A 54,823-nucleotide genomic window follows, 5' to 3' on the forward strand; every position below is an offset into this window, starting at 1 on the left:
GAAAAATGCCAATACTTTCCCACCGCTGCGCGGCGGAAAAGTCCTCGCTGCGCTCGCTGAACGCCTTGCCATGCAAGGCATTCAGGGCATTCGATCCCACTCGAGGCGGGCCGCTGCCCCCTCGAGCTCCCCCGACCTGTCTCGGGCGTATTTGATTCTGCACGGGTTTTATGACAAACTGGAGGCGGCGCACAGCGCCGCCTCCATGGGGTCCATGTGATCCGGATTATACCTTGCCCGCCGGGGGGAAGGTGACGCCGCCCACGTTTACATTCACCGCCGCGATCTCCAGGCCGGTCATAGACTCCACCGCGTTTTTCACGCCGTCCTGCACGGCGCGGCCCACCTCGGGAATGGTGTGTCCATAAGCCATGAGAATAGACAGGTCCACGGTCACCTTTTCGTCCTCCATCTGGACGCGGACGCCCTTGGCCAGATTTTTCTTGCCCAGCAGCTCGGCGATGTCGCTGCCCAGATTGGCGGCCAGGCCGCTGACCCCCTCCACCTCCAGAGCGGCGGCGGCGGCGATGCCGGCCAGCACTTCCTCAGAAATATGGATGTTGCCCAGCTCGTCAGAGCGGGAGACATACTCCTTGTTCTCACCCACGGATGGTCACACTCCTTCTCGTTGACTTCCGGGGCGCGCCTCCCGGCGGGCCGGGGAGCGCCCCAAGAAATTCTTGCCTTTATTGTAACACGCCGGAGTGTTTTTGACAACTGATACTGGTTTCAAAATCGAATGCTTTCCTGGAAAGTTTTCCCGCCGGACGGCGGCCGGTCAGTCACGCCTGGGGCTCCACGGCGATGATTTTGACCTGGTCGGCGGTAAAGCCGGTGGTCTGATGGACCACATCCACGATCCGGGCAGTGTCCGTGTCGGTGAGGCCCCCCTCCGGGGCGGCCACCGCCAGGCTCAGGGCGTTCTCCCCGATGAAGGCCACGCAGTCGGCGTACCCCTTGGCGATGACCAGGTTTTCGATCTGGGCCTCGGTGACGGTATAGTCGGCCATGGCCTGGATGCTGGCGTTGGCCTCGTCCTTCAGGGTCTGGTCCGCGTCCTCCCCGGCGGCGTCCTGGAGCAGGGCAAGGGCGCTGTCCCGGGACTGCTGCCGGTTGAGCCGGGCGGTGGAGAAGTAGTCGCTGGAGGTCTCGCCGGTCTGACTGGCCCCGGCCTCCGACTGAGTCTCACCCTCCGTCTGGCTTCCGCCCTCCGCCCCGCTGGAGGAGCTGCCGGAGGTTCCGTTCAGCAGGGGGTCCTCACTGCCCACCAGGGTGGACTCCCCCAGGGTCTTGCCCGCCGCCTCCTGCTCATAGCTCCAGTTCAGATAGACCGCCGCGCACACGAACAGGGCGATGGCCGCCACCACCGCGTTGCGCTTCCAGAGCTGAGAGAGTCCCTTGCCTTTCGTTTTCATGTCCCGATTCCTCCCTAACATCAAATTTTATGCTGCGTTTTCATTCATACAGAGCCAGCCTGCTAGCCGCTGGGGCACACAGAGATCCGGTCGCTGCCCAGGCCGGTGAGGGCGGAGACCGCCTGGACGATCTGGAGGCACACCTCCGGGTCCCCTCCCCCGGGACAGACCACCAGGGCCCCCTGAAACTGGGGGGCCAGGGTCTGGAGGGGGACCACCTCCTGGCTGCCCGAGCCCCGGCCCAGGGTGACGGTGGCGGAGCTGGAGTCCCCGTCCGCCCCCCGCTGGGTGTCCTGGGCCAGCACCTGCCGGCTGCCGCTCTTTAAGGTCAGTACTACCTGGGCCTCTCCGGCCCCCTGGATCTGGGACAGGGCCTCCGCCAGCCGGTTCTCAAAGGCCTCCAGATCGAACTCCTCCTGGAGCTGTGCCGGAGTCTGGGCGCTCTTGTCCTCTCCTCCGCCCCCCAGAGGCAGCAGCAGGAGCAGAACGCCCGCCGCCAGCACCAGCAGAACATATTGGTAGCGGCCCAACAGCTTTTTAGCTGCGGGGGACAATCCCTTGAGCCAGGACAATTTCACTGGAATCCCTCCTCCTTGGTTGGAAAGCTCTGCCGCGCCCGGGGAATTGCCAGCTCCTCCTCCAGAATGCGGGCCAGCTCCTCCTTCTGCCGGGGAGTAAAGCTGCCCTGGAGTGCGGCGGACCGGGGGAGAAAGACGCCGTTCTCCCCCAGCTGGCAGGTGACCTGGGCGGTGCATGCCGCCCCCATCTGGGCCGCCTTGTCCACAATATATGCGGCAAATTCCTGCTCTATGACGGATTTCAGCGCCGCGTTCCGCTCCTCCTCCAGGGTCTGAGCCTGGACGGCGGCCCGGGCCTGATAGTCTTTCAGCAGGTCCCCGGGGGAGAGGGCCTCCACCTCCACCAGGGGACGGAGAATGGCCGAGAGCATCAACAGCCCGCAGGCCAGCTTCCCCACCCGCCGCACCGCCCCCTCGGGCATCAGACTGTTGGCCAGGGCGCACAGGATGGCGGCGGCGGTGATCCCGGTGAGCCAGGCGCGCAGCAGCTCCATCATGGCGAGGCCACCGCCGAGACCGCGGACACAATGCTGAACAGAAGGATCAGGGCGCAGCTCCCCGTCATCCCCAGGATCAGCCCGAAGGCCCCGCCGATCTCGTCCATGAGCCGGCTCAGTCCGCTGCCCGCCACCGTGCCTGTCAAAACCGCCGCCCCCTTGTAGGTCAGATAGTGAAACGCCAGCTGGAGAAAGGGCACGATGCAGATGGCCAGCACCACCAGGGTGCCCACCACCCCCACCGTCCCTCGGAGCACCCCCGCCCCGGCCAGGACGGTCTCCGCCGCGTCGGAGAGGATGCCCCCCACCACCGGCACCGCCCGGGAGATGGCCAGCTTGGCCGCCTTCACCGCCGCCGCGTCCGCCGACCCGGCGATGGCCCCGCTGGCCGCTAAGTACCCCACGAACACCAGAAGCCCCGCGGTGAGCAGGAAGGTGATGGCCCCCTTGATGAGGGCGGAGAGCTTCTTCAGCCCCTCGTTGCCCAGGGCGGCCTGGGCGCAGCAGGCGGCCACATAGGCGTACAGCAGCGGGACCAGCAGCCGGTCGATGGCGGTGATGAGCAGATCGGAGAAGAGCACCGTCACCCCCTGCCGCACCGCCGCCCCGGTGACGCCGCCGGTGGCGGCGGTGAGGGTGGCCATGGCGGGCAGAAGGAGGCCGGCAAAGGCGTCCATCTGCTGGATCGTCTCCCGGCCCAGACCGATCATGGCGTTCATGTCGCTCACCGTCAGGGCGGTCACCGCCAGGGCCCCCGCCACCTCCACCGCCTTCAGGCCGCCCGCCTTCCCGTCCAGCGCGGCGCTCTCCGCCAGACCGCACAGCAGGACCACCGCCAGCAGCTTCAGCCCGGTCTGGAAGCTGTGCCGGAGCAGGCTCCCTGCCTGGTCCAGCCCCGTCTCCAAAATGCTCTGGACCCCCTGGCCCAGGCCGTCGGTCTCCGTCACCCCGTAGCCCTCCGCCTCCCGGAGGAGCTCGTCCACCTGAGGGAAGGACAGCTCCGCCCCCAGGGCGGGCAGGACCAGGAAGGGGAGCAGCACCATCAGCACACAGATCATCCGTCTCATACCAGCATCTCCGCCATCAGCTCCATGACCCCCCGCACCAGTGGCAGGGCGGCCGCCAGGGCCAGCACCGTCCCCGCGATCTCCACGGCGGAGGCCAGCCCGCCCTCACCCGCCGAGCGGCACACCTCGCCGGTGAGCTTGGTGAGGATGGACAGCACCACCGTCTTGAACACCGGCTCCACCACCGTCCGGTCCAGGCCGGCCAGCTGGGCCAGCTCCTCCATGAGGGCGGCCACCGACGTGAGGCCCTCCGCCGCGCTCAGCAGCACCCAGACTCCCGCCGCCAGCACCAGCACCAGGGCGATCTCCGGGGTTCCCCGCCGCACCACGGCGGCGCACAGGGCGGCCGTCACCGCCACCGCCGCCGCCTGGGTCATCAGCTCCGTCATAGGCCGAACAGGTTTTTCACCAGGTCGAACAGGTCGGCGATCTCCTGCACCACCATCATCAACACCACCACCAGCCCCGCCAGCGTGGTCATCATGGCCTGCTCGTCCCGGCCCGCCCGGATCAACACCTGGTTGAGCACCGCCACCAGGATGCCGATGGCCGCGATGCGGAAAATCAGGTCTACCTCCATGTGTCCATCCCTCTTTCGTGGCGTCCGCCACGGGGTGGATTCCCGCCGCAGACAGTATTGTACTCCCTCAAAGGAGCAAAATGACCAGAAACGCGCCGCCGCTCAGCCCCAGGGCCTGGTACACCCGGCCCATGCGCAGTTTCTCTCCCTCCGCCCGCTCCCGCTCCCGGTCCAGGGCGGCGCGGGCCTGGGCGATGGCCTCCCGCTGGCCCTGGGCCTCGTACCGGCCCAAGACCTCCCCCAGGGGGAGCAGGGCGGCCCGGCCCTCCGGGGCGAGCCCCTCCAGCTCGGTCACCAGCCGCCGCCATGCGTCGGGGAAGGGTTCCCAGTCCAGCCGCCCGCAGGCGGCGGCGCACTGGGCAAACAGGGTGCTGGCCGGCTCCCCCGTCCGGAGAGATAACTCCTCCAGCACCTGGGGCAGGGGGCTGCCCCGCTCCCACAGCTCCCGCTCCAGCAGCTCCAGACCAATGGACAGCTGCTCCAGCCGCCGCACCTTCCGCCCCAGCTCTGCCGCCGCCGTCAGACCCAGCCAGGCGGCCCCGAAGGCCACCAGCACCGCCCCCATCAGACGCATCATGCCAATCCCTCCACTTCATACCGCCTCGCCCCCTGTTGGGGGCGGATGTATACCAGGCGCCGGAACACCCGGGCCTCCATCAGCTCCCGGTAGAGGGGGCGGCGGGTCAAGTCCTCCCGGTCCCGGCCGTGGGCTGTGGCCAGCAGGGCGGTTCCGCACCCCGCCGCCGTCACCAGGGCCCGGACGTCCTCCGGGGCGGTGACCTCGTCCGCCGCCAGAATCTGGGGGTTCATGGCCCGCAGGAGCATCATCAGCCCCTGGGCCTTGGGGCAGCCCTCCAGCACGTCGGTGCGCCTCCCCACCGCCAGCTGGGGACGGCCGTTCCACAGGGCGGCGATCTCCCCCCGCTCGTCGGCCACCCCCACCCGCTGGGGGACCATGTGCACCCCGTCGGAGGCCATGCGGATCAGATCCCGCAGAAGGGTGGTCTTGCCCGCCCCCGGAGGGGCCAGGATGAGGGTGCTCTCCAGGCATCCGTCCGGGCCGGTCAGCTTGTCCCACACCGGCTCCGCCGCCCCCAGGCCCTGGCGGGCCACCCGCACGGAGGCGGAGGACAGGTTCCGCAGGTTGAAGATCTCCCCGCCCCGGAGGACGGCGGTACCGCACAGCCCCACCCGGTGTCCCCCCTCCACGGTCAGATACCCCCGGCGCATCTGGTCCAGCACTGTGTGGACCGAGGCCCGGCTGGCCAGCTCCAGCAGCTGCTCCAGATCCCGGCCCGTCACCGGCTCCCGGCCCAGAGTCCGCTCCCCCTCTGGCAGGACCGCCGCCAGGGGCTGTCCGCACCGGAGCCGCAGCTCCTCCGCCCGCCCCCGGTCCGCAGGGAGGAGACTCAGCGCCTCCTGCCGCAGACGGATGGGGAGCACCCGGGCCGCCTGTTCGTATGCCTGTTGATTGTGTTCCATGTTCCTCACCGGCCTTTGCTCTATCCTATGTGGACAGGCAGGGGGATATGACTGGGGGTTGAGGTCCCTCTTGAGGGGATTTCGCCGCCTGCTCTTTTTAAACGGTCCACTCCCCGTATCAAGGGACCGATTCCCCTGCCAGGGGGATAAGGTGGTGTCACCAGTCTGTATTGTAATAATTCTCTTCTTTCTGATTTTGTCTCCAAAAATTTCAGAGCAAGGATTTTCGGAGGAAAACCATGCTCTAAAATTATGGAAGAGACGGTTGAAATCGATATTTTGGATGGACGGGACCGCTGCAGAAGAACCGCTAAACGGCCCTTCTGGGCCGCGGCGCAAGTGCGCCGTACAAGCGTTTTGGCCGTAGGCCAAAACCTTGGCGCAGGGGTGGCTCTGCCGCCCCGAGCATTGAAATCCCGAAGGGTGGAGCCGCCCTACGGGCCGCGAAACCCAAAATAAAAGGACATCTGCAAAGCAGATGTCCTTTTATTTTGGTGCGCCTGAAGGGACTCGAACCCACACGCATCGCTGCACGAGAACCTAAATCTCGCATGTCTACCAATTCCATCACAGGCGCATATTCAATTTTCCTCGATTTCTCCTCGCGAATGGTACCCGAGGTAGGGACTCTTAATTACCATTTATACAAACAAAAAATCACCTTGTTTGCCATAGAACAAAATCAATCTTCTTCACATCTGTAATATCTACATTAGGGAAATTAGCATCAAATACCGCAACCTTGGCTTGGGCCTCGGAAGTCTGATACCAATCACAGATTTTTTGATAAGTGTCAAGAACTCTCTGAAAACGAGATTTACAAGAATAATACGGGGCCCTCAAACCCAGATTGGAAAGCACATACTTATCCCATACCGGCATCTCCGGTCGGACAGTTGCCAGTAGCTTGCTGGAAAAAGAGGCATGAATACAGCCTGTTTCTTGAAACAAATAAGTCAGAACTTGCGCATATGTAAGTGCATCGTCAAACTTATGCTCCTCCAAATAGCGATAGAAGCAACAATAAAATCTTTCGGAGCGTTGGCGCATTCTATAATACCCATTAAACAGGCGCTGAAATTCCCGATCTTTAGATACATCCGTTTGATATAGGCAAGACATAATAGAACAATACTTTTGAAGGCCTATTCCTATCTTCTCTATAGACGTATCCACAACGGTCCGCCTTTCACTGAGGTGACAGCACCTAAATCTCGCATGTCTACCAATTCCATCACAGGCGCATATTTCATTTGAACACGGGGCGCTGACAGCTCCACGCCTGCGCGGCGGCTTCCGTTCATTTCGTATAGTACACAAAAGCGGCAAAAAAGTCAAGGGCGGCGGCCGCCTCTCCCCCTTCTCTATTTCCAGGCCGCCGGCCATCCGCTGAAACCCCGCAGGCGGCCGGTCCGCCGCGTTTGTCGTTCTTCCAAGACGGTGCGATGTGTAAAAAGATTGAAATTAGGGTTGACAAACCACAGGACAGGACGTATAATCTTCCATGAAGTTAGCGAGAGCTAATTTTATTTTCACCGACAAGTTAGCACTTGGTAATCAAAATGCCGGTCGCTTGGCTTGATCAAATCGTGAACGGTGGTATCAGGCATGAAGTTAACAGATGCAGTAGAGGGCCAGGAATACGTCATCCGCCAAATCGACACCGATGATGAGGAGATGAACGCTTTTCTGTTCTCTCTGGGCTGTTACAGCGGTGAGAAGATCACGGTGATTTCTCACATCAAGGGAGGCTGTATTGTCGCCATCAAGGACGCGCGGTACAACTTTGACCAGCAGCTGGCCGACGCGATCATCGTCTAAGCAGCAGGGCAGCTTCGCGCTGCCCTTTTCCCGGCGCATCAGTTAGCAAGAGCTAATTTATCGAAATCGGATGGGTGCATCCGAGAGGGAGTCAAACCAGCAAAACATCCATCAAGGGAGGAATCTTACATGAGAATTGCTCTGACCGGCAATCCAAACTCCGGTAAGACCACCATGTACAACGCCCTCACCGGCCGGAATGAACGGGTCGGCAACTGGGCGGGCGTCACGGTGGAGAAGAAGGAACACCCCATCAAGAAGGCCTACTACGGCGGCGAGGAGCAGCTCATCGCCGTGGACCTGCCCGGCGCCTACTCCATGTCTCCCTTCACCAGCGAGGAGAGCATCACCAGCTCCTATGTGAAGAAGGAACACCCGGATGTGATCATCAACATCGTGGACGCCACCAACCTGAGCCGCAGCCTGTTTTTCACCACTCAGCTGCTGGAGCTGGGAATCCCGGTGGTGGTGGCGCTGAATAAGAGCGACATCAACGAGAAAAAAGAGACGAAGATCGATGTGGAGACCCTGTCTGCCAAGCTCAAGTGCCCGGTGATTAAGACGGTCTCCACCTCCAACGAGGGCCTGAAGGCCGTGGTGGAGGCCGCCGCGGCCCACGCCAATCAGGTGCAGGACGCCCCCTACCGGGAGGGCGACATCGACCTGACCGACAAGACGGTGGTGGAGCTTGCCGACCGGAAGCGCTTTGATTTCGTCAACGGGATTGTGGCCCAGGTGGAAAAGCGGAAGGTGTTCACCAAGGACAAGAACAGCGGCGACTCCATCGACGCCGTTCTCACCAAGCCCTGGCTGGGCATCCCCATCTTCGCCGTGGTCATGTTCCTGGTGTTCCAGATCTCCCAGGTGTGGGTAGGCCCCTACATTGCCGACGCCCTGGTGGCTCAGATCGAGAATTTCCAGGGCTGGGTGGGCGAGCTGGTGTCCGACGCCAACCCGCTGCTGTCCGCCCTGCTGGTAGACGGCATCATCGGCGGCGTGGGCGCCGTGGTGGGCTTCCTGCCCCTGGTCATGGTCATGTACTTCCTCATCGCCCTGCTGGAGGACTGCGGCTACATGTCCCGTGTGGCCGTGGTGCTGGACCCCATCTTCAAAAAAGTGGGCCTGTCCGGCAAGTCAGTGATCCCCTTTGTCATTGCCACTGGCTGTGGCATCCCCGGCATTATGGCCTGCCGTACCATCCGCAACGAGCGGGAGCGCCGGTCTACCGTTATGCTGGCTACGTTTATGCCCTGCGGGGCTAAGATCCCCGTCATCGCCCTGTTTGCCGGTGCCTTCTTTGATGACGCGGGCTGGGTTAGCTTCCTGATGTACTTCATCGGCATTGTGCTCATTTTCCTGGGAGCCCTGCTGGTGAACAAAGTGACCGGCTATAAGGTACGCAAGTCCTTCTTCATTATTGAGCTGCCGGAGTATAAGCTCCCCTCCCTGTGGTTCGCCTTCAAGTCCATGTGCAGCCGGGGCTGGGCCTACATTGTAAAGGCTGCCACCATCATCCTGCTGTGCAACACGGCGGTACAGATCATGCAGACCTTCAACTGGAGCTTCCAGGTGGCCGAGACGGCGGACTCCTCTATCCTGGCCTCCATCGCCGCCCCCTTCGCCGTCCTGCTGGTGCCCATCGTGGGTGTGCTCAGCTGGCAGCTGGCCGCCGCCGCCGTCACCGGATTCATCGCCAAGGAGAATGTGGTGGGCACCTTGGCCGTGTGCTTCGTAGGGCTGGAGAACTTCATTGACACCGACGAGCTGGCTATGCTGGAGGGTGCCGGTGCGGATGTAGCTGGAATCATTGCCATCACCAAGGTGGCCGCGCTGGCTTACTGTATGTTTAACCTGTACACGCCCCCCTGCTTCGCCGCCATCGGCGCCATGAACTCTGAGATGGGCAGCACGAAGTGGGTGCTGGGGGCCATCGGCCTTCAGCTGTGCACCGGCTACACCGTGGCCTATCTGGTGTACACCATCGGTACCCTGATTACCGCTCCTGGGACCCTGAACGTGACCGCCGCCATCGGCGGCCTGGTAGGCATCGTGGTGATGATCGCCATCGTGGTCACGCTGGCCCGCCGCTCCAACCGGCACATCCAGGAGGAGTACCGCCTGGACGCCCCCAATACGGCCGCTACTCGGTAAACTGCCATGACGGACTTAATCGTTGCGGCCATTGTCCTGGCCATCATCGGCGGCATCCTCTTCTACCTGTACCGGGCCAAGAAGCGGGGCGAGACCTGCATCGGCTGCCCCTACGCCAAGCAGTGCGGAAGCGGAGCCTGTGGCGGACATAGAGTAAAACACCAATAGTTCCAGTTGGGAAGGGGATGCGCGCCTTTGGGCCGCATCCCCCTCCGCACAGAAAGGAGCTGTCTCGGCAATGGAAAACGCCGTTATTTTTGTCCTGCTGGCGGCGGCTGTGGCGGTGGGAGTCTGGTACACCGTGCGCCATTTCAAAGGGGAGGGCGGCTGCTGCGGCGGCGGGAGCTACCGGCCCAAAAAGAAAAAGCTCCCCCATGTGATAGGGGAGAGGACCTTCCAGGTGGAGGGGATGCACTGCGCCCACTGCAAGGCCCGGGTGGAGGAGGCCGTCAACGACATCCACGGCGCGGCGGGCCGTGCCGACTGGAAAAAGGGCCTTCTGACAGTCCTCTACTCCCAGCCGGTGGACGACGGGCAGATCAAACAGCGGGTGGAGAAGGCCGGTTACCGGATCACCGGGGTCCTGTGACCTCCGAAGGCCCTCTGCCGCTCCCCCCGCCGCCGTCCACAAAGAGCAGTTGACGTTATCTTACAGAAAAGCCCCTGGAACGGTTCACACGAACCGTTCCAGGGGCTTTCAGCTTCGCTCAAGGACGGGAGGGGGCGGCCTTCATGTCCGCTACATAGTCCCGGATATGGGGAACCGCCTCCCGGCCATACTGCTGGGCCAGCGTAACGATGGCGGAACCCACAATCACTCCGTCGGCCGTATGGGCCAGGGCGGCCGCCTGGTCCGGGGTGGAGACGCCGAAGCCTACGGCACAGGGGAGGTCCGGGTTGGCCTCCTTGGCCAGGCGGACCATCCGTCCCACATCGGTGGTAATCTCCCCCCGTACGCCGGTCACCCCCAGGGAAGAGATGCAGTAGAGGAACCCCTCCGCCTCCCGGGCAATCATAGCGATGCGTCCCTCTGAGGTGGGCGCGATGAGGGAGATGAAGTCCAGGCCGTATTTCCGGCACACCGGGGCGAACTCCCCCTTCTCCTCGTAGGGCACGTCGGGGAGAATGAGCCCGTCCATGCCGGCCTCCGCCGCCGTGGAGACAAACCGCTCCGTGCCGTAGGAGAACACCACATTGGCGTAGGTCATGAACACCATGGGGGTGGTCACATCCTTCCGCAGGCGGCGGACCATTTCAAAGATCTTGCCGGTGGTGGTCCCGGCGGCCAGCGCCCGCTGGTTGGCGGCCTGGATTACCGGCCCCTCGGCGGTGGGATCTGAGAAGGGGATGCCCAGCTCGATCAGGTCGGCCCCCGCCTGGGCCATAGCCCGGACGGCCGCCTCGGTGGTCTCCAGGTCCGGGTCCCCGCAGGTGAGGAAGGGAATAAACGCCTTTCCGTGGGAAAACGCGTCTGTGATACGGCTCATTCGGAAATCTCCTCCCCTCTGTACCGGGCGATGGCGGCGCAGTCCTTGTCGCCCCGGCCGGAAATATTGATGACGATGATCTTGTCCTTTCCCATATCAGGGGCCAGCTTCACGGCGTGGGCCACCGCATGGGCCGACTCGATGGCGGGGATGATCCCCTCGGTGCGGCTCAGGTACTCAAAGGCGCTGACCGCCTCCTCGTCGGTGACCGCCACATACTCCGCCCGCCCCGTGTCGTGGAGCATGGCGTGCTCCGGACCGATGCCCGGGTAGTCCAAGCCGGCGGAGATGGAGTACACCGGGGCGATCTGGCCGAACTCATCCTGGCAGAAGTAGGACTTCATGCCGTGGAAGATGCCCAGTTTTCCCGTGGCGATGGTGGCCGCCGTGTCCGGGGTGTCCACCCCCCGGCCGGCGGCCTCGCAGCCGATGAGCCGCACGGAGGGGTCCTCAATGAAGTGGTAGAAGGCCCCGATGGCGTTGGAGCCTCCCCCCACGCAGGCCAGCACCGCGTCGGGGAGCCGCCCCTCCTTCTCCAGCATCTGGGCCTTGATCTCCTTAGAGATCACCGCCTGGAAGTCCCGGACCATGGCGGGGAAGGGGTGGGGCCCCATGACGGAGCCCAGGCAGTAGTGGGTGTCTGAGATGCGGGTGGTCCACTCCCGGAAGGCGGCGGAGCAGGCGTCCTTCAAGGTGGCGGTGCCCGAGGTCACCGGCACCACCGTGGCCCCCAGCAGCCGCATTTTGTATACGTTCAGGGCCTGGCGGCGGGTGTCCTCCTCCCCCATGAACACCACGCACTCCATACCGAAGAGGGCCGCCGCCGTGGCGGTGGCCACTCCGTGCTGCCCCGCGCCCGTCTCAGCGATGAGGCGGGTCTTGCCCATCTTCTTGGCCAGCAGGGCCTGACCCAGCACGTTGTTGATCTTGTGGGCCCCGGTGTGGTTCAGATCCTCCCGTTTGAGATAGATCTTCGCGCCCCCCAGGTCCTCGGTCATGCGCCGGGCATAGTAGAGCCGGGAGGGCCGTCCGGCGTACTCGTTCAGCAGTTCTGTGAGCTCCGCCTGGAACTCCGGGTCGTCTTTGCAGTGGTTGTAGGCCTCCTCCAGCTCGTTGACCGCGTTCATCAGGGTTTCGGGGATGTACTGACCGCCGTGGATGCCAAATCGTCCCTTGGACATGTGCTCATTCCTCTCTTGCGGCGGCCACCGCCGCCTGTATTTTGGTAAAATCCTTCAAGCCGTCCGTCTCCACCCCGCTGGACAGGTCCACCCCATAGGGGCGCAGGGTGCGGATGGCTTCGGGTAAATTCTCCGGGTCCAGTCCCCCTGCCAGCAGGTAGGGCCGTGGAAAGTGTCTCAGCAGGGACCAGTCGAAGGTTTTCCCGGTCCCCTGGCCGCTGTCCAATAAAATCCGGTCCGCCGGGAAGGCGATGGCCTGCTCCAGATCGGCGGGTTCGTGGACCTGAAAGGCCTTCCAGATCTCCTTTCCCGGGGCCGCCGCCCGCAGAGCGGCTGTGTAATCCTCGTCCTCGCCGCCGTGGAGCTGCGCTATGGAAATGATACCACGATTCAGCAGATCTGTCACTACCTCCACCGGCTGGTCCACAAATACCCCCACGGGGATCACCGACGAGTCCAGCTCCCGCCGTAAGGACCGGAGCTGGTCTGGGGTGACGCTGCGGCGGCTCTTGGGGAAGTTCACCACAAAGCCGCACCAGTCGGGTTTGGCCTGATTGACACAGGCAACGTCCTGGGGACGGCTCAGGCCGCAGATCTTGATGCGGGTCATCTGGCCGCCTCCCGGAAGGCCGCCAGCATGGCCCCCTTGTCCCCGGCGCGCATGAGGGCCTCCCCAATGAGCACCCCGTCCGCCCCCATGGAGCGCACCGCCGATACGTCCTCGGGCCGGTGGACGCCGCTCTCCGCCACATACAGCACCCCGGGAGGGATCTGGTCCCGCAGCCGGGCGGCGTTGTCCAGGTTCACCGAGAAGTCCTTCAAGTTCCGGTTATTCACCCCGATGATCTTAGCCCCGGCAGCCACGGCGGATGCGACCTCCTTCTCGTCGTGGGCCTCCACCAGGGCGGCCAGTCCCAAGTCGTGGCAGATGGTCAGATACCGCTCCAGGGTTTCCGTGTCCAGCAGGGCGCAGATGAGCAGCACGCAGTCCGCCCCCATGAGTCTCGCCTGGTAGAGCTGGTAGGAGTCCACCGTGAAGTCCTTGCGGAGCATGGGGGTGTCCACCGCCCCCCGAACCTCCCGAAAAATCCGGTCGGAGCCCAGAAACCACTTGGGCTCTGTCAGGCAGGAGATGGCGTCCGCCCCGGCGCGTTCATAGTCCCTTGCAATGTCCAGATAGGGAAATTCTTTTGCGATGATCCCCTTGGAGGGGGAGGCCTTCTTTACCTCGCAGATGAAGGACAGCTCCGGCTTTGCCAGGGCGGCCTGAAAGCGCTCCCCCCTCCCCCGCCCCAGGGCGCGGCACTGGGCCTGGAGCACGTCCAGGCTGTTCTCCGCCTGGTCCGCCGCCACCCGCTCCCGGGCGTGGGCGGCCAGCTGGTCTAAAATGGTCATGTCTCCGCCTCCTCAGGAAGGTTGCTGGCGGCAATGAGCTTTTCCAACGTCTCCAGTGCCCTGCCGGAGTCGATGAGCTCCCCGGCCAGGGCCACGCCGTCCCGCATGGTGTCCGCCCTGCCGCCGATGTACAGGGCGGCCCCGGCGTTGAGGAGCACCGCGCTGCGCTTGGGTCCCCGCTCCGCGCCGGAGAGGATGGCCCGGACAATCTGGGCGTTCTCCGCCGGGGTGCCCCCCCGCAGCTCCTCCCGGGTACAGCGGGATAGGCCGAAGTCCTCGGGGGCGATGGTATAGGCCCTGAACCAGCCGTCCTTGATCTCGCACACGTTGGTGGGGGCGCTCATGGAGATCTCGTCCAGCTTATCCTGGCCATAGACCACCATGCCCCGCCGGACCCCCAGGTTGATGAGCACCTGGGCCAGGGGAGCCACCAGATAGTCGTCGTACACCCCCAGCAGCTGCATGGAGGGTTTTCCCGGGTTGGTAAGGGGACCCAGGATGTTGAACACGGTGCGGAAGCCCAGCTCCCTGCGGATGGCCCCCACGTACTTCATGGAGGTGTGGTACTTCTGGGCGAAGAAGAAGCACATGCCCACTTCGTTCAGAAGCTGGATGCACCGCCGGGGGCTCTGCTGGATGTTCACCCCCAGGGCCTCCAGGCAGTCCGCCGTGCCGCACTGGGAGGAGGCCGCCCGGTTGCCGTGCTTGGCCACCTTCACACCCCCCGCCGCGGCAACCAGTCCGGAGGTGGTGGAGATGTTGAAGCTGTGGGCGTTGTCCCCGCCGGTGCCCACGATCTCAAAGACCTCCATGCCCGTGTCCACCTGGGTGGCGTGGGCGCGCATGGCGGCGGCGCAGCCGGCGATCTCGTCGGTGGTCTCCGCCCGGGCGCTCTTGGTGGACAGGGCGGCCAGGAAGGCGGCGTTCTGGGTGGGGGTGGTCTCGCCGCTCATGATCTCGTTCATCACAGTGTAGGCCTCGTCGTAGGTCAGGTCCTCCTTGCTGACGATCTTTACAATGGCTTCCTTAATCATGGCTTATCCCTCCAAGAAATTTTTTACGATCTGACGCCCCTCCGGCGTGAGAATGGACTCGGGGTGGAACTGCAATCCATAGACGGGGCGGTCCTTATATTGCACCGCCATGACCTCCCCGTCCTGGGTGCGGGCGGTGACGGTGAGGCACTCCGGCAGGGCGTCCTCCACCGCGGCCAGAGAGTGGTACCGGGCCGCCGTGATGGTGTCCGGCAGTCCCCGGAACAGGGGACAGGTCAGATCCAGCGCCACCTGGGAGGGCTTGCCGTGCATAAGCTCCTTGGCGTAGGACACGGTGCCCCCGAAGGCCTCGCAGATGGCCTGGTGCCCCAGGCACACCCCCAGGATGGGCAGCTCCTCCGAGAGTTCCCGAATGGCCGCCTCACACACCCCGGCGTCCGCCGGGCGGCCAGGGCCGGGGGAGAGAATCAGGTGGCTGGGGTTCATCCGGCGAATGTCCTCCACACTGACCTGGTCGTTGCGCACCACCCGGATGTCCGGGCTGAGGCTCCCCACCAGCTGGTACAGGTTGTAGGAAAAGCTGTCGTAGTTGTCGATGAGCAGAATCATAGGTCCCTCGCTTTCTGGGCCAGCTCCAGGGCCCGGACCACGGCTTTTGCCTTGTTGATGCACTCCTGATACTCCTTCTCCGGCTCCGAGTCGGCCACAATGCCCGCCCCGGAGCGGATGAACACCTTCCCGTTTTTGGCGAAGGCCAGGCGGATGGCGATGCAGGCGTCCAGGTTGCCGGTGAAGTCCAGGTAGCCGATGGCCCCGCCGTACACCCCCCGCTTGTTGTGTTCCAGCTGGTCGATGATCTCCGCCGCCCGCAGCTTGGGGGCTCCCGACAGAGTGCCTGCCGGGAGGATGGCGTCGATGGCGTCCACTGCGTCGCAGTCCTCCCGCAGCTCCCCCCGGACGGTGGAGCCGATGTGCATGACGTGGGAGAAGCGCTCAATGGACAGGTACTTCTCCACCTGTACGGAGCCGAAGCGGCTGATCTTCCCAATGTCGTTCCGCCCCAGGTCCACCAGCATGTTGTGTTCGGCCAGCTCCTTTTCGTCCGACAGGAGCTCTTCTTCCAGCCGCTTATCCTCCTCCGCTGTCTTTCCCCTGGGCCGGGTGCCCGCCAGGGGAAAGGTGTGGAGCACCCCGTCCTCCAGCTTCACCAACGTCTCGGGAGACGCCCCGGCCAGTTCCATGTCGTCGCTGGTGAAGTAGAACAGGTAGGGAGAGGGGTTGATGGTGCGCAGGATGCGGTACACATCCAGCAATGACCCCTCAAATCCCGCCTCCAGCCGGTTGGACAGCACCACCTGGAAGATGTCCCCCTCCCGGATGTAGTGCTTGGCCTGCTCCACCATGGAGCAGAACTGCTCCCGGCTGAACAGGGCCTCCACCGGCGTGGTGAGCCGGGCCGGCCGCCGGGGGGCCGGGGCCCCGTGGCGGAGGACCTCCGCCATCCGGTCCAGCTGGGCGCAGGCGGCGGGGTAGGTCTCATCCAGGTCGGAGGCGTCCGCGTTGGTGATCAGGATGAGCTTCTGCCGGAAGTTGTCAAAGGCGATGACGCTGCGGAACAGCATCAGATCCATGTCCTTGAACTTCTCCTGGTCCTCCCCCGTGAGGCGGAGGGTTGGCTCGGCGTACTTCATGTAGTCATAGGAGAAGTAGCCCACCAGTCCGCCGGTGAAGGGGGGCTGGCCGGGGATCTTGGGGCTTTTGTGTTCGGAGAGAATCTGCCGCAGGGCCTCCCCCGGGTGCTGAATGCGGCTGGAGGTCCGCTCCCCGTCCCGGAGCTGCACCACCCCGTCCTTGGCCGTAATCTCCAGCTCGGGCTCAAACCCCAGGAAGGTCCAGCGGCCCCAGCCCTCCTGGTCGGCGGCGGACTCCAGCAGAAAGCAGTGGTTGTCCCGCGCCCGGAGGATGCGCAGGGCCTGGATGGGGGTGAGGAAGTCGCTGAGCAGCTCCCGGGCCACCGGAATCTCCCGGTAGGGCCCGGAGGCGGCCAGGGTTCTGGCCTCCTTCAACGTGGGATAGTACATGGAAAGACCTCCTTTTTTTCCGGGACGAAATGCAAAAACGCCCGTCCCTGACAATTTCTGTCAAGGACGGGCGTATCCTTACGCTCGCGGTGCCACCTTGCTTCACGGCCCTTTCACCGGCCGTGCCCTTAGCGGAGTACCAACATACCCCCGGCAACTGACGTATGCCCACACGTCGCAGAATACTCAGCCGGAACTCCGGCCTTTGACTGCGCCCTCAGCGGTCCATTTGACAGTTCGTTTCTTACCCGGCTCTCAGCTCCCCGGGCTCTCTGTAAAGGCGTGACTGCCGTTATCTCCGCTTCAACGGTTTGATTTTCTGTATCATACACAATTTCCCCCGCCCTGTCAACCCCCGCCGCGTTTTTTGATCAAACAAAAAGACAGTTTTATTCTAATCATTTCTGAAAAATTTTTTCTGGATGAAGAAATCGAATTTTCTGAAATTCCCCTGAAACAGAAGGATTCGTCGGAACTTGTCGAAACTTTTTATTCCATTTTTTGGCAAAAACGCCTTGCATATCCTGTCTGATTATGATACATTTTACTTGGCCGCTCCGGGCGTATCCGGCGGGCCGGCCATATCATTCCAGGAGGAGAAGAGCGAATATGGAGTATGCCAAGCGACTGCTGGTAGCGGATACCAGCGACGAATTCCGGCGCCATCTGATTGAGGCGCTTCAAAACGAATCGGACATGGAAGTAGTGGGCGAGACGGGCGACGGCCAGCAGCTGCTGGAGATGGTCCGGACCCTGCAGCCCGACGCCGTGGTCATGGAGATGGTGCTCTCCGGCATGGACGGGATCGAAGTGCTGGAGCAGCTGCGGGAGCTTCCCCCGGAGCACCGCCCCCGGATTCTGGTGCTGTCCAGCTACATCCACGGGGCCATCGCCGACCTGGCCGCCGCCAATGGGGCCGACCACTTCATGGTCAAGCCCTGCAAATTCAGCACCATCTGCGCCCGCATCCGGCAGCTCACCACTTTTGAGGCCATAGAGGAGGACAAGAGCCGCTCCCACAGTCTGGAGACCCTGGTCACCTCCATCATCCATGAGGTGGGCGTCCCCGCCCATATCAAGGGCTACCAGTATCTCCGGGAGGCCATCCTCATCGCCGTGGACGACATGGAGGTCATCAACGCTGTGACCAAGGTCCTCTACCCCGAGGTGGCCAAGCGGTTCGGCACCACCGCCTCCCGGGTGGAGCGGGCCATCCGCCACGCCATTGAGGTGGCCTGGGACCGGGGCGACTTGGAGACCTTGCAGAAATACTTCGGTTACACCGTCTCCAACGTGAAAGGAAAACCCACCAACAGCGAGTTCATCGCCATGATCGCCGACCGGCTCCAGCTCCAGCAGCGGGAGGGATGAGCGCTCCCCGTTTCCCCAGCCACCCCGCGGAACCCCCGCGCACGCACCAGAAAAGAGGATAATTTGTACCAGGAATTCTAAGAGGCGGACCAGAGAACAGCGTTCAGGTCCGCCTTGTTTTTTTCGCCCGTTTCCCCTATAATAAAAACCGGTCCATCTTTTGGAACCCTGTAAAGCAAGGAGGCACATCACCATGACCATTCAGTACACGCCTCGGGGCGTCTGCTCCCGGGCCTTTACCATTCAGGTGGAGGACGGCGCCATCCGCTCCGTTCAGATCGTGGGGGGCTGCGACGGAAATCTGAAGGGCATCTCCAGTTTGCTGCGGGGGATGCCGGTGGACGAGGCCATCCGGCGGCTGGAGGGCATCCGCTGCGGCGGAAAGCCCACCTCCTGCCCGGATCAGATCGCCCAGGCCCTGAAAACGGCTCAGGGATGAAAAACGGACCGCTTTCCAAAGCGGTCCGTTTCAGGCTGTCGAAAAAGTCTAAGGACTTTTCCGACAGCCTGAAAAAATGCCGTTACTTTCCCGCCGCTGCGCGGCGGAAAAGTCCTCGCTGCGCTCGCTGAACGCCTTGCCCAGCAAGGCATTCAGGGCATTCGATCCCACTCGAGGCGGGCTACCGCCCCCTCGAGCTCCCCCGCCAACACTCGGGCGGATTCGTCTGAACAGAGGTTTTCGACAAGCTGAAACGGACCGCTTTCCAAAGCGGTCCGTTTTTTTCTCTTATCGACGGCGGCGGCCGCTGTAATGGCCCCGCCGGCCCGCGCCCATACCTACGCCGGAGCGGTAGCGCCGGCGCTTCCGGAACACCAGCACCCGCAGCAGGACAATCACCACAACGGCCAGTACCACCACAAGGAGCAGGCGCACCCCCGCATTTTGGAAGAAGGTCTCCACCTGGTGCTTGTAGTAGAGAAAATCCGAGCGCTCCACCGAGGTGTCCGCCACCAGGTCCAGCCGGCCGTATTCCGTCCCGTCATAGCGGATGGTCAGAATGCCCAGCACCTGGCCCGCCTCCACGGGGGCGTCCACGCTCTCGCTGAATAAGGAGGGGACCATCTCCACCTGCTCCAGGTCGATGTCCTTGGGCAGGGTCCGGGTGATGGAGCCCAGAGGCTTTACGTTCACCTCGTCCGCCTGGGTGGACAGGTTTACCTTCACCTTGGCCACCAGGGCCTCGTCTGGGGACAAGGTGACCCGCTGGAAGTTGCCAAAGCCCCAGTTCAGCAGCTTGATGGTCTCGCTGAACTGGCGGGCGTCCGTGCTGCCGTCCGCCTGCTTCACCTCTTCCGCCCCCAGGATGACGGAGATCAGATACATGTCCCCCTTCCGGGCGGTCTCCACCAGGCAGCATCCCGCCTCGTCGGTGGTGCCCGTCTTGCCCCCGGTGCCCGGGCCGTACAGATACTGGGTGTAGGTCCAGTTGGAGGTGAGGGCGTTGGTGTTGCGGATGATCCGCTCCTCCGACACGCCGTTGGCGGGAAGGGTGTAGTTGGGGCTGGTGAGGATGGTCTGGAACAGGTCGTACTCCATGGCCGCCTTCATAAAGCGGGTGATGTCGTAAGCGGTGGTGTAGTGGTTCTCGTCGTGGTAGCCGTGGGGATTGGCAAAGTGGGTCCCCTCACAGCCCAGCTCCTCCGCCCGCTGGTTCATGTGGTCCACAAAGGCCTCCACGCTCCCGTCCACCGCAATGGCCAGGATCTGGGCCACCTCGTTGCCCGAGGGGAGGAGCAGACAGTACAAATACTGCTCCAGGGTGTAGGTATCCCCCACCTGTATCTTGGCGGTGGAGCTGCCCTCCGGCACCTCCAGGGCCTCCGCCGTGGCAGTGATGGGGGTGTCCAGGGTCAGCTCTCCCGCGTCCACCGCCTCCAGCACCAGCAGGGCGGTCATCACCTTGGTGATGCTGGCGGGGTACACCTTGTCATAGGCCCCCTTGTCATAGAGCACCTCGTCGTAGGTGGCGTCGATGAGGATGGCGTTGCGGCAGGTGAGACCCGGGTCCTCCACCGCAGCGGCGGACATGGGCAGGAACAGGGCGGCCAGAAGGATCACCGCCGCCAGAAGGCTGGGAAAACGGCATTTTTTCATTGGGCAATTCTCCATATGTATGATATAATAGAAAAGAATCTCCGGCGCAGCGCCGGGATCAATATTCTGTAAACCTCATTATAGCAAACCGAATCCATCCCCGCAAGCACCAGGAGGGAGAAAAATGGCTGGAATTTCCCGGTTTGAAAAAGGAGTGCTTCTCCTCACAGCCGGTTTCGTGCTGTTCACCGGCGGCTGGTTCCTGGCCGGGCAGAATACCTCCGAGCCCTACACCGTCACGGTATCCGCCCCGCAGGAGCCCTCCGCCCCGGACCCGGCCCTCCAGGAGGCGCCCGCCGAGGGGGAGCGCCCGGACAGTCTGCTGCCCGGCGAGGTCATCGACCTGAACGCCGCCGACGCCTACGACCTGGACCGGCTGCCCGGCATCGGGCCCGCCAAGGCGGAGGCCATTCTGATCTATCGGGAGGAGCACGGCTCCTTCCAGAGCGTGGACGATCTGCTCTCCGTCTCCGGCATCGGGGAGGTCACATTGGAGAACCTGCGTCCCTATGTGACGGCGGGAGGCGCGGCAGAGACAGCGGGGGCAACGGGCGGGTAATCCCCGCCCCTACGGGCAGTCCCACCTTTTATGCAAGGGCGGCCATCAGCCGCCCGAGGGCGGTTCTAGGCCTTGTTTGAAAATCGGAAATGTGCCCGACGGCGAGGGATTTTTTCGCCAGACAAGGCGATTTGACGCGGCAATACTTTGTGTATTGCAAGGAAAATCAACGCAGTATGGCGGAAAAAGAACCGCCGTTTGGGCATATTGACATGTTTCAAACATGGCCTAGGGAACCGCCTAAAGAAAGCAAGGAGTTTTATATCATGGCAAAAATACTGGTCGTAGATGACGAGAAGGTCCTGGTCAAGGGAATCACCTTCAATTTAAAAAACGAGGGCTATCAGGTGGAGACCGGCTACGACGGCGAGGAGGCGGTGGAGCTGGCCCGGGAGGGAAATTTCGACCTGATTATCCTGGACCTGATGATGCCCAAGATCGACGGGCTCCAGGCCTGCATGCGCATCCGGGAGTTCTCCAACGTGCCCATCATCATGCTCACCGCCCGCAGCGAGGACACGGACAAGATCATCGGCTTTGAGTGCGGGGCGGACGACTATATCACCAAGCCCTTCAACATCCTGGAGCTGAAGGCCCGGGTGCGGGCCCTGCTGCGCCGCTCCGGAGCGGCGGGCCAGCGCCAGGCGGGGCGGGGCGCCCTCACTGTGGGCCACATCCGCCTGGACCCCAGCGAGCGCTCCGCCTGGAAGGACGGCAAGCCGGTGGATTTGACCGCCAAGGAGTTCGACCTGATGGAGCTGCTCATGCGCAACCCCGGCCGGGTGTACAGCCGGGAGAACCTGCTCAATGTGGTGTGGGGCTATGAGTATATCGGGGACTACCGCACGGTGGACGTGCACATCCGCCGCCTGCGGGAGAAGCTGGAGCTGGACCCGGCCAATCCGGCATACATCCGCACCAAATGGGGGGTGGGCTACTACCTGAGCAGTCAGGGGAGCTCCTCCGGCCGGTGACCACCTGTTCCAAGAGAGGATGAGACGCGCCATGCCGGAACCGTCGGCCAAATCCAAGGAAAAACAGAAGATCCCCTTTTTCTCCCGCCTCCAGGTCAAGTACGCCCTGAGCTACCTGGCCCTGCTGGCGGTGGTGCTGGTCCTGCTGAACACCTACCCCCTGATCGCCTCCCAGAATCTGCTGATCTCCTCCAAGGAGGACTCCCTGCGCAGTCAGATCGCGGTCATGTCCTCCGCCCTCATGGAGCTGGAGACCCTCTCCGCCGACCAGGTGGCCCGGGTGATGAACATGCTGGACAACATGGGGCTGGAGCGGATTCTGGTCACCGACCCCTCGGGGCTGATCCTGTACGACAGCCTCACCCAGGGGCAGTCGGAGGAGGGGGAGGACTCCTCCGCACAGGCCCCGCCGGACGCCGGCGGAGGCTCCGCCCAGCCGACCTATCAGTACGCCCTGTTTCAGGAGGTGGCCCTGGCCCTCCAGGGGAACGACGTGCTCTACACCAACTATGAGGACGGGGTATTTCTCTCCACCGCCGCCGCCCCCATCCTGTACCGGGGCATGATCATCGGCGGCATCTATATCTGCGACTGGGACAACACCCAGGGGACGCTGCTCATGAGCCTGCAGCAGAACCTGCGCACCATCTCTCTGGTGCTGATGGTCATTGCCCTGCTGGTCAGTTTCTTCTTCTCCAAAGTGCTCACCTCCCGCATCGGGGCCCTGCTGCGGGCCATCCGCATCGTGGGCGAGGGGGAGTACGGCCACCGGCTCCAGCCGGCGGGGAAGGACGAGCTGGCCCATCTGGCGGAGGAGTTCAACCAGCTCACCGACCGCCTTCAGACCACCGAAGAGGTCCGCCGCCGCTTTGTCTCCGACGCCTCCCATGAGCTGAAGACCCCCCTGGCCTCCATCCGCCTGCTGGCCGACTCCATCCTCCAAAACCAGGAGATGGACCGGGAGACCGTCCAGGACTTTGTCAGCGACATCGGGGAGGAGGCCGAGCGCCTCACCCGCATCACCGAGCATCTGCTGGCCCTCACCCGGCTGGACAGCCTGCCGGTGGGCGAGACCTCTATTGTGGACCTGTCCGCCGTGGGCCGCAGGGCGGTCTCCATGCTCCTGCCGGTGGCCGACGCCGCCCAGGTGACCATCGAGACCACCTGGAAGAGCGGCTGCACCCTCCGGTGCACCGAGGACGACCTGTACCAGATCTGTTTCAACCTGATTGAAAACGCCGTCAAATATAACTTCCCCGGGGGAAAGGTGTTCGTCTCCACCCGCCGGAATGGGGACCAGGTGCTCTTTGAGGTGGCGGACACGGGCATCGGCATCCCGGAGGAGGAGCTGCCCAAGGTGTTCAACCGCTTCTACCGGGTGGACAAGGCCCGCTCCCGGGCGGCGGGGGGCACCGGTCTGGGGCTGTCCATCGTGCGGGACACGGTGCGCCGCCACGGGGGCTGGGTCACCGCCCAGCGCCGGGACCCCGAGGGCAGTGTGTTCACTGTGGGCTTCCCCTGTGAGACGCCTGAGGTGGGAGGTGAGGAACTGTGAGACGGCTGCTTCTCTCCCTTGTCCTGGCCCTCTCCCTCCTGCTGGCCGGCTGCGGCACCGGCAGGGAGAGCTCAGGGGTGCTGCTGTACTTCTGCACCGACCCCAACGACCACAGCCAGCTCCACGGCCCCGCCATCCAGAGCCAGCCCTACCTGGGCCCCTCCGGCCCCGGGGTGGAGGAGCTGGTGAGCGCCCTGCTGGCCGGTCCTACCCAGGACGGCCTGGTCTCCCCCTTTCCCCAGGGGCTCTCTCTCCAGAGCTGGGCGCTGGAGGACGGGCTGCTCACCCTGAATTTTTCCGAGCAGTACGGCGGGCTGGCGGATATCTCCCTCACCTTGGCCGACTACTGCCTGGTGCTCACCCTCAGCCAGGTGGAGGGGGTGGACACAGTCCAGATCCAGTCCGCCGGGCACACCTACCACTCCCGCAGCCACCAGACCATGAAGGCGGACGAGGTGCTCACCGACCAGAGCCTGCCTGAGGAGGTCCTGCATCCCAGCGACGAGGAAAATTAGGCCCTCTCGCTATGCCCCAGCACGCCCAGCATCAGCCGGGCTCCCAGGTAAAAGCCCCGCCGGAACAGGAGACGGCCGGAGCGCCTCTCCATGCCGCCATGCAGCTGGGAGAGGCGGCCGGCGAAGTCTACCCCAAGGGCTTGGCGGCTCTGTTTATACACGGGGTATGCCTGCCGTTTCAGGGGTTTACACCGAGGGGCTGGGATGGGCGGTGAAATTCCTCCTCCGGCGAAAGAACAGTCATACCCCCTCTCTTTGTCCCATACAATGGTAAAAAACAAAGGAGTGGGGATTATGGCGTACGACGACAGCCGCCTGCCGGCGGAGGCGGCCCACCACATTCTGCTGGAGGGGCGGGAGCAGCTCACCGTCTCCGGCGTGGAGGAGGTGGAGAGCTTTGACGAGAACACCATCGTCATGTCCACGGTGAAGGGGACGCTGGTGGTCCGGGGGGAGGACCTGCACATCGAGAAGCTCTCCCTGGACGGGGGCGACATGAAGGTGGAGGGCAGCGTGGACTCCCTCACCTATGAGGACGACCGCCGCGGGAGGGGCGGGCTGCTCTCCCGCCTGCTGGGGGGATGACGGTGGATGTGGCCGCCCAGGGGGCGGCTCTGGTCCAGGCGGTGCTGCTGGGACTGGCCGCCGGGGTGCTGTACGACCTGTTCCGCATTCTGCGGGTGCGGGTGCGGCTCCCCCTGCTTGGCCCGGCGCTGGACCTGCTGTTCTGGCTGACGCTCACTGTGACGCTGTTCCTCTGGTCCCAGTGGGCCTGGGGCGGGCCGGTGCGCCTATACGGGGCGGCGTTTCTGTTCCTGGGCGGGGTGGTCTACTTCGGGCTGTTCAGCCGCTGGCTGCTCTGGCTGGGGTACCGGCTGGCCGACCTGATGACCGCAATTCTTAAGATTCTGGCCCTTCCGTTGTTTGCACTAAATCACCTCCAGAAAAAAATCAAAAAACTTGCAAAAAATATCTTCCTTTTCGCGGGAAAATGGTATAGAATAAATCAGATAACTCAGGAAATGGAGTCCGCGGCCCGCCGGATGGCGGCCCGGGAGAGGGGAGGATCGTCACATGCGTCTGAAACGTGCGGGACTGCTGACCAAGCTGGTCATCGTGGTGCTTCTGGTGTATCTGGCCACCTCCCTGCTGGATCTGCGGGGGCAGATTCAGTCCGTTCAGGAGGAGCGGGACACGCTGGAACAGCAGGTGGAGGAGCAGCGGCTGGCCAACCAGCAGCTGGAAGACGCCATCGAAAACAGCGACGACCCTGAAACTCTGGAGCGGGTGGCCCGGGAGAAGGGCTACGTCAAAGAGGGCGAGACCCTGTACATCGACGTGGCCGGCTGACGGCTCCGCCGGGGCTGCGGGGCCCCGGTCCGCGCCTGTGCACGGCGCGGCTTGAGGGGGAAATTTACAAGGAGGATATTTCAGTCAGTGATGGAGTTTGGTGTTGGGTCCATTTTGGACGGTAAGGTAACGGGAATCACAAAGTTCGGCGCCTTCGTGGCCCTTCCGGAGGGACGCTCCGGTCTGGTCCACATCTCGGAGATCGCCTACACCTATGTCAACGAGGTGTCCGATTACCTGAAGGAGGGACAGGAGGTCAAGGTGAAGGTCATTGGCATTGACCAGGCCAACCGGATCAACCTGTCCATTAAGAAGGTGAGCGATCCCCCTCCCCGCCCCGCGGGCGGACAGGGCGGACGTCCCGCTCGTACAGGAGGGGCTCCCCGTTCCGGCGGAGCGCCCCGCTCCGGAGGCTTCGCGCCCCGGCCCGCACCCAAGGAACCCACTGACTTTGAGGACCGGCTGCGCCAGTTCATGCAGGCCTCGGACAGCAAGCTCTCCGAGCTGCGCTATCTGGAGAAGAAGGGCGGAAACCGCCGGGGCGGCCGCCGGTAAGCCGGATCGCATTGGAAAACGAAGCGGCCGCAGATCATTCTGCGGCCGCTTTTCTGTATGCGGATGGTTTCAACCAGCCGGGGAGTCCCTCCCCATAGGAAAAGGGACGCCCCAAGGACGTCCCCCATGCGCATTGGTTGAGCTGCCCGGAAAGAATACCATAAAATCCCAACTTCGTCAACGGGAGGCCTGTCGAATCTCCGCCGCCTTCCGGGAAAGGAACACGCTATGCTGATTATCAACGGCACCGTCCACACCATGGAGGGCCTCACCATCCCCGGGGGCTATGTGGACATCCGGGGGGACAAGATCGCCGGGACCGGCCCCATGGAGGAGTGTCCCAAGAGCTGGGAGGGGGAGGTCTTTGACGCCCAGGGGGGACACATCCAGCCCGGCTTTGTGGACGCCCACTGCCACCTGGGGATGTTCGGGGACTCCACCGGCATCGAGGGGGACGACGGCAACGAGGCCACCGACCCCTGCACCCCCCACCTGCGGGCAGTGGACGCCGTCAATCCCATGGACCGGGGCTTTCAGGAGGCCCGGGAGGCGGGGGTGACCACCGTCCTCACCGGCCCGGGGAGCGCCAACCCCATCAGCGGCCAGTTCGCCGCCCTGAAAACCAACGGCCGCTGGGTGGACGCCATGGTGCTCAAGGCCCCGGCGGCCATGAAGCTGGCCCTGGGGGAGAACCCCAAGCTCACCTACCACGAGCGGCATGAGGCCCCCACCACCCGCATGGCCACCGCCGCCATCATCCGGGAGAACCTGGCCAAGGCGGCGGAGTACCGGGAGAAGCTGGAGCGGGCGGCACAGGACGAGGAGGAGGACAAGCCCGACTACGACGCCAAGCTGGAGGCCCTTCTGCCGGTGATCCGGGGGGAGCTGCCGGTCCATATCCACGCCCACCGGGCGGACGACATGGCCACCGGCATCCGCATCTGCAAGGAGTTTGGCCTGAAGTATGTGCTGGTCCACGGCACCGAGGGCCACCTGATCCCCGACCTGCTGGCCCAGGAGGGGGCGGGGGTCATCACCGGCCCCTGCCTCACCGACCGCTCCAAGCCGGAGCTGATGCACCAGTCCCTGGAGACTCCCGCCATCCTCCAGCGCTTCGGGGTAAAGGTGGCCATCTGCACCGACCACCCGGAGACCCCCATCCAGTACCTGCCCCTGTGCGCCGCCATGGCCATCCGGGGGGGCATGGACCCGGAGAGCGCCCTGGCCTGCGTCACCATCCGGGCCGCCGAGCTGGCGGGGGTGGCCGACCGGGTGGGCTCCCTGGCCCCCGGGAAGGACGCGGATGTGACCGTCACCAGCGCCCATCCCCTCAACTGGCTCAGCCGGATGCGGCTGGTGGTGATGGACGGAAAGGTGGTCCACGGGCGGCTGTAAGCAGCTTCCAAGCCTGCCGTTTTGCCCCTTCATAAAACTTTCACAAAAAACAGTGGAAATTTTTCGCTCCTGTGGTATAATAAAACCATCGGAGGGGAGAACCCTCCCTCACCGGAGGAGTTTCCCTCCCACTCAAGCCCCCTCGGGGGCGAAAGGAGCGGACAAGTATGAAGTTTGTGTTTACAGACAAAAAGGTGAACGTGCCCAACTACATCCACAACTACGCGGAAAAGAAAGTGGGCAAGTTAGACCGTTTCTTTAAGGAGGATGCCACCGCCTCACTGACGTTCAGCGTGGAGAAGGACCGCAACCGGGTGGAGGTCACCATCCGGTCCAGCGGCACCATCTTCCGTGTGTCGGAGAGCACCTCTGATATGCACGCCTCCATCGACGCCGCCGTGGCCTCCCTGGAGCGGCAGATCCGCAAGAACAAGACCCGTCTGGAGAAGCGGCTGCGCACCGGCGCCTTTGAGCGCTCGGTAGACGCCTCCACGGAGATCTCCTCCTTTGTCCCCGATGAGCCGGAGGAGGGGGAGTACCACGTGGTCCGGACCAAGACCTTCCCCATCAAGCCCATGACCCAGGACGAGGCCATTCTGCAGATGAATCTGCTGGGCCACAGCTTCTTCGCCTTCAAGAACGAGGACGCGGGCGGGGCCTTCGCGGTGGTCTACCGCCGCAATGACGGGGATTACGGCATCATTGAGGATGCGACCTGATTCCACAAAAACATGTTCAAAGGGGCGGCCATTGGCCGCCCCTTTCAATATATCGAAAACCTGTGCGGAACAAAATCTGTTCGAGTCTGGGCGGGGGAGCTCGAGGGGGCAGCCGCCCGCCTCGAATGGGATCGAATGCCCCGGAAGCCTTGCTGTGCAAGGCTCCCGGCACGCGGAGCGCGGACTTTTGCGCTGCTGTGCAGCGCAAAAGTAACGGCATTTTTGCAGGCTGTCGGAAAAGTCCCTGGGCTTTTTCGACAGCCTGCGGGGCGGCCAGTTGGCCGCCCCGCTTTTTGTGCGCTGAAAATGCTATTCTGTTGTCCCCCCTGCTTCCCGCCAGCGCTTCAGGGTGGGGAGAAAGGCCAGCAGCCCCGCCCGGGCCTCCGCCTCATCCAGGTCCAGTCCGTTGGCCCGGTTCCACTCCGCTAAAAACTGCAGGTTGTGCTCCGCCATCTCCTCCATGGTCACATTCTGAAGGAACCGCCCCTGCTGGTAGCAGTACGTGCAGTACGCCTCCGACCGGCTGCCGTCCGCCTCGGTCCCCCGCTCCCCGTCCCGGGTCAGGGCCATGCCGCAGCTTTGACAATATCCGGCGGGGTACCCCAGCAGCCGGTCCACCGGCACCTGGAAGGTCTTTGCGATCTCCTTCAGGGTATCGGTGCTGGGGACGGTCTCGCCGGTCTCCCAGCGGGAAACCGCCTGCCGGGTGACCCGGAGCCTTTGGGCAAACTCCTCCTGGGACAGCCCCAGGTCCCGGCGCAGCTCCAACAGCGCATCCCTTGTCTCCATCCAATCGCCTCCTTTTTGACCAGTATAGCAGACCGCCTCCGCATGCACAAGCAACGGGCGGTTGCGGAATTCTTACCACTCTGTTCGATTTTGGAAAGACTCTGGAAAGGTTGTTTGGGTACAATGGGGACATCAGAAAGGAGTGCATCCCCATGACGGTTTTGGAAACCAAGGAATTGAAAAAGTACTACGGCTCCGGCGACACCCAGGTGAAGGCCCTGGACGGAGTCGATCTGACAGTGGAGAACGGGGAGTTCGTGGCCATCGTGGGCACCTCGGGCTCGGGCAAGTCCACCCTGCTCCACATGCTGGGCGGGCTGGACCGGCCCACCGGCGGCTCCGTCCTGGTGGAGGGCCGGGACATCTTCGCCCTGAAGGATGAGGAGCTGACCATCTTCCGCAGAAGAAAAATAGGCTTTGTGTTCCAGTCCTACAACCTGGTGCCGGTGCTCAGCGTCTATGACAACATCGTCCTGCCCATTCAGCTGGACGGCGGCCGGGTGGATGAGACGTATGTGGACCAGGTCATTGAGGCCCTGGGGCTGGAGCAGATGCTGGACCGCCTGCCCAACCAGCTCTCCGGCGGACAGCAGCAGCGGGTGGCCATCGCCCGGGCCCTGGCTACTAAGCCCGCCATCCTCCTGGCCGACGAGCCCACGGGCAATCTGGACTCCCGGACCAGCCAGGACGTCCTCTCCCTGATGAAGACCACCGGACAGAAATTTGCCCAGACCATGGTGATGATCACCCACAACGAGGAGATCGCCCAGCTCGCCGACCGCATCGTCCGCATTGAGGACGGCAGGATCGTCACGCGGTGAGGGGGTGCGCGCCATGAAGGTATCCAACGACAAGTGCATCCGCCGCCTGGCCTGGAAGAGTTTAATGGCCAACCGGACCCGAAATCTCATCGCGGTGCTGGCCATCGCTCTGACGGCGGTGCTGTTCACCTCCCTCTTTACCATCGCCCTGTCCATCAACGAGGGCATCCAGCAGTCCAACTTCCGCCAGGTAGGGGGCTTCTCCCACGGCGGGTTCAAGTACCTGACGGAGGAGCAGTGCAGCGAATTGAAGGATGATCCCCTCATCGGCCAGTGGGGGGTGCGGCGCTTCCTGGGCATGCCCACAGAGGCGCCCTTCAACAAGGCCCATGTGGAGGTGGGCTGGTCCGACGCAAACTACGCCCACTGGTCCTTCTGCGATCCGGTGGAGGGTTCCCTGCCCCAGGAGGGCACCGACCAGGCGGCCACCGACACCCAGGTGCTGGCGCTGCTGGGCATTGAGCCGGAGCTGGGGGCCCAATTCACCCTCACCTTTGACGTGGACGGCCATGAGACCACCCAGACCTTCACCCTGTGCGGCTGGTGGGAGCGGGACGGGGCCGTCCAGGCCAGCCACATGCTCATCCCGGAGAGCCGGGTGGACGCCATCCTGGACGAGGTGGGGGTGGACCCCAACAACCCCACCGACGGCATGACGGGCGCCTGGAACCTGGACGTGATGCTGAAAAGCGGCTCCCGGCACATCCAGCAGGACCTGGATCAGATTCTGGCCGGCCACGGCTATCAGAGCGAGACGCCGGGAGAGAACTACATTGACACCGGAATCAACTGGGGCTACACCGGGGCCCAGCTGTCCGACAGTATGGACCCGGCCACGGCGGCGGTGATCTCGGGGATGCTCCTGCTCATCCTCCTCACCGGCTATCTCATCATCTACAACGTGTTCCAGATCTCGGTGGCCGGGGATATCCGGTTTTACGGCCTGCTGAAGACCATCGGCACCACGGGGCGTCAGCTGAAGCGGATCATCCGGTACCAGGCCCTGGCCCTCTCCGCCCTGGGCATTCCCCTGGGGCTCCTGGCCGGGTGGCTCATCGGCGGGCAGCTCACTCCGGTGATCATCTCCCACCTGGACGGAGTGTCCGGCGTGGTGTCGGTGAGCCCCGTGCTCTTTTTGGGCTCCGCCCTGTTCGCCCTGTTCACGGTGCTCCTGTCCTGCCACCGGCCCGGCCGGGTGGCGGCCAAGGTCTCCCCCATTGAGGCGGTGCGGTACACTGAGGGGGCCGGAAGAAAATCCCGCCGCCCCTCCGGGAAGCGCCTTGCCCATAAGGGGGCGGGCCGGTCCTCCCTGCCGGCCATGGCCTGGGCCAACCTGGGCCGCAGCCGGGGCAAGACCGCCGTCACAATTACCTCCCTGTCTCTGGCGGTGGTACTGCTGACGGTGACGGTGAACTTTACCAATGGCTTTGACATGGACAAGTATGTGTCCAACTTCACCGCCAGCGACTTCATCGTGGCCAACGCCGGGAAATTCCAAAACAGCGTCCTGGACTTCACCCCCGATATGGCCGTGCCCCAGTCCGCCATGGACGATATCGGCGCCCAGGGGGGCATCACCGACGGCGGCGTGGTGTACGGTCAGACCTCCTCCGCCCTGGAGTATATCACCGAGGACTACTTCCGGCAGATGAACCAGCGCTTCTACACCCCGGAACAGCTGGACAGCGCCATCCGCCTGACCGGCCGGAACGAGGCGGGAGACCTGGCCGCAAACGTCCAGCTCTCCGGCATGAGTCCCTTTGCCCTGGACCACCTGACGGTGCTGGAGGGGGACCTGTCCAAGCTCTATGAGGACGGCGGAACGTATGTGGCCGCCGTGTATGCCGAGGACGACTACGGCAGAGCGGACATGGACTCCCACTGGGCCCGCCTGGGGGATACGGTCACCATCCGGTACGTGGAGGAGTGGGAATATGTGGACCCGGACACCGGCATCGCCTACTCCGATGCGGAGGATGTACCCGCCGGGGCCAACTGGGTGGCGCAGCCGGTCAAGTACCGGGACGCGGCGTATCAGGTGGCCGCCCTGGTGACGGTGCCCTCCGCCCTCAGCTACCGGTACTACGGCAGCGACGAGTTTATTCTCAACGCTCAGACCTTCGTGGAGGACACCGGGACCAGCTCGGTGATGTACTACGCCTTTGACACCACCGGCGAGGCCAACGCCTCTATGGAGGAATTTTTAAAAAATTACACGGAGAACGTAAATCCGGAGCTGGACTACGAGAGCAAGGCCCTCTACGCCGGGGAGTTTGAGAGCATGCGCTCCATGTTCCTGCTGCTGGGCGGGGCCCTGAACTTCATTGTGGGGCTGGTGGGGGTGCTGAACTTCTTCAACACCATCCTCACCGGCATCCTGGCCCGGAAGCGGGAACTGGCCGTCCTCCAGTCCATCGGCATGACGGGAAAACAGCTGAAGACCATGCTGGTGTATGAGGGGCTGTTCTACGCCCTGGGGGCGGCGGCCATCTCTCTGGCGCTGACTCTGATTCTGGGCCCGGCGGCCTTCACAGCGGTGGGGAACCTGTTCTGGTTCTTCACCTACCGCCTGACCCTGGTCCCCTTTCTGGTGGTGATCCCAATATTCGCCCTTCTGGGCATCCTGGTCCCTCTGGGCGTGTACCGGTCGGTGGCCCGGCACACCATCGTGGAGCGCCTGCGGGAGTCGGAGACCTGACAGAAAGAAAGGCCCGGCACTGTGGAGTGATCCATAGCGCCGGGTCTGTTTTTAATCCGCCAGCCAGCGTCCAACCCCCGGAATATGGGAGAACAGCCAGGCGAAGGGGAGGGAGAGCAGGAAGTAGACCAGGGCGAACACCGGCACCGAGGCCACCGCCCCCAGGGCCAGAGGGGACACCCCGAACCACCGGAACACCAGGGCCCAGATCTGGTGGAACAGGTACACCCCAAAGACGCACTCCCCCAGAGCGTACACCGCCCGGCGGCGGGAGCGCTCCTCGCTCACTCCCAGCACATAGCGGAACAGAGTGCACAGGGCGGCCGCCGTCAGGGCCACCCCCGGAGCGGTGTAGCCGTACCACAGGTCCCGCCCCCCGCCGATGAGGCTGGGCCCCGCCAGGGTGAGGACCACCCCCAGGACGCCCAGGATGTAGATGAGAAACTCCGGAATGCGGCCGATGGTGAAGTGCCTCAAATACCACCCGGCCAGGTAGTAGCCCATATAGCCCAGCACCATGTGGACCTGGAACCGCTCCAGCAGGACGGTGAGCACCTGATTGGGGTGGAAGGCGGCCCACAGGGGCAGCACGCCGGCAAAGAGGAGGGCCAGGCCCAGGATATACAAAATCTCCCCCCGGCTGGCCGACGAGGCGAACCGCTGGAGCAGGGGGTGGACCAGATACAGGCCGATGAGGGGATATAGAATCCACAGGTGGAAATAGGTGTCCCCCTGGGCCGCCGACACCAGGGCGGACCAGACGCCCCCCAGAGTGAGGGCCCCGCCCTCCAGCAGGTGGGACACCACGGCGTACAGGCCCCCCCAGAACACCAGCATGCAGAAGGCGGGGAGGGCCAGGGTCAGCAGGGTCCCCCCCAGGGCGGATTTATTTCCCCCCTCCAGGGCGTACATCCCCCACACCATGAACAGGGCGGGGACCGACCAGCGGGTGAGCCCCTCGTAGATGGACAGCACCTGCCAGTCTCCGCTGGAGATGGGCGCCAGGTCCTGTCCGCTCTGGGCCAGCAGGAGCATCAGGGCCGCAAATACGGCAAAGACCCGGAAAAATCCGGGCCAGCCGCTGTTTCGTTCCCCCGCCATCAGTCCTTCTCCGGGACGATCTCGATCCAGTAGCCGTCGGGGTCGCTGATGAAGTAGATGCCCATGGCCGGATTCTCGAAGCAGATGCAGCCCATGGCCTTGTGCTTCTCATAAAACGCCTGGTACTGATCCGTCACGAAGGCCAGATGGAACTCACATTCCCCCAGGTTGTAGGGCTCGGTGCGGTCCCGGAGCCAGGTGAGCTCCAGCTGGAAATCGGTGCGGCCGTCCCCCAGGTAGACCAGCCGGAAGGAGCCGTCGGCGGCGTCCTTCACCCGCACCGGCTCCAGGCCCAGGGCCTCCTTGTAGAAGGCCAGACTCTTGTCCAGGTCCAGGACGTTAAAATTAAAGTGGTTGAATTGAATCATGGTTCCGTTCTCCTTTTGATGGGGTGGAGGCGTATTTTCCGCCCCCCGGGCCCGAAATCCGGGCCGGTTTTATTATACCGTACCCCTTCGGCGGATTGCAACCGAAAGTTCCCAGCCCTCCGCCGGTTGACGGGGTTCCCCTTTTTCTTTTATAATATCCAAAAGAGACTTACCAAACCAGGAGGACAACACCATGAGCCGGGAGAAGGTACTGTCCCTGCTGCTGGAGCAGGGGGACCGCTATGTGTCGGGGGAGGCCATGAGCCGCGCCCTGGGAATCAGCCGGGCCGCCGTGTGGAAGGCCATCGAGGCCCTGCGCCAGGAGGGCTATGTGATCCAATCCGCCCCCAACCGGGGCTACCGCCTGGAGAACGCCCCGGACCGGGTGCGTGAGGGGGAGCTCTCCGGCCCCCTGGCCGGCTGCCGGGTGGGGGGGCACCTCCTGTGCCTGGAGACCATCGACTCCACCAACACCGAGGCCAAGCGCCAGGCCATGGCCGGGGCCCCCGACGGCCTGGTCATCGTCAGTGAGGAGCAGACCGGAGGCCGGGGCCGCCGGGGCCGTTCCTTCCAGTCCCCCAAGGGGAAGGGGCTCTACCTCACCGCCCTGCTCCGCCCCAGGCTGGACCCCAGCCAGGTGGCTGACATCACCGCCTGGGTGGCGGTGGCGGTGTGCGACGGCATTGAGGCCGCCTGCGGCGTCCGCCCCCAGATCAAGTGGACCAACGACCTGGTACTGAACGGCAGAAAACTGTGCGGCATCCTCACCGAGCTGGGCCTGGAGAGCGAGAGCAACGACCTGGACTACTTAATCACCGGCATCGGCATCAATGTGAACCACACCCCCGAGGACTTTGACGCCGAGGTCCGGCCCATCGCCACCTCCCTGGCCCAGGAGCTGGGCCATCCCGTCCGCCGGGCCCAGCTGGCGGTGGAGATCATTCGGGCTCTGGACCGGATGTACGCCCAGTTCCCCCAGAACAAACAGGACTACCTGGAGCGGTACCGCGCCGACTGCCTCACAGTGGGAAAGCAGGTCCAGCTCATCACCCCCGCCGCCCGGGAGGAGGCCTTTGCCGTGGCCATCGACGACGACTTCCGCCTGGTGGTGGAGTACCCCGACGGCCGCCGGGCCGCCCTGTCCGCCGGAGAGGTATCCGTGCGGGGCATGTACGGCTACGTATAACAAGAACCAAACAAGCAGGCCCGGAGGCGGAAGAAAACCGTCTCCGGGCCATTGCTTGATCCGGCCGGGAGGAAATCGGCCGGACGGGAGAAAAGCTCATGGAGTGACCAGCATGGGCTGGAGCTGCCGCCCCTCCAAGGCGGCCAGAGCCGCGTCGGCCACCAGGGAGAAGTCGGCCACCAGAGAGGTGGGCTTGTGGACGGGGTCGTCCTGGCCGAAGGGGACGAAGTAGATGTACTTGCGGCCCAGCAGGCTCCCCAGGTTGGCGGCGGAGGCGGAGAGCCCGTCGTTGGTGGAGGGGGCGATGAGCACCGGCCGCCCGTTGCGCAGGTGGGCCTTGGCCGCCATGGTGACGCTGGTGTCGGTGATCCCGTTGGCCAGCTTCCCCAGGGTGTTTCCCGTACAGGGGGCGATGATCAGCAGGTCCAGCAGCTTCTGGGGCCCGATGGGCTCCGCCTCCTTGATGGTGGAGATGACCCGGTGGTCGCAGATGCGCATCATCTCCCGCATCAGGTCGTGGGCGTCCCCGAACCGGGTGTCCGCCGCCGCCGTGTACTCGGATACAATGGGGACCACATGGGCAAAGCGGGCCTTCACCTGTTCCAGGGCCTCCATGGCCCGGCTGTGGGTGCAGAAGGAGCCGCACATGGCAAATCCTACGGTTTTCTCTTCCAACATAACATCCGCTTCCTTTCCTATTCCTATGCGCCAAGCTCGTGGAGCATGTTATAAATCGTGTTTTTGATGGCCGCGCCGGCGGTGACCGGGGCCACCTTTCCCGGCAGGGACAGGGCCCAGATCACGTTCCGCCCCAGGCGGGCGGCGGCCTCCAGGTCCACGCCCCCAGGCTTGCTGGCCAGGTCCAGCACCAGGCAGTCGGGCTTCAGGTCGGCCAGCTCCGCCTCCCCCAGCACCAGGGCGGGCACCGTGTTCACCACCAGGTCGTACCCGCACAGCCAGCCCGCCAGCTGTCCGGTCTTTTCCGCCCCATAGCCGATGGCCTGGGCCCAGGCCAGGGACTCGTACCGCCGGGCGGCCACGGTGACTCTGGCCCCCATGGCCGCCATCCGCTGGGCCGCCGCCCGGCCCACCCGGCCGAAGCCGATCACCAGCACCCGGGAGCCGTGAAGGGTGATGGGCATCTGCTCCAGGGCGATCTGCACCGCCCCCTCGGCGGTGGGCACCGCGTTGGCCACCGCCAGTTCCTCCCGGGCGAAGTAGTCCAGCACGGCGATCCCCCGCTGTCCGGCCAGGGCCTCCGTCACCGGGTCCACCCGTCCCCCGCACACCATCTGCCCCGGGCGGATGGCCTCCATCACCTGGACCAGCGTGGGCTCCAGCCGGGACAGGGGACAGTTCAGCTTCCCCTCCCCCTGGGACACCGGCAGGGGCAGGATGACGCAGTCCGCCTCCCCCGCCCCCCGCAGCGTGCCCTCCACCGTCAGCCCATCGGCCGGGACCACCCCCTCCTCCAGGGCGTAGGCGTGGACCCGGTGGCCGTCCTCGGAGAGCAGCTGGGCCAGCTTTCCCTGGCGCATGTCGCCCCCCAGAACCCAAAAATTCAGTTCCTGTCTCATAACCCATCCTCCCGTCACGTTCTGCATCAAGCTATGAAGATAGGCCCCTTTTGGTGACGGGCGCCCGGAAAAGACAGCAAAAGACCGCCGTACGAAACGTACGGCGGTCTCAGCTTGTCGAAAAACCTCTGTTCAGACGAATCCGCCCGAGTGCTGGCGGGGGAGCTCGAGGGGGCGGCAGCCCGCCTCGAGTGGGATCGAATGCCCTGAATGCCTTGCATGGCAAGGCGTTCAGCGAGCGCAGCGAGGACTTTTCCGCCGCGCAGCGGCGGGAAAGTAACGGCATTTTTGCAGGCTGCCCTGCGGAGGGCGGGCGTCTATTATTTTTGCAGAAGCAGCCGCTCGATCAGCTGCACGGACCCCTCGATGCCGTAGCTGGCCGAGTTGATGCACAGGTCGTAGTTGACCACGTCTCCCCACTTCCGGCTGGTGAAAAACTCGTAGTAGGAGCGGTGGCGGTGGTCCACCTTCTTGAGGAACTTCCGGGCGCTCTTATAGTCCAGGTTGTCCTGCTTCATCACCCGGCGCACCCGCACCTCGAAGGGGGCGTTGACGAAAATGCTCACATGGGGGATCTGGTGGTTGGTGAGGATCACGTCGGCGCAGCGGCCCATAATGACAAAGTCCTCCCGCCGGGCCATGTCGCAGATCAACTCGCTCTGGTTGAAAAAGACCGCCTCCGCCTTGGGCAGGCCGTGGTAGCGGCTGAACTCCCGGATGCGGGCCTTGAGCCCCTTCGGCTTCTCCACCGCCATGGGGTCTTGATTCAGATCCTGGGGGTTGGTGAAGCTGGCCCGGTCGCGGATGTGGTCCTGCTGGGCCTCCAGCCGCTTCAGAACCTCGGCAAAGATCTCCGTGTCATAGTAGTTGATCTTCAGGGTGTCCGCCAGATTGAAGCCCACGTCGGTCCCGGCGCTGCCATAGGTGCGACCGATGCAGATCACCAGGTGGTTTCCCGCGCTGAACCGGCCCTTCCAGCTGTTCTGGGAGAAGGACTGGTTGAGCCCCGCCAGAGTTTCGTCCAAAATATCCACCGCGCCGAAGCGGTCGGGCAGCTTCTGGATCAGCTTCCAGATCTCGTTGTACTCGGTCATCACCCGGGAGCGCTCCTGCCGCTCGGGAATGGTGCGGGCCATGTTGCCGATCAGGGCCAGGGAGCTTCGCAGGTAGTGGCTGGTGCGGTGTTCCTTCATGATCTGGGTCAGCTCCCGGATGGACTCCTCCCGGCTGGCGTTGAACACCCGGCCCAGGCCGGACCCCAGCACCCGGTAGACCTCGGCGTCCAGATCATACAGGCGGTTTGCGATCTCAAGCACTAAATTTCTCGTCTCTTCCATGACAACTCAGCCCTCCTCACATGAAAAAGATCAGCGTATCCAGGATAAAGACGGGGATCAGGAAGCGCACCGACCAGAACATATACCCGAAGAAGGACGGCATGCGGATACCATTTTCATCCGAGATGGACTTGACCATAAAGTTGGGCGCGTTGCCGATATAGGTGTTGGCCCCCATGAACACCGCGCCGCAGGAGATGGCCGCCAGCATCTTGGTGGGCACGACCCCCAGGGTGGTGGCCAGCCCGGTCTGTGCCCCCTGGGCACAGGCCGCCGTCAGGAAGACCAGATAGGTGGGGGTGTTGTCCAGGAAGCTGGACAGGGCGCCGGTGGCCCAGAACATCTCCGCCGGGTGGGTGAGCCCCAGCTCGCCGCCCTTGGCGGTGAGGAGCATCAGGGCGGGCTGCATGGTGATAAAGATGCCCACAAAGAGCACCGCCACCTCCTGGATGGCCCCCCAGGTGAAATGGTTGGATTTGCGCACCGACACATCGGTGGTCTTGAAGGAGAGGAACGCCGCCAGGAGGATAATAATGATCTCCAGCAGCGCGGGGATGGTGAGGGTGACCTCGCCGAAGATGGGAATGCCGATCACCTCGCCCGCCCCATTCTGGAACATGGGGAGGGTGGGGAGCACCCCGCTGAGCACCACGGCGGCCACGATCATCACCAGGAAGATCAGATTGTGGAGCCCCCGGATGTGGATCTCCGTGCCCGGCTTCCGGATGTCGGGCATGTTGCCGGCGGCGATGTCCTTGCGGTAGGCCCGCATGTCGATCCAGTAAAAGACCGCCAGCAGGATCACCGCGTTGAACAGCAGCACCGGGGCCAGCTGAAGGCTCCAGAAGAAGGGCACGCCCCGGGAGAAGCCCATGAGCAGCGGAGGGTCCCCGATGGGGGTCAGGCAGCCGCCCATGTTGGAGATCAGGAAGACGAAAAACACCATGATGTGGCTGCGGTGCCGCCGCCAGGCGTTCATTTTGATCACCGGACGGACCATGAGCATGCTGGCACCGGTGGTGCCGATCCAGCTGGACAGCACCGTGCCCAGGAGCAGGAGAAACACATTGATTCGGGGAGAACCGGCCAGATCCCCCTCCAGAGAGATATTGCCGGCCACGCAAAACAGTCCGAACAGCAGCACAATAAAGGTGAGGTAGTCGCCGATCAGGCACTCCAGCGCCGTCTCCACCGCCGTACCCAGTCCCCCCATCAGAGCATAGGGGATGAGAAAGGCCAGCGACCAGAACGCAACCGCCAAGGGCTGATGGCTCTCCCACCACGAGGAGCACAGCAGCGGACACAGGGCGATGCACAGCAGCAGCCCCGCAAAGGGGATGCTCAGCCAAAGCGGGACCTCTCCCCCCGCTCCGGACAGGGAGGCCCGATTCCAAATTCCCATCAGGAGCATCCCCAGCATCAGGAGCGCTCCTAAGCCAAATGAAACTTTCTTCGCCAACATGATCCTCTCCAAACTTTTCCTCAGTCTCCGGGATCTCCTCAAGGACGGTACAGGCGGCTGATTTTTTCCACACACTGAAACGCTTTTTTACACAGGCAGGGCGGCGGCCGAACCGATTCCAAGTCCCTGCTCCGGGATGCGGCCCTCCCGCCGCTCCCGGCACACAGTCCGTGTTTTACCGGTTCCGCCCCGGCCAGATGCTATTTTAGCACAAAAAAGCACTCCCAGCAACGCGCCATTTTGTATTTATAATATTTTAACTATACCTCATATAGTATTTCAGTAAATAACAGTTCCCGTTTTATCGTGTAAATTTCACAAAATTCTTTCTTGCGCCTCTGTGCCCGCCGCGATAAAATGGTAAGGTATTTTCCACGACAAGGAGGTCTTTGAAATGGAATCTTTTGTTCTATCTAACGGCATGAATATCCCCGCCATCGGCTTCGGGTGCTACGCCCTGAATCCCCCGGAGCAGAAGCGGATTCTTCTTGACGCAATCGAGGCGGGCTACCGCCACTTTGACACCGCCTCATTTTATCAGACGGAGGAGGCGCTGGGCCAGGCCGTCCGGGAGAGCGGGATTTCCCGGGAGGCGTTTTTCCTCACCACAAAGCTCTGGCGTACCCAGATGGACGACCCCCGGGCGGCCTTTGAGGCCTCCCTCCGGACTCTGGGAACCGACTACCTGGACCTCTACCTGATTCACTGGCCCCGCCCCGACCTGGAGCGGGCCGATTGGAAGGAGCTGGACGCCCGGGTCTGGGACTGCCTGCAGGAGCTGTATCAGCAGGGGAAGGTGCGGGCCATCGGCACCAGCAACTTCCTGCCCCACCATCTGATGAATCTCGCCGCCCGCGGCGGGCTTCTCCCCATGGTGAATCAGCTGGAGTACCACCCGGGCTATCTTCAGAGCGCCGCGGTTCAGTACTGCCGGGAGAACCACATTCAGGTGTCCGCCTGGTCTCCCCTGGGGCGGCGGAGGCTGATGGACGACCCCCTGCTCAGCGAGATCGCCGCCGCTCACCAGGTCACCGTCCCCCAGGTCTGCCTGCGCTTCGCCCTGCAGAACGGCGTGCTCCCCCTCCCAAAATCCTCCAGTCCGAAGCGTATGTGGGAAAACCTGGACCTGTTCCGGTTCTCCCTGTCCCAGGAGGAGATGTCCTGGATCGCCACCATGCCTCAGACCGCCTGGTCCGGGGAGCATCCAGACCGGGAGCGGACACGTCTCCCCTGATCCCCTCCGGCTGCGCGAAACCAGACTCAGATATTTTTTGTCATTTTCTTGTCTTTTCAGTCTCTTTTAAGAATAAAATTCAACTTTTCACCGGAATAGAAAGCTTTTCTTCAAAAAGGCTTTTCCCACTTGACAAAAAATTTATACCTGCGCTATACTGAATTTGATCAAAATGATTCATCTGTTTTCACAGAAGATGCGTCATTTTGACGAGCCGCGACAGAAAGGAATTCTCTCCGTGGCGTCCCCTTCCTCTCTGCCCGGCTGGTAGAAATTGAAGGAGGTCCAGCTTATGAAAAAGATATTCCGCAGAGCCCTGTCCCTGACCATCGCCTCTGGTCTCACCCTGGCGATGGCCGTCACCGCCGGCGCCGCTGAGGGCGACACCCTGACCCGCGGCGAGATGGCCAAGCTCCTGGTGGAGGGCGCCGGTCTGACCGACCAGGTCGCCCAGTATCAGAGCCAGGCCAGCGTGTTCTCCGACGTGGCGGAGGACAGCGAGTACAAGGGCTACATCAACCTGGCCTATGCCCAGGGGCTGATCAGCGGCACCGGCGCAGACACCTTCAGCCCGGACGCCCAGACCACCCAGGTGGAAGCTGCCGCCGCCATCATGCAGTATGCCGGCGTCCCTGAGGAAATGCTCACCTCCTGGCCCTCTGATTACAGCACCACCGCGGCGCGGGTCGGACTGACGGACGGAATCACTTACAGCGCCGACGCGGCGGTGACTGAGGGCCAGTTCCAGACCATGCTGGAGAACGGCTCCTCCCTCGTCGGCAAGCCCTATATCGGCATCACCTGGAAGGCCAACGACCAGGACTATGCCGGCTTCAAGGCTGTCATTGAGGCCGCCGGCGGCAACCCGGTGGAACTTTACCAGGTCACCAGCACGGCCGTGGGCTACGGCGCGGACGGCATGATCCAGAGCGCCTATGTGGAGGACACCGGCAACCTGCTGCAGGAGTACGCCGACCAGATCAAGGCCCGCAACTACTCCGCCACCAACGTGGCTGAGGTGATGGAGGGCATCGACGGCGTGTTCTTCACCGGCGGCGAGGACATCAGCCCCTCCCTGTTCGCAGTACCTCAGGAGGAGGCCAACGGCGGCGAGGAGATTAACGCCACCCGCGACATCTCCGACTACACCCTGATGGCCTACTGCATTGACAATGATGTGCCCACCCTGGCTGCCTGCCGGGGCATGCAGATGATGAGTATCGTCTCCGGCGCCGATTTTATCCAGGAGATCCCCGACTACTACGCCGAGCAGGGCGCGGAGTATAACGACCTGCACCGTATGCCCGCCGGAACGCCCAACCGGGATTACGCCCGCCACAGCGTCGAGATCATTGACAAGGAGTCTTGGCTGTACGACATCGTGAATGCGGATACGCTGGACAACGTCTCCTCCTGGCATCACCAGGCCGTCCGCAGCGTAGAGGGCACCGATCTGACCGTGGTGGCGCAGACAGTGGACAATGGCGTGACCATCATTGAGGGCGTGGAGAATCAGAACAACACCTTCTGCCTGGGCGTCCAGTTCCACCCGGAGAACGACTGTAAGCTGGCCGTGTATGACAAGAACCCCGAGGCCGCTCTGTGCGATGTGGATACCTGCATGACCTTCTTTGAGACCCTGGTGGGCTATGCCGCGGATAAGACCGTCATCGGCATCTCCTGGGGCGGGGACCCTGTAGACTATACCGATATTCAGGACATCATCCGTGACGCGGGCGGCGTCGTGACCCACCTCCCTCAGATCACCAGCTATGACCAGGCGGTAGACGCGCTGGCCCAGGTGGACGGCATCGTGGTCACCGGCGGTGAGGATATCAATCCTGCCCTTTACAACGAGGAAGCCAGCCCGCTGCTGGAGGATAATACCGAGTACCGCGACATCCGGGATACTTCCGACTATAATTTGATCAAGGCGGCTGTGGATACCGATGAGCCCATGCTGGATATCTGCCGCGGAATGCAGATGCTCAACGTAGTGTGCGGCGGCGGCCTGATCCAGGATCTGAATACCTATATGAACACCCCGGACTCCACCGCGCATCGCGCGGCGCCGGACTGGGCCCGCCACAGCATTACGGTGACGGATACGGATTCCCTGCTGTACGATATCGTGGGCGGCACGACTCTGGACAACGTGGCCTCTTGGCATCACCAGGCTGTGAACCCTGACCGGGTGGGGGATGGCCTGACTGTGGTCTCTTCTGCGGCCGACGGTGTGATCGAGGCGTTGGAGTACCAGGACAACCACTTTGCGCTGGGCGTCCAGTTCCATCCTGAGGCAGATGCGCTGACCAGCGATGCGTTCATGGCCTTCTTCGAGGCGCTGCTGGAGGCGGCGGCGTGATCCTCCGGAAGAACACGCTGAATGATCTATGAAATTTGAAACGGCTCCGCAGGTAACACCTGCGGAGCCGTTTTGTCTAAGCGCAAAGCGGGGGATAAGAGAAAACGATCCCCGGCTTCCCTTGAGGAAAGCCGGGGATGCGTTAAATCCAAGTTGTCGCTCAGGCCAGGGCCTTCTTGGCGGTCTCGGTGAGCTGGGTGAAAGCGGCCTTGTCGTTGACGGCCAGCTCGGCCAGCATCTTCCGGTTCATCTCAATCCCGGCCTTCTTCAGCCCGTTCATGAAGGTGGAATAATTCATGCCGTTGAGCTTGCAGGCGGCACTGATCCGGGTGATCCACAGGCGGCGGAAATCGCGCTTCTTGCGCTTGCGGCCCACATAGGCGTACACGCCGGACTTCATCACGGCCTGGTTGGCCATCTTGAAGTGCTTGGACTTGGCGCCCCAGTAGCCCTTGGCCATCTTCAGGATCTTATTTCTTCTCTTGCGCGTCATCATCGCGCCCTTCACTCTTGCCATTGTTCTTCAGCCTCCTTCTCTTACTTATACAGGATCATGCGCTTGATGGCGGCCTCGTTGGTCTTATCCGCATAGCCGCCCTTCCGGAGGCCTCTCTTCAGCTTGGTGGTCTTGCCGTGGCCGTTGAGCAGATGCCGCTTGCCGGCGTGGGCACGCTTGACCTTGCCGTTCTTGGTGAGAGCGAAACGCTTCTTGGCGCCGCTGTGGGTCTTGATCTTCGGCATAACAGAAAACTCCTTTTCGACTTACTTTTTCGCGTCCTTGACCGGCTTGGGGGACAGGAAGATGGACATATGCCGTCCCTCCAGCTTCGGACTTTTATCCATCACGGCGACCTCGCCGCAGGATTCGGCAAACTTCAGCAGCAGCTCCTGACCGATGTTGGTGTGCGCCATCTCACGGCCCCGGAACCGGACGGTGACCTTGCACCGGTTGCCCTCGGCCAGAAACTTCTGGGCGTTGCGCAGCTTGACGTTGAAATCGTTCACGTCGATGCTGGGGGACATCCGGATCTCCTTGATTTCCACCACGCGCTGGTTCTTCCGGGCTTCCTTTTCACGCTTGGTCTGCTCGAACCGGTACTTGCCGTAGTCCATCAGCTTGCACACCGGGGGCACGGCATTGGGCGAAATTTTGACCAGATCCAGCTCACGCTCCTCGGCCAGGCGCAGCGCCTCCTGAGAGGACATGATGCCCAGCTGTTCGCCGCTCTCCGAGATCAGGCGGACCTCCTTATCCCGGATTTCTTCGTTGGTTTGATGACCTGTGTTAGCGATGGGAAAGCACCTCCAAACAAAAAAATAAAACGCGTCTGCCTGAATGGCACCCGCGTCACAGCAAAACCACACCGAACACAGATGTTCCGGCGGGGATTCTCCATGTTGACCCTTTGGCTCTGGCCTGGGGTGAGGACGGGGCACCGTTCCTGCTTTGTTGTACTTTAGCAGTATAGCAGTGTCCCGCCCTCTTGTCAAGCACTTTTTTCTTGTTTTCAGAGAGGCGGCCGTCCTCAGGCGCCGCTCTCCTCCGCCCGGCTCAGCTCCCCGGTCAGGGTGTCCAGCCGGTAATTCCGGGTATCCGTGGCAATATACCACACCGGGGTCAGGGACGAGGGCCCTGTTCCCGCACTGGTCACATAGCCCGGAGTGATGCTGTCAATCCGGCTGCACACGTCTCCCAAGGCCACCAGCCCATGGTAAAACTGAAACAGGGCGGTGGGAATGGAGATAGGCTTCTGACCTGTGTCCAGGGCCGGTTCTCCCGTCAGCCGCCGTCCCTCGATTGCCGACAAACTGTCCCCCTGGAACGTCAGCGTGATCAGGTGGTTGAACACCGGCACCTGATTCCAAAGCTGCCGGCAAACCACGGTCAAAGCGTCCTCCTCCCCGCCGTCAGCCTGAACGGAAAGGCTCTCTCCCTGGATGCCAAGGATCTCCAGGATTTGAAGGCTGTATGCGGCGGCGTCCTGCTCCTCCAGTCGGAAAGCGCCCTCCACAAACTCCCCCTGGAAGGTGCCGTCCCGGTGGAATTGGATGCTCCCCGTCTCGTTGTAATAGCGGTAGATCTCATCGCTCCATGCCTGCTCCTGCACCTCGCCGCCCAGAAGGACTGCGGCGGCCTCCCGCTCCTGCCCGCGGTCCCACTCCACCGTCTGGGGCAGCAGGGTCATCTCCTCGGGGACGGTCTCATCCTCCACTGTCACGCCGTTGTTCTTCAAGAATTGAATGGAGTTCTGTCTGGCCTCCTGCCGGGCATTCTGGACCTGAAATTCCCGCTGGACCAGAAATCCCAGCAGGCTCACATTGGTGACCGCCAGAATTATGAGTATGATCGTCTTGATCCGGGACCACTCCATCCGCCGTCACCTCCCTGTGTCAAGGGCCCGTGCGGCCGCCCAGGAGGCGGAGACCAGTCCCTCGCCTCCGCCGTCCAAATAGACCAAAAGCAGCTCCTCTCCCTCGTGCCCTTTGGTCTCCATGGCGGCCAGCGCCTGCCGGACCGGAAGGACCACCGAGGTGGTCCCGCTGTCCGTATAGCTGCGGAACCACAGCTGAAATTCCGTAATCTGCCCCTGCTCCACCACAAAGCGGGCGGCCCAGCCCTCCTCCCCAATGCGGACCTGGGCCCCATTGAGGCTGTAACCAAACTCCACCACCCAATTTTCTTCCCCGTTCTCCTTCGCGGAGATCAGATAGAGGGCGGCCTCTCCGCTGTTCTGTCCCAGCGTCTGCTGGGCCAGGCGGCGGCAGCCCTCCACTGCCTCATAGACGCCGGTCCCGGGCAGGCGGTAGCGGTCGCTTCCCTCCGCCGCAGCCTCATAGGCCACATGCCCATCCTCCGCGATGTGGAGCGTATCGTTGCGGCTGCGGATCACATACTCTCCCGCCGCAGGGTAGGAAATGGAGTTCTCCGGAAAGCCCAGCTGCTCCTGGAGCGCCTGGCGGCGCTCCTCGCTGGTAATGGGATTGGAGGCGCTGTAAACCACAGGGACCGGGGTTTGGGCCTGTACCATGGTATATGGCGCCAGCACGCCCAGTTCCTCAGCCTCAAAGGCGAACACGGTTCCATTCTCCTGAAGCGCCCCCACCGCCTCGTTCAGGCGGCTGGAGCTGATTACGTCCGAAGCACAGCCCCAGCCCTGATCCGCCGACTCATCCCAATAGTACAGGAGCACCTGTCCCTCCACCGCCGTGAGCACCATCCGCCGTACTGTCCCGGTGAGGGTCTGATTGTCCACGGACAGCCACCCGTTCAGGACCGCCACCGGAATCTCCCCCTGCCAGTCAAAGTAGAGGCCCGGCGCGGTGGACAGAGCCTGCCGGAATTCCGTTTCACTCACAGCGTAAGGCTGACTGGCGCTGCTCAGGGCCTCCACCAGAAGGCTGTACGACTGCTGGTAAAGGCTGTCCGTGCTCTCCTGGTCATACTGCACCCCATAGCGCACCACTTCGCCCCCCCGCTGAATAGCCGCCGCCATGCGCAAAGGGCGCGCGGTGGCCCCGGGGCTCTCTGTGGAGGCGGAGTTCTCTGCCTCCGCCTGATATGCGGTTCCGGAATCCTCCGTGCTTACAATGGCCGCCTGGGTGCGCATCAGCAGAAAGACAGCCGAACCGCTCAGCAGGACGATCAGAGCGCTTTTAAGGCGCTCAATGCGCCGTTTTTTATTTCCTCTCGTCATGGCTGGGTCCCTCAATGTTCAGCTCCATGCGCACCGACAGGCCGGGGCCGTCCCGGTCCACCAGCTCCAGCGCGCCTTCATGCCGGTCTACGATCTCCTTGGCGATGGACAGCCCCAGGCCAGTGCCCCCAGACTGCCGGGAGCGGGCCTTGTCCACCCGGTAAAAGCGCTCAAAAATTCGGGGACGGTCCTCCGCCGGAATGCCGATACCGTTGTCGTCCACCTGCATCCACACCCGGCCGCCATTCTGTCCCGCAGAAATTCGGATCTGCCCGCCGTCCGGGGTGTACTTGATGGAGTTGGAGACAATATTCATCATCACCTGCATGATCCGCTCCCGGTCGGCCCGTACCTGAGGCAGACCGGGCTCCATGCGCAGCTTCATGGTGTGGCTGTGGCGCTGGGCCTCCATATAGACGGCGTTGTATAGGTCCTGCACCGCCTCTTCAAAGGAAAACCAGCTCAGCTTCAGCTCATCCCGTCCCGAATCGAACCGGGACAAGGTAAGCAGATCCTGAACAATATGGGTCATGCGGTCGCTTTCGTTCAAAATAACTCCCAGGAATTTCTTCTCCGTGGCGGGCGGGATGTCCCCGGCGCTGTCGGAGAGGGTCTCCGCATAACTGCGGATATTGGTCAGGGGAGTGCGCAGCTCGTGGGAGACGTTGGCCACAAACTCCCGCTGCATCTCCTGATTTTTCCGCTCCTCAGTGACGTCGTGCAGGACCACCAGCACGCCTCCCTGCCGTTCCCGGTCAAAGGGGGCCAGCAGCAGGTCCAGCACCTGGTCTCCCACCCGGACCTCTCCTTCCAAGTGGTCGGGGGCGGCCATGGCCTCTCTCAGGGAGAACTGCCCCCCAAAGAGTTCCTTGTAGGTGGTATCCGCTCCAATGGGCCGTCCCAGCATACCCTCTGCCGCCGGGTTGGAGTGGATCACCCGGCCGTCCCGGTCAAAGGCCACCACACCGTCGGTCATGTGGAGAAACAGGGTGTCCAGCTTGTTGCGCTCGTTCTCCACCTGGCGCAGGGTGTCCCGGAGCTGCCGTGCCATGTCGTTGAAGGTGTCGGTAAGCACGCCGATCTCATCCCTTGAGGTGACCTCGATGCGCCGGGAAAAGTCCCCCTCCGCCACCCGCATGGCCCCCTCGGTGAGGCGCTGAATGGGAATGATCATGGTCTTGGACAGCAGGAAGGAGAGCAGGATGGAGATGATCAGTCCGAAGACCAGAGATTCCAGAATCAGGCCGAAAATCTGGCTGATCAGGCTGTTCACCGTGGCCTTGTTGTCCAGAATATAGATGACGTACTGGTTGTCCCCCCGGGTGATGGGCAGGGCCACGTCCATATAGTCGGCGGCGATGTTGGCCTCGGTCCCCTCCTCCCGCTCCACCAGGGCCCGGGTCAGGTTGGGGGAGTCGTACTCCAGTCCGCGCCCCTCCTCCTCGTCGGTTCCGGTCAGGTAGGCGCCGGTCTCCCCGTCCAGGATATACAGGGTGCGGCTGCGGCTGTCCAGTCCCAAATCGCCGTAGTATGCCTCCATGATGCTCAAAATGGCTTGCGCCCCGTCCTCGTCCGGCGTGACCTCGGTCTCCAGGTTGCGGCTCAGGGCCTGGTTCTGATCAAAGACCCGGCTCATCTGGGTATAGAACTCCTCCAGATAGAAGGCCATAACGGAGTTGATCAGGAAGGTACCCACCACTGTCATCAGGGACAGGATGAGCAGCACCATGATCATCACCAGCTTCATATGCACGCTGCGAAGCACCGGAGGCACCCCCTTTCATTCAGAGTGGAAAGTGAAGAGTGGAGATATGGGTCCGGCTGCGCCGGATATTGAAAATCATTCGCCTTGGGCGAACTCCATTTCTTCACTCTCCACTCTCAACTCTTCACTCTAAAATAACAATCAGCTCTGCTGTCCGCCGAACAGGTATCCCATTCCCCGCTTGGTCAAAATGAACTTGGGAGAGGCGGGGTCTGTCTCCCCAGGAAACTGCATTTCCCGGGGGCCCCTTCTCTTTTATGAATCCTCGGGGCGAATGAATCGCCCCTGCGGAAATTCTCCGCTTCGCTCCGAATTTACGCCGGACTTCCGGCGTCCCGCCTGCGGCGGGTCCCGGAGGACGCCCCCGCCGGTCTCAGTTCTGCTGACCGCCGAACAGGTACCCCATACCCCTTTTTGTTAGAATGAACTTGGGAGAGGCGGGGTCGTCCTCGATCTTTTCACGCAGGCGGCGCACCGCCACGTCCACGGCCCGCACGTCGCCCACATAGCCCTCATAATTCCACACGTGCTCCATCAGGGCCTCCCGGGAGAACACCTTCCCCGGCTGGGAGGCCAGAAAGCAGATCAGGTCGTACTCCCGCTGGGTCAGCTCCAGGGCCCGGCCGTCCTTGTACACCGTGGCCCCCTCCAGGTCCACCACCACCCGGCCCAGATCCAGCCGCTTTCCCGGTTCGCTCCCCGGCTGGGGCGGCTGCGCGGGCGCCATGGACACCCGCCGGATATTGGCCTTGACCCGGGCCAGCAGCTCCCGCATGGCGAAGGGCTTGGTGATATAGTCGTCCGCCCCCAGCTCCAGACCCAGGACCTTGTCGGCCTCCTCCTCCCGGGCGGTGAGCATCAGGATGGGCACGGCGGACCCCGCCTCCCGGATCTTCCGGCACACGTCAAATCCGTTCATCCCCGGCAGCATCAGGTCCAGCAGGATCAGGTCCGGGTTCTGTTCCAGAGCCAGCTGGAGGCCGGTGTTTCCGTCGTAGGCCTCCAGGGTATCGTACCCCTCCCGGCTGAGGTTGAAGGACAGAATATCCACGATGTTCTGCTCGTCTTCCACAATCAGAATGGTCTTTCCCAACTTGGCTCCCTCCCTTACAGATTCAAAAGCACCTTGGTCTTCAGGACCGTCGCCACCGTCTTGGCGTCCTCCAGGGTCCCGTCCATCACCTTTTGGACCAGCTCCTCAAAGGGCATGGTGACAATGTTTAAAAACTCATCGTCGTCCGGATGACTCTGGGCGCGGCTCAGGTCCCGGGCCAGGTACATGTGCAGCTTCTCGGTGCAGAAGCCCGGAGAAGCTAAAATGCACCCCAGGTAGGTCAGCTCCCCCGCCTCCAGGCCGGTCTCCTCGCTGAGCTCCCGGGCGGCGGCCACCCGGTGGTCCTCCCCCTCGTCCAGTTTTCCGGCGGGCAGCTCCAGCAGCAGCTGGTGGAAGGGATAGCGGTACTGCTGCACCAGCGTCACGTTCCCATCCCGGTCCAGAGGCAGAATGGCCACCCCGCCGGGGTGGAGCACCACCTCCCGCTTGGCCTGCATTCCGTTGGGCAGCTCCGCCTGATCCACCAGCAGGGTGACGATCTTGCCCTGATACACCGTCTCGCTTGAAAGGGTCCGCTCCGTCAAATCCATAAGGTATTCTTCCTCTCTGCCCATCCGGTTTACCGCGCGGCTCTCCCGCTCCCCGGAGGTTTTTTATCCCATTCAGGTCTGTACTGCGGCTTTATTTCTTCCACTCCGCCGCCCCATGTGAATTTTATTATAGCACAGCTGCCCGGCCCCGGTAAAGCCAAACGTCTGATTTTCCCGGCGCCGCGCCCGCCTCCCCTCCCGCCCAGAACCCGGTTTCTTCGGCTCGGAGCGGCCTGATTATCCGGCCGGTAAAATTTTGACGTCTCTCCCACTTGCATTTTCTCTCCATCCGGGTTACAATAGGGACAGAAAACAGGCAGGAGGTATTCCCCTATGAGCGAGGCGTACGGCCCCGATTTTATCACCGTCACCGACGAGGACGGCAACGAGTTTGAGCTGGAGCTGGTGGACACCCTGGAGCACAACGGCGTCACCTACCACGCCCTGTTCCCCGCTTCTCAGGAGGATGAGGAGAGCGGCGAACCGGTGGACGTGGACGCGGACGACGAGGAATACGGCCTGGTGATCATGAAGGCAGTGGAGGAGAACGGCGAGGAGCTGCTCTCCACCCTGGACAGCGACGAGGAGATCGAGGAGATCTACAACCTCTTCATGGAGCGGTTTTTCCAGGAGGAGGACGAATAATTCAGACTTCAGGCGGGTTTTCCTGCTCGGTGCGTGATGGGCCTTTTTAAACCCACATTTCTTAAACGGGACGCCCACCTCACGGCGTGGCTTGCAGGCCTCCCGGCCCCCATTGAGGTCGGCTGGAAGTTGGAAGCAGTAAAGCGTTGTGGAGGCGACCCACCTGCCATTTTGTGCAGGTTTTAAACAGGTCCACACGGCCAGAGCGGGGTATATAAAACTCACTTGGATATGGGCCGCGGCGCAAGCCGCGGTCTTTTTTACGCCTATGCGCGCCGGACATTTGTCCGATTTCCCATGAACAAACTGTAAAAGCTGACGTTTCTCTCCCCTTTCCCCCTTGAATCCTCCCGCAGATTCTTGTATAATAGCACAGAATTCCCCGTCCGGCCGCGTCTCTATGCGGCCGGACACTTGCAAGTTCACAATGAGAGGACGGAATCAACTGTGAGTGCATCCAGAGAAAAGAAAACCCGGTCGGACGCCACCTATGTTCAGCGCCGAAATCACCGCGAGGAGGACAAGGACCGCCGCAAGCACGTGCTGTACGGCATCGCCGGCGGCGTGGTCGTGGTGTTGGCCATTGCCCTGCTGGTCTGGGACAGCGGCTTCTTCCAGAAGCGCTCCACCGCTGTCACCATTGACGGAGAGAACTATGGCCCCGCTGTGGTCCAGTATTATTACCAGACAGCGCTCAACACCGCCTACTACAATTCCATGATGGGCGCTTCCACCTTTGATTACAGCGTGGACCCTGCCGAACAGGTCTATGACGAGGAAAGCGGTCAGACCTGGCGGGACTACCTGCTGGATCAGGCCATTGACGACCTGACCCAGGTCACCGCCCTGGTCCACACCGCCGAAAGCGAGGGCTACACTCTCCCCCAGAAGGATCAGGCTTATCTGGAGAGCCAGCTGAACTCCCTGGACAGCGTCTGGCGCTCCAACAGCTCCTATGACAGCCTTTCCAGCTATCTCAAGCTGAATTACGGCAGCTATATGGATGAGGACACCTTCCGGCAGATTTACGCCGACCAGGTGCTGGCCGACTCCTACCGGCAGCACTATCAGGACAGCCTGACCTATACCGACGAGGAAGCAGAGACCTATTACAGCGAGCACGCCAACGACCTGGACACCTTCGGCTACACGGTCTTTACGGTCCAGGCCACCGTGGAGGAGCAGACCGATGAGGAGGGCAACACGGTGGAGATGACCGACGAGGAGAAAACCGCCGCCCTGGAGACCGCCAAGGCCGACGCTCTGGCCACCGCCCAGGCGATTCAGAGCCGCCTGACCAACGGTGAGGACGCTCAGGCCCTGGCCGACGAGTACGCCGACGCGCTGTACAGCTCCTCCATCCACACCACCGCCATGGGCTCCACCTTCTCCTCCGCCGCCTATGCCGACTGGCTGTATGACGCCGCCCGCCAGAGCGGGGACATTACCCTGGCCGAGCTGGACCGCAGTGAGAGCAGCGCATACAACTACTATGTGGTCCAGTTTGACAGCCGGACCCGGGACGACTCCGCCACCGCCGATGTGCGCCACATTCTGATCGGGGCCGCTTCTTCCGGCACCACCCCCACTCAGGAGGAGTTCGACGCCGCCGAGGCCGAGGCCCAGGCCCTTCTGGACCAGTGGAAGGCCGGGGACGCCACGGAGGACAGCTTCGCCGCCCTGGCCGTCCAGAATACGGACGACAGCGGCTCCCAGTCCACCGGCGGTCTGTACACCGGCATCTCCAGCACCGACAGCCTGGAGCCCAACTTCCTGAACTGGGCTCTGGACCCCGCCCGCCAGCCGGGGGATACCGGGATCGTCAAAAATGAGAGCAGTTCTATCCAGGGCTGGCACATCATGTACTTTGTGGGCTGGGACGACCCCGCCTGGGAGTACACGGTAAAGTCCACTTGGAAAACGGATGACACCAGCGAGTGGCTGTCCTCCCTCACCGAGAATCTGGAGACCGTCCGCGGCTCCGGTCTGAATTACGTCTCTTAAACTCAATTTCCCTGCTTTTTCGGAGCGCCGCTCAGCGGCGCTCCCTTTTTGCCTCCGCACCTCTCTCTCCACCCCGGCATAGCATGGAGCAAGACAGGCGGGCCCTTATGGGGCGCCGCCGGAAGGAGGAACGCTTATGGAAGGAACCGGGACCCTGACGGTCCGTGTCATTACCTCCCGGGCCCAGCTGCCGGTGGAGGGGGCCACCGTGGTGGTCACCCAGAAGGGGGAGGGCGGAAAGTACCAGCTGCTGTCCGTCCAGGCCACCGACCGCAGCGGCGCCACAAAGCCCGTCGCCATTTCCACTCCTGCCCTGGGGGAGAGCACCCACCCGGGCAGCTCGGTCCCCCCATACGCCGTGTGCGACGTGTGGGCGGAACATCCGGGCTACGCCATGCTGCTGGTGGAGGGGGTCCAGATTTTTCAAGGGGTGGAGACTCTCCAGTCCATGGAGCTGGAGCCCCTGAACGAGGGGCAGTCCAGCCTGATTCAGAACAATATCCGGGAGATTCCCGGCCAGACCCTGTGAGGTGTCCCCATGCCTGTGCAAGTGACCCCCTACGTGCCCCGCACTATTACGGTGCACATGGGAGCGCCGGATGAGTGGGCGGAGAATGTGACGGTCTCGTTTCCGGACTACGTGAAAAATGTGGCCTCCAGCGAGATCTACCCCACCTGGGAGCCGGCGGCCATTCAGGCCAACATCCTGGCCATCACTTCCTTCGCCCTGAACCGGGTGTACACCGAGTTCTATCCCAGCCGGGGCTATGACTTTCAGATCACCTCCACCACCGCCTACGACCAGAAGTTCATCCGGGACCGGAATATCTTTGAGAACATCAGCCGGACCGTGGATGAGATGTTCACCGACTACATCCGCAGAGAGGGCTTTGTGGAGCCCCTGGCCGCCAAATTCTGCAACGGCACCACCTCCACCTGCGCCGGACTCTCCCAGTGGGGCAGCCAGGAGCTGGCCCAGCAGGGCTACGGCCCCATGGAGATCCTGCGCTACTACTACGGGGACGACATCGAGCTTGTGGAAAACGCCCCGGTCCAGTCCCTGGGCCAGTCCTACCCGGGCTATCCCCTGCGGCTGGGCTCCACCGGGCCGGATGTGGTGGCCATGAAGACCATGCTCAACCGCATCTCCCAGGGCTATCCGGCCATCCCGAAGCTCTGGCCGGTGACCCGGACCTTTGACGAGAAAACCCAGTCGGCGGTGCGCACCTTCCAGTCGGTCTTCGGTCTGACAGCGGACGGGGTGGTGGGCAAGGCCACCTGGTACAAGATGGTCTATCTGTACGTAGGGCTCAGCCGCCTATCCGAGCTGGTGAGTATGGGCCAGCAGTTCCAGGGCTTCTCCTTCCAGTACCCCGGCATTCTCCGCCAGGGGGACCGGGGCGGAGACGTGTCGGTGCTCCAGTACATGCTGGCGCTGGCGGCCGAGTTCGACCCCGCTCTCACCGAGCTTGCGGTAGACGGAGTGTACGGGGCCCGCACCGCCCAGGCGGTGCGGGAATACCAGCAGAGCCGGGGCCTTCAGGTGGACGGCGTGGTGGGGGAGGAGACCTGGTACTCCATCTACGGGGACTTCACCGGCATCGAGCGGGACCTGCGCAACGACAACATCAACTTCCCCCAGGGGAATGCGGCCCAGGCCATGTCCCGGGAGGACGCCTCTTACCGCTACGGCGCCTCCAGCCGCCACGGCCAGTTCCCCGGCCAGGACCTGGAGCTGGGGAGCAGTGATCAGAAAGGAGTGAGTCTGGTATGACTACACCGCAGCAGCTGGAGGAGGAGATGCTCTCCAATCCGGTGCGCAGCCTGCAGTATATGCTCCGGCGGCTTGCCGGCAGATATGATTTTCTGCCTCAACTGGCGCTGGACGGGATTTTTGGCGAGCGGACCCTGGAGGCCGTCATGCTGTTTCAGCGGGAGCTGGCGCCTCCCGTCACCGGCATTGTGGACCAGCGGACCTGGAACGCCATCCGGGACGCCTGGATCGATCTGGAGCGGGAGACCGCGCCCCCCCGCACCCTCCGCATCTTCCCGGGGGAGGGGCACCAGGTTCAGCCCGGCATGTCCGGCGGTACGATGGTTCTGCCCCAGACCATGTTCCATCTGCTCCGCCAGCGGCTGGAGGGCATCGCTGAGGGGGAGGCCAACGGCGTTCACGGGGACGCCTCGGTCCAGAACACCCTGTGGCTCCAGAATCTGGCCCAGCTGGAGCAGACCGGAGTCATGGACCGGCAGACCTGGGATATGCTCAGCCGGCTGTACGAGCTGTTTATCACAGCGGAACCTCTGCCGTAAA

The 54,823-nt window shown here is 63.0% G+C and carries 60 protein-coding genes, 1 tRNA gene and 1 other RNA gene; 27 read left to right on the forward strand and 35 right to left on the reverse strand.

What is annotated here, in order from left to right; all coding sequences use genetic code 11:
* On the forward strand, positions 1-220 hold a 220-nt coding region (locus B5F19_RS17665; RefSeq protein ID WP_204248298.1), incomplete at its 5' end, for a hypothetical protein.
* A gap of 6 nt (positions 221-226) precedes the next feature.
* Here B5F19_RS17665 and B5F19_RS05905 read toward each other — a convergent pair.
* From B5F19_RS05905 to B5F19_RS17075, 11 genes are all read right to left on the reverse strand, one after another.
* On the reverse strand, positions 227-607 hold the full coding sequence (locus tag B5F19_RS05905) for an Asp23/Gls24 family envelope stress response protein (RefSeq protein WP_087288921.1): 381 nt from the start codon (positions 605-607) through the stop codon (positions 227-229).
* A gap of 175 nt (positions 608-782) precedes the next feature.
* Entirely contained in the window at positions 783-1,415 is a 633-nt protein-coding gene (locus B5F19_RS05910) for a SpoIIIAH-like family protein (RefSeq protein WP_087288923.1), read from the reverse strand.
* A gap of 62 nt (positions 1,416-1,477) precedes the next feature.
* Positions 1,478-1,993: a stage III sporulation protein AG gene (locus B5F19_RS05915; protein WP_087288925.1), complete on the reverse strand. Its 516-nt coding sequence runs from the start codon at positions 1,991-1,993 to the stop codon at positions 1,478-1,480.
* A complete protein-coding gene (locus B5F19_RS05920; protein WP_087288927.1) occupies positions 1,990-2,490 on the reverse strand; it encodes a stage III sporulation protein AF in 501 nt (166 codons plus the stop codon). The genes B5F19_RS05915 and B5F19_RS05920 overlap by 4 nt, the downstream gene beginning before the upstream one ends.
* Complete coding sequence (locus B5F19_RS05925; RefSeq protein WP_087288929.1) at positions 2,487-3,557, reverse strand: stage III sporulation protein AE; 1,071 nt, start codon at positions 3,555-3,557, stop codon at positions 2,487-2,489. The genes B5F19_RS05920 and B5F19_RS05925 overlap by 4 nt, the downstream gene beginning before the upstream one ends.
* The gene (locus tag B5F19_RS05930) at positions 3,554-3,946 is read right to left on the reverse strand and encodes a SpoIIIAC/SpoIIIAD family protein (RefSeq protein WP_087288931.1); all 393 of its coding nucleotides are present in this window, start codon (positions 3,944-3,946) and stop codon (positions 3,554-3,556) included. The genes B5F19_RS05925 and B5F19_RS05930 overlap by 4 nt, the downstream gene beginning before the upstream one ends.
* Entirely contained in the window at positions 3,943-4,137 is a 195-nt protein-coding gene (spoIIIAC, locus tag B5F19_RS05935) for a stage III sporulation protein AC (protein WP_087288933.1), read from the reverse strand. Before spoIIIAC ends, B5F19_RS05930 begins: the two co-directional genes overlap by 4 nt.
* 67 nt (positions 4,138-4,204) lie before the next feature.
* The gene (locus B5F19_RS05940) at positions 4,205-4,714 is read right to left on the reverse strand and encodes a stage III sporulation protein AB (protein WP_087288935.1); all 510 of its coding nucleotides are present in this window, start codon (positions 4,712-4,714) and stop codon (positions 4,205-4,207) included.
* Positions 4,711-5,619 carry a stage III sporulation protein AB gene (locus B5F19_RS05945; RefSeq protein WP_087288937.1) on the reverse strand — a complete coding sequence of 303 codons (909 nt, stop codon included), beginning with the start codon at positions 5,617-5,619 and terminating at the stop codon, positions 4,711-4,713. The genes B5F19_RS05940 and B5F19_RS05945 overlap by 4 nt, the downstream gene beginning before the upstream one ends.
* A gap of 492 nt (positions 5,620-6,111) precedes the next feature.
* Positions 6,112-6,196 (reverse strand) — tRNA-Leu (locus B5F19_RS05950).
* A gap of 80 nt (positions 6,197-6,276) precedes the next feature.
* On the reverse strand, positions 6,277-6,795 hold the full coding sequence (locus B5F19_RS17075) for a hypothetical protein (protein ID WP_140394171.1): 519 nt from the start codon (positions 6,793-6,795) through the stop codon (positions 6,277-6,279).
* Between the two features lie 432 nt (positions 6,796-7,227).
* On the opposite strand from B5F19_RS17075, the gene B5F19_RS05960 reads away from it, so the two are divergent.
* The 4 genes from B5F19_RS05960 to B5F19_RS05970 all read left to right on the forward strand — a co-directional run bounded on the left by B5F19_RS05960 (position 7,228) and on the right by B5F19_RS05970 (position 10,180).
* Positions 7,228-7,440, forward strand: a complete 213-nt coding sequence (locus B5F19_RS05960; protein ID WP_087288941.1) for a FeoA family protein — start codon at positions 7,228-7,230, stop codon at positions 7,438-7,440.
* A 129-nt stretch (positions 7,441-7,569) separates the two neighbouring features.
* Positions 7,570-9,591, forward strand: coding sequence for a ferrous iron transporter B (locus B5F19_RS05965; protein WP_087288943.1), 2,022 nt, complete (start codon positions 7,570-7,572; stop codon positions 9,589-9,591).
* Positions 9,592-9,597: 6 nt separating this feature from the next.
* Positions 9,598-9,759 carry a FeoB-associated Cys-rich membrane protein gene (locus tag B5F19_RS17080; RefSeq protein ID WP_140394172.1) on the forward strand — a complete coding sequence of 54 codons (162 nt, stop codon included), beginning with the start codon at positions 9,598-9,600 and terminating at the stop codon, positions 9,757-9,759.
* Between the two features lie 70 nt (positions 9,760-9,829).
* Complete coding sequence (locus B5F19_RS05970; RefSeq protein WP_087288945.1) at positions 9,830-10,180, forward strand: heavy-metal-associated domain-containing protein; 351 nt, start codon at positions 9,830-9,832, stop codon at positions 10,178-10,180.
* Positions 10,181-10,298: 118 nt separating this feature from the next.
* On the opposite strand, the gene trpA is transcribed toward B5F19_RS05970, so the two are convergent.
* Genes trpA through trpE form a run of 7 tightly spaced genes read right to left on the reverse strand, consistent with a single transcriptional unit; the run spans position 10,299 to position 16,730 of the window.
* Entirely contained in the window at positions 10,299-11,078 is a 780-nt protein-coding gene (gene trpA, locus B5F19_RS05975) for a tryptophan synthase subunit alpha (RefSeq protein ID WP_087288947.1), read from the reverse strand.
* Entirely contained in the window at positions 11,075-12,259 is a 1,185-nt protein-coding gene (gene trpB / locus B5F19_RS05980) for a tryptophan synthase subunit beta (RefSeq protein ID WP_087288949.1), read from the reverse strand. Before trpB ends, trpA begins: the two co-directional genes overlap by 4 nt.
* Positions 12,260-12,263: 4 nt before the next feature.
* Positions 12,264-12,869 (reverse strand): phosphoribosylanthranilate isomerase, encoded by a 606-nt coding sequence (locus B5F19_RS05985; protein WP_087288951.1) that lies wholly within the window; start codon positions 12,867-12,869, stop codon positions 12,264-12,266.
* Positions 12,866-13,654, reverse strand: a complete 789-nt coding sequence (gene trpC, locus B5F19_RS05990; protein ID WP_087288953.1) for an indole-3-glycerol phosphate synthase TrpC — start codon at positions 13,652-13,654, stop codon at positions 12,866-12,868. The genes B5F19_RS05985 and trpC overlap by 4 nt, the downstream gene beginning before the upstream one ends.
* On the reverse strand, positions 13,651-14,688 hold the full coding sequence (trpD, locus tag B5F19_RS05995) for an anthranilate phosphoribosyltransferase (RefSeq protein WP_087288955.1): 1,038 nt from the start codon (positions 14,686-14,688) through the stop codon (positions 13,651-13,653). Before trpD ends, trpC begins: the two co-directional genes overlap by 4 nt.
* A 3-nt stretch (positions 14,689-14,691) precedes the next feature.
* Positions 14,692-15,258: an aminodeoxychorismate/anthranilate synthase component II gene (locus tag B5F19_RS06000; RefSeq protein ID WP_087288957.1), complete on the reverse strand. Its 567-nt coding sequence runs from the start codon at positions 15,256-15,258 to the stop codon at positions 14,692-14,694.
* Entirely contained in the window at positions 15,255-16,730 is a 1,476-nt protein-coding gene (trpE, locus tag B5F19_RS06005) for an anthranilate synthase component I (RefSeq protein WP_087288959.1), read from the reverse strand. The genes B5F19_RS06000 and trpE overlap by 4 nt, the downstream gene beginning before the upstream one ends.
* 609 nt (positions 16,731-17,339) lie before the next feature.
* On the opposite strand from trpE, the gene spo0A reads away from it, so the two are divergent.
* Positions 17,340-18,101, forward strand: a complete 762-nt coding sequence (gene spo0A / locus B5F19_RS06015) for a sporulation transcription factor Spo0A (RefSeq protein ID WP_087288963.1) — start codon at positions 17,340-17,342, stop codon at positions 18,099-18,101.
* A 193-nt stretch (positions 18,102-18,294) separates the two neighbouring features.
* Positions 18,295-18,540 (forward strand): TIGR03905 family TSCPD domain-containing protein, encoded by a 246-nt coding sequence (locus tag B5F19_RS06020; protein WP_087288965.1) that lies wholly within the window; start codon positions 18,295-18,297, stop codon positions 18,538-18,540.
* 288 nt (positions 18,541-18,828) lie between these two features.
* Here the strand turns inward: B5F19_RS06020 and B5F19_RS06025 are convergent, their stop codons facing one another.
* Entirely contained in the window at positions 18,829-20,196 is a 1,368-nt protein-coding gene (locus B5F19_RS06025; protein ID WP_162612533.1) for a D-alanyl-D-alanine carboxypeptidase family protein, read from the reverse strand.
* 124 nt (positions 20,197-20,320) lie between these two features.
* Here B5F19_RS06025 and B5F19_RS06030 point away from each other — a divergent pair, with 124 nt between their 5' ends.
* The 4 genes from B5F19_RS06030 (at position 20,321) to B5F19_RS06045 (ending at position 23,799) form a co-directional block, all read left to right on the forward strand.
* Positions 20,321-20,755: a ComEA family DNA-binding protein gene (locus B5F19_RS06030; RefSeq protein WP_087288969.1), complete on the forward strand. Its 435-nt coding sequence runs from the start codon at positions 20,321-20,323 to the stop codon at positions 20,753-20,755.
* 266 nt (positions 20,756-21,021) lie between these two features.
* The gene (locus B5F19_RS06035) at positions 21,022-21,729 is read left to right on the forward strand and encodes a response regulator transcription factor (RefSeq protein ID WP_191345676.1); all 708 of its coding nucleotides are present in this window, start codon (positions 21,022-21,024) and stop codon (positions 21,727-21,729) included.
* Between the two features lie 31 nt (positions 21,730-21,760).
* Entirely contained in the window at positions 21,761-23,284 is a 1,524-nt protein-coding gene (locus B5F19_RS06040; protein WP_087288971.1) for a HAMP domain-containing sensor histidine kinase, read from the forward strand.
* Complete coding sequence (locus B5F19_RS06045) at positions 23,281-23,799, forward strand: GerMN domain-containing protein (RefSeq protein ID WP_087288973.1); 519 nt, start codon at positions 23,281-23,283, stop codon at positions 23,797-23,799. Before B5F19_RS06040 ends, B5F19_RS06045 begins: the two co-directional genes overlap by 4 nt.
* Here B5F19_RS06045 and B5F19_RS17440 read toward each other — a convergent pair.
* Positions 23,796-23,960 (reverse strand): hypothetical protein, encoded by a 165-nt coding sequence (locus tag B5F19_RS17440; protein WP_162612534.1) that lies wholly within the window; start codon positions 23,958-23,960, stop codon positions 23,796-23,798. The two genes, B5F19_RS06045 and B5F19_RS17440, sit on opposite strands and share 4 nt — an antisense overlap.
* Positions 23,961-24,093: 133 nt before the next feature.
* Between B5F19_RS17440 and yabP the strand changes: the two genes are divergently transcribed.
* The 5 genes from yabP (at position 24,094) to raiA (ending at position 27,818) form a co-directional block, all read left to right on the forward strand.
* Positions 24,094-24,384, forward strand: coding sequence for a sporulation protein YabP (yabP, locus tag B5F19_RS06055; protein WP_087288976.1), 291 nt, complete (start codon positions 24,094-24,096; stop codon positions 24,382-24,384).
* Between the two features lie 489 nt (positions 24,385-24,873).
* Entirely contained in the window at positions 24,874-25,149 is a 276-nt protein-coding gene (locus tag B5F19_RS17905; protein ID WP_087288980.1) for a septum formation initiator family protein, read from the forward strand.
* Positions 25,150-25,239: 90 nt separating this feature from the next.
* The gene (locus B5F19_RS06070; protein WP_087288982.1) at positions 25,240-25,704 is read left to right on the forward strand and encodes a S1 RNA-binding domain-containing protein; all 465 of its coding nucleotides are present in this window, start codon (positions 25,240-25,242) and stop codon (positions 25,702-25,704) included.
* A 228-nt stretch (positions 25,705-25,932) separates the two neighbouring features.
* The gene (locus tag B5F19_RS06075) at positions 25,933-27,099 is read left to right on the forward strand and encodes an amidohydrolase (protein ID WP_087288984.1); all 1,167 of its coding nucleotides are present in this window, start codon (positions 25,933-25,935) and stop codon (positions 27,097-27,099) included.
* 167 nt (positions 27,100-27,266) lie between these two features.
* On the forward strand, positions 27,267-27,818 hold the full coding sequence (raiA, locus tag B5F19_RS06080; protein WP_087288985.1) for a ribosome-associated translation inhibitor RaiA: 552 nt from the start codon (positions 27,267-27,269) through the stop codon (positions 27,816-27,818).
* Between the two features lie 309 nt (positions 27,819-28,127).
* On the opposite strand, the gene B5F19_RS06085 is transcribed toward raiA, so the two are convergent.
* A complete protein-coding gene (locus B5F19_RS06085; RefSeq protein WP_087288987.1) occupies positions 28,128-28,607 on the reverse strand; it encodes a zinc ribbon domain-containing protein in 480 nt (159 codons plus the stop codon).
* Positions 28,608-28,759: 152 nt separating this feature from the next.
* Between B5F19_RS06085 and B5F19_RS06090 the strand changes: the two genes are divergently transcribed.
* Together B5F19_RS06090 and B5F19_RS06095 are read left to right on the forward strand one after the other, a co-directional pair.
* Entirely contained in the window at positions 28,760-29,428 is a 669-nt protein-coding gene (locus B5F19_RS06090) for an ABC transporter ATP-binding protein (protein ID WP_087288989.1), read from the forward strand.
* A gap of 13 nt (positions 29,429-29,441) precedes the next feature.
* Complete coding sequence (locus tag B5F19_RS06095; RefSeq protein WP_087288991.1) at positions 29,442-32,126, forward strand: ABC transporter permease; 2,685 nt, start codon at positions 29,442-29,444, stop codon at positions 32,124-32,126.
* 51 nt (positions 32,127-32,177) lie between these two features.
* Here the strand turns inward: B5F19_RS06095 and B5F19_RS06100 are convergent, their stop codons facing one another.
* A complete protein-coding gene (locus B5F19_RS06100; RefSeq protein ID WP_087288993.1) occupies positions 32,178-33,227 on the reverse strand; it encodes an acyltransferase family protein in 1,050 nt (349 codons plus the stop codon).
* A complete protein-coding gene (locus B5F19_RS06105; protein ID WP_087288995.1) occupies positions 33,227-33,595 on the reverse strand; it encodes a VOC family protein in 369 nt (122 codons plus the stop codon). The genes B5F19_RS06100 and B5F19_RS06105 overlap by 1 nt, the downstream gene beginning before the upstream one ends.
* 193 nt (positions 33,596-33,788) lie before the next feature.
* Here B5F19_RS06105 and B5F19_RS06110 point away from each other — a divergent pair, with 193 nt between their 5' ends.
* Positions 33,789-34,781, forward strand: coding sequence for a biotin--[acetyl-CoA-carboxylase] ligase (locus B5F19_RS06110; RefSeq protein ID WP_087288997.1), 993 nt, complete (start codon positions 33,789-33,791; stop codon positions 34,779-34,781).
* Positions 34,782-34,877: 96 nt separating this feature from the next.
* Here the strand turns inward: B5F19_RS06110 and B5F19_RS06115 are convergent, their stop codons facing one another.
* The 4 genes from B5F19_RS06115 to B5F19_RS06130 all read right to left on the reverse strand — a co-directional run bounded on the left by B5F19_RS06115 (position 34,878) and on the right by B5F19_RS06130 (position 39,115).
* Entirely contained in the window at positions 34,878-35,456 is a 579-nt protein-coding gene (locus tag B5F19_RS06115) for a dipicolinate synthase subunit B (protein WP_087289061.1), read from the reverse strand.
* Positions 35,457-35,482: 26 nt separating this feature from the next.
* Positions 35,483-36,358, reverse strand: coding sequence for a dipicolinate synthase subunit DpsA (gene dpsA / locus B5F19_RS06120; protein ID WP_087288999.1), 876 nt, complete (start codon positions 36,356-36,358; stop codon positions 35,483-35,485).
* A 320-nt stretch (positions 36,359-36,678) separates the two neighbouring features.
* The gene (locus B5F19_RS06125) at positions 36,679-37,695 is read right to left on the reverse strand and encodes a cytidylate kinase-like family protein (protein ID WP_087289001.1); all 1,017 of its coding nucleotides are present in this window, start codon (positions 37,693-37,695) and stop codon (positions 36,679-36,681) included.
* Between the two features lie 16 nt (positions 37,696-37,711).
* Positions 37,712-39,115 (reverse strand): sodium:proton antiporter, encoded by a 1,404-nt coding sequence (locus B5F19_RS06130; protein WP_087289003.1) that lies wholly within the window; start codon positions 39,113-39,115, stop codon positions 37,712-37,714.
* A gap of 436 nt (positions 39,116-39,551) precedes the next feature.
* Here B5F19_RS06130 and B5F19_RS06135 point away from each other — a divergent pair, with 436 nt between their 5' ends.
* Both B5F19_RS06135 and B5F19_RS06140 read left to right on the forward strand, forming a co-directional pair.
* The gene (locus tag B5F19_RS06135; protein ID WP_087289005.1) at positions 39,552-40,391 is read left to right on the forward strand and encodes an aldo/keto reductase; all 840 of its coding nucleotides are present in this window, start codon (positions 39,552-39,554) and stop codon (positions 40,389-40,391) included.
* A 292-nt stretch (positions 40,392-40,683) separates the two neighbouring features.
* Complete coding sequence (locus tag B5F19_RS06140; RefSeq protein WP_087289007.1) at positions 40,684-42,756, forward strand: gamma-glutamyl-gamma-aminobutyrate hydrolase family protein; 2,073 nt, start codon at positions 40,684-40,686, stop codon at positions 42,754-42,756.
* Positions 42,757-42,916: 160 nt separating this feature from the next.
* Here the strand turns inward: B5F19_RS06140 and rplT are convergent, their stop codons facing one another.
* From rplT to B5F19_RS06180, 8 genes are all read right to left on the reverse strand, one after another.
* Positions 42,917-43,273 carry a 50S ribosomal protein L20 gene (rplT, locus tag B5F19_RS06145; protein ID WP_087289009.1) on the reverse strand — a complete coding sequence of 119 codons (357 nt, stop codon included), beginning with the start codon at positions 43,271-43,273 and terminating at the stop codon, positions 42,917-42,919.
* A 20-nt stretch (positions 43,274-43,293) separates the two neighbouring features.
* Entirely contained in the window at positions 43,294-43,497 is a 204-nt protein-coding gene (rpmI, locus tag B5F19_RS06150; protein WP_087289011.1) for a 50S ribosomal protein L35, read from the reverse strand.
* A gap of 21 nt (positions 43,498-43,518) precedes the next feature.
* Positions 43,519-44,094: a translation initiation factor IF-3 gene (gene infC, locus B5F19_RS06155; protein ID WP_087289063.1), complete on the reverse strand. Its 576-nt coding sequence runs from the start codon at positions 44,092-44,094 to the stop codon at positions 43,519-43,521.
* Positions 44,095-44,282: 188 nt separating this feature from the next.
* Positions 44,283-45,128, reverse strand: coding sequence for a hypothetical protein (locus tag B5F19_RS06160; protein WP_087289013.1), 846 nt, complete (start codon positions 45,126-45,128; stop codon positions 44,283-44,285).
* A gap of 6 nt (positions 45,129-45,134) precedes the next feature.
* The gene (locus B5F19_RS06165; protein ID WP_087289015.1) at positions 45,135-46,451 is read right to left on the reverse strand and encodes a hypothetical protein; all 1,317 of its coding nucleotides are present in this window, start codon (positions 46,449-46,451) and stop codon (positions 45,135-45,137) included.
* Positions 46,435-48,216, reverse strand: coding sequence for an ATP-binding protein (locus B5F19_RS06170; protein ID WP_087289017.1), 1,782 nt, complete (start codon positions 48,214-48,216; stop codon positions 46,435-46,437). Before B5F19_RS06170 ends, B5F19_RS06165 begins: the two co-directional genes overlap by 17 nt.
* Before the next feature lie 373 nt (positions 48,217-48,589).
* The gene (locus B5F19_RS06175) at positions 48,590-49,309 is read right to left on the reverse strand and encodes a response regulator (RefSeq protein WP_087289019.1); all 720 of its coding nucleotides are present in this window, start codon (positions 49,307-49,309) and stop codon (positions 48,590-48,592) included.
* Positions 49,310-49,323: 14 nt separating this feature from the next.
* Positions 49,324-49,860, reverse strand: coding sequence for an NUDIX hydrolase (locus tag B5F19_RS06180; RefSeq protein WP_087289020.1), 537 nt, complete (start codon positions 49,858-49,860; stop codon positions 49,324-49,326).
* Between the two features lie 333 nt (positions 49,861-50,193).
* On the opposite strand from B5F19_RS06180, the gene B5F19_RS06185 reads away from it, so the two are divergent.
* From B5F19_RS06185 to B5F19_RS06210, 6 genes are all read left to right on the forward strand, one after another.
* Positions 50,194-50,505 carry a DUF1292 domain-containing protein gene (locus B5F19_RS06185; protein ID WP_087289022.1) on the forward strand — a complete coding sequence of 104 codons (312 nt, stop codon included), beginning with the start codon at positions 50,194-50,196 and terminating at the stop codon, positions 50,503-50,505.
* Positions 50,506-50,521: 16 nt separating this feature from the next.
* Positions 50,522-50,721, forward strand: a non-coding RNA gene (ssrS, locus tag B5F19_RS06190) — 6S RNA.
* Positions 50,722-50,952: 231 nt separating this feature from the next.
* A complete protein-coding gene (locus B5F19_RS06195) occupies positions 50,953-52,509 on the forward strand; it encodes a peptidylprolyl isomerase (RefSeq protein WP_087289024.1) in 1,557 nt (518 codons plus the stop codon).
* Positions 52,510-52,645: 136 nt separating this feature from the next.
* On the forward strand, positions 52,646-53,038 hold the full coding sequence (locus B5F19_RS06200) for a spore cortex-lytic protein (protein WP_087289026.1): 393 nt from the start codon (positions 52,646-52,648) through the stop codon (positions 53,036-53,038).
* A gap of 9 nt (positions 53,039-53,047) precedes the next feature.
* The gene (locus tag B5F19_RS06205; RefSeq protein WP_087289028.1) at positions 53,048-54,283 is read left to right on the forward strand and encodes a peptidoglycan-binding protein; all 1,236 of its coding nucleotides are present in this window, start codon (positions 53,048-53,050) and stop codon (positions 54,281-54,283) included.
* Positions 54,280-54,822 (forward strand): peptidoglycan-binding protein, encoded by a 543-nt coding sequence (locus B5F19_RS06210; RefSeq protein ID WP_087289030.1) that lies wholly within the window; start codon positions 54,280-54,282, stop codon positions 54,820-54,822. Before B5F19_RS06205 ends, B5F19_RS06210 begins: the two co-directional genes overlap by 4 nt.
* The last annotated feature ends 1 nt before the right edge of the window (position 54,823 follow it).

The organism is Pseudoflavonifractor sp. An184, assembly GCF_002160305.1.
GTDB classification, from domain to species: Bacteria; Bacillota; Clostridia; order Oscillospirales; family Oscillospiraceae; genus Lawsonibacter; species Lawsonibacter pullicola.

What these genes read in the sequence shown, in the direction of transcription:
- B5F19_RS05910 (WP_087288923.1), bottom strand. Translation starts at nt 1,415, where the DNA reads ATGAAAACGAAAGGCAAGGGACTCTCTCAGCTCTGGAAGCGCAACGCG.
- B5F19_RS05920 (WP_087288927.1), bottom strand. Translation starts at nt 2,490, where the DNA reads ATGATGGAGCTGCTGCGCGCCTGGCTCACCGGGATCACCGCCGCCGCC.
- B5F19_RS05925 (WP_087288929.1), bottom strand. Translation starts at nt 3,557, where the DNA reads ATGAGACGGATGATCTGTGTGCTGATGGTGCTGCTCCCCTTCCTGGTC.
- B5F19_RS05930 (WP_087288931.1), bottom strand. Translation starts at nt 3,946, where the DNA reads ATGACGGAGCTGATGACCCAGGCGGCGGCGGTGGCGGTGACGGCCGCC.
- spoIIIAC (WP_087288933.1), bottom strand. Translation starts at nt 4,137, where the DNA reads ATGGAGGTAGACCTGATTTTCCGCATCGCGGCCATCGGCATCCTGGTG.
- B5F19_RS05940 (WP_087288935.1), bottom strand. Translation starts at nt 4,714, where the DNA reads ATGATGCGTCTGATGGGGGCGGTGCTGGTGGCCTTCGGGGCCGCCTGG.
- B5F19_RS05945 (WP_087288937.1), bottom strand. Translation starts at nt 5,619, where the DNA reads ATGGAACACAATCAACAGGCATACGAACAGGCGGCCCGGGTGCTCCCC.
- B5F19_RS05960 (WP_087288941.1), top strand. Translation starts at nt 7,228, where the DNA reads ATGAAGTTAACAGATGCAGTAGAGGGCCAGGAATACGTCATCCGCCAA.
- B5F19_RS05965 (WP_087288943.1), top strand. Translation starts at nt 7,570, where the DNA reads ATGAGAATTGCTCTGACCGGCAATCCAAACTCCGGTAAGACCACCATG.
- B5F19_RS17080 (WP_140394172.1), top strand. Translation starts at nt 9,598, where the DNA reads ATGACGGACTTAATCGTTGCGGCCATTGTCCTGGCCATCATCGGCGGC.
- B5F19_RS05970 (WP_087288945.1), top strand. Translation starts at nt 9,830, where the DNA reads ATGGAAAACGCCGTTATTTTTGTCCTGCTGGCGGCGGCTGTGGCGGTG.
- trpA (WP_087288947.1), bottom strand. Translation starts at nt 11,078, where the DNA reads ATGAGCCGTATCACAGACGCGTTTTCCCACGGAAAGGCGTTTATTCCC.
- trpB (WP_087288949.1), bottom strand. Translation starts at nt 12,259, where the DNA reads ATGTCCAAGGGACGATTTGGCATCCACGGCGGTCAGTACATCCCCGAA.
- B5F19_RS05985 (WP_087288951.1), bottom strand. Translation starts at nt 12,869, where the DNA reads ATGACCCGCATCAAGATCTGCGGCCTGAGCCGTCCCCAGGACGTTGCC.
- trpC (WP_087288953.1), bottom strand. Translation starts at nt 13,654, where the DNA reads ATGACCATTTTAGACCAGCTGGCCGCCCACGCCCGGGAGCGGGTGGCG.
- trpD (WP_087288955.1), bottom strand. Translation starts at nt 14,688, where the DNA reads ATGATTAAGGAAGCCATTGTAAAGATCGTCAGCAAGGAGGACCTGACC.
- B5F19_RS06000 (WP_087288957.1), bottom strand. Translation starts at nt 15,258, where the DNA reads ATGATTCTGCTCATCGACAACTACGACAGCTTTTCCTACAACCTGTAC.
- trpE (WP_087288959.1), bottom strand. Translation starts at nt 16,730, where the DNA reads ATGTACTATCCCACGTTGAAGGAGGCCAGAACCCTGGCCGCCTCCGGG.
- spo0A (WP_087288963.1), top strand. Translation starts at nt 17,340, where the DNA reads ATGGAGTATGCCAAGCGACTGCTGGTAGCGGATACCAGCGACGAATTC.
- B5F19_RS06020 (WP_087288965.1), top strand. Translation starts at nt 18,295, where the DNA reads ATGACCATTCAGTACACGCCTCGGGGCGTCTGCTCCCGGGCCTTTACC.
- B5F19_RS06025 (WP_162612533.1), bottom strand. Translation starts at nt 20,196, where the DNA reads ATGAAAAAATGCCGTTTTCCCAGCCTTCTGGCGGCGGTGATCCTTCTG.
- B5F19_RS06030 (WP_087288969.1), top strand. Translation starts at nt 20,321, where the DNA reads ATGGCTGGAATTTCCCGGTTTGAAAAAGGAGTGCTTCTCCTCACAGCC.
- B5F19_RS06035 (WP_191345676.1), top strand. Translation starts at nt 21,022, where the DNA reads ATGGCAAAAATACTGGTCGTAGATGACGAGAAGGTCCTGGTCAAGGGA.
- B5F19_RS06040 (WP_087288971.1), top strand. Translation starts at nt 21,761, where the DNA reads ATGCCGGAACCGTCGGCCAAATCCAAGGAAAAACAGAAGATCCCCTTT.
- yabP (WP_087288976.1), top strand. Translation starts at nt 24,094, where the DNA reads ATGGCGTACGACGACAGCCGCCTGCCGGCGGAGGCGGCCCACCACATT.
- B5F19_RS17905 (WP_087288980.1), top strand. Translation starts at nt 24,874, where the DNA reads ATGCGTCTGAAACGTGCGGGACTGCTGACCAAGCTGGTCATCGTGGTG.
- B5F19_RS06070 (WP_087288982.1), top strand. Translation starts at nt 25,240, where the DNA reads ATGGAGTTTGGTGTTGGGTCCATTTTGGACGGTAAGGTAACGGGAATC.
- B5F19_RS06075 (WP_087288984.1), top strand. Translation starts at nt 25,933, where the DNA reads ATGCTGATTATCAACGGCACCGTCCACACCATGGAGGGCCTCACCATC.
- raiA (WP_087288985.1), top strand. Translation starts at nt 27,267, where the DNA reads ATGAAGTTTGTGTTTACAGACAAAAAGGTGAACGTGCCCAACTACATC.
- B5F19_RS06085 (WP_087288987.1), bottom strand. Translation starts at nt 28,607, where the DNA reads ATGGAGACAAGGGATGCGCTGTTGGAGCTGCGCCGGGACCTGGGGCTG.
- B5F19_RS06090 (WP_087288989.1), top strand. Translation starts at nt 28,760, where the DNA reads ATGACGGTTTTGGAAACCAAGGAATTGAAAAAGTACTACGGCTCCGGC.
- B5F19_RS06095 (WP_087288991.1), top strand. Translation starts at nt 29,442, where the DNA reads ATGAAGGTATCCAACGACAAGTGCATCCGCCGCCTGGCCTGGAAGAGT.
- B5F19_RS06100 (WP_087288993.1), bottom strand. Translation starts at nt 33,227, where the DNA reads ATGGCGGGGGAACGAAACAGCGGCTGGCCCGGATTTTTCCGGGTCTTT.
- B5F19_RS06105 (WP_087288995.1), bottom strand. Translation starts at nt 33,595, where the DNA reads ATGATTCAATTCAACCACTTTAATTTTAACGTCCTGGACCTGGACAAG.
- B5F19_RS06110 (WP_087288997.1), top strand. Translation starts at nt 33,789, where the DNA reads ATGAGCCGGGAGAAGGTACTGTCCCTGCTGCTGGAGCAGGGGGACCGC.
- dpsA (WP_087288999.1), bottom strand. Translation starts at nt 36,358, where the DNA reads ATGAGACAGGAACTGAATTTTTGGGTTCTGGGGGGCGACATGCGCCAG.
- B5F19_RS06125 (WP_087289001.1), bottom strand. Translation starts at nt 37,695, where the DNA reads ATGGAAGAGACGAGAAATTTAGTGCTTGAGATCGCAAACCGCCTGTAT.
- B5F19_RS06130 (WP_087289003.1), bottom strand. Translation starts at nt 39,115, where the DNA reads ATGCTGGGGATGCTCCTGATGGGAATTTGGAATCGGGCCTCCCTGTCC.
- B5F19_RS06135 (WP_087289005.1), top strand. Translation starts at nt 39,552, where the DNA reads ATGGAATCTTTTGTTCTATCTAACGGCATGAATATCCCCGCCATCGGC.
- B5F19_RS06140 (WP_087289007.1), top strand. Translation starts at nt 40,684, where the DNA reads ATGAAAAAGATATTCCGCAGAGCCCTGTCCCTGACCATCGCCTCTGGT.
- rplT (WP_087289009.1), bottom strand. Translation starts at nt 43,273, where the DNA reads ATGGCAAGAGTGAAGGGCGCGATGATGACGCGCAAGAGAAGAAATAAG.
- rpmI (WP_087289011.1), bottom strand. Translation starts at nt 43,497, where the DNA reads ATGCCGAAGATCAAGACCCACAGCGGCGCCAAGAAGCGTTTCGCTCTC.
- B5F19_RS06160 (WP_087289013.1), bottom strand. Translation starts at nt 45,128, where the DNA reads ATGGAGTGGTCCCGGATCAAGACGATCATACTCATAATTCTGGCGGTC.
- B5F19_RS06165 (WP_087289015.1), bottom strand. Translation starts at nt 46,451, where the DNA reads ATGACGAGAGGAAATAAAAAACGGCGCATTGAGCGCCTTAAAAGCGCT.
- B5F19_RS06180 (WP_087289020.1), bottom strand. Translation starts at nt 49,860, where the DNA reads ATGGATTTGACGGAGCGGACCCTTTCAAGCGAGACGGTGTATCAGGGC.
- B5F19_RS06185 (WP_087289022.1), top strand. Translation starts at nt 50,194, where the DNA reads ATGAGCGAGGCGTACGGCCCCGATTTTATCACCGTCACCGACGAGGAC.
- B5F19_RS06200 (WP_087289026.1), top strand. Translation starts at nt 52,646, where the DNA reads ATGGAAGGAACCGGGACCCTGACGGTCCGTGTCATTACCTCCCGGGCC.
- B5F19_RS06205 (WP_087289028.1), top strand. Translation starts at nt 53,048, where the DNA reads ATGCCTGTGCAAGTGACCCCCTACGTGCCCCGCACTATTACGGTGCAC.
- B5F19_RS06210 (WP_087289030.1), top strand. Translation starts at nt 54,280, where the DNA reads ATGACTACACCGCAGCAGCTGGAGGAGGAGATGCTCTCCAATCCGGTG.